The organism is Bacteroides xylanisolvens XB1A, assembly GCF_000210075.1.
Classification (GTDB): Bacteria; Bacteroidota; Bacteroidia; order Bacteroidales; family Bacteroidaceae; genus Bacteroides; species Bacteroides xylanisolvens.
In genome coordinates this window covers 3,297,736-3,355,406 of the sequence record NC_021017.1, presented here as the reverse complement: position 1 = coordinate 3,355,406, position 57,671 = coordinate 3,297,736, and the positions used below count along the sequence as shown (strand labels likewise).

Annotated in this window: 44 protein-coding genes and 4 pseudogenes (1 of these 48 running past the window's edge); 8 read left to right on the top strand and 40 right to left on the bottom strand. The window is 43.2% G+C overall.

Annotated elements, in window-relative coordinates; translation table 11 throughout:
• Nucleotides 1–2,176 carry the 5' portion of a sodium-translocating pyrophosphatase gene (locus BXY_RS13155; protein WP_134993269.1) on the bottom strand. The gene continues 29 nt to the left of window position 1, outside the view, so only the first 2,176 of its 2,205 coding nucleotides appear in the window; it begins with the start codon at nucleotides 2,174–2,176; its stop codon lies off the left edge, out of view.
• Nucleotides 2,177–2,791: 615 nt separating this feature from the next.
• Nucleotides 2,792–2,992, bottom strand: coding sequence for a helix-turn-helix domain-containing protein (locus BXY_RS13150; RefSeq protein WP_004309462.1), 201 nt, complete (start codon nucleotides 2,990–2,992; stop codon nucleotides 2,792–2,794).
• Between BXY_RS13150 and BXY_RS23590 the strand changes: the two are divergent.
• Together BXY_RS23590 and BXY_RS13145 are read left to right on the top strand one after the other, a co-directional pair.
• Nucleotides 2,979–3,356: pseudogene (locus BXY_RS23590) on the top strand (TonB-dependent receptor); the annotation flags it as partial. The gene BXY_RS13150 and the pseudogene BXY_RS23590 sit on opposite strands and share 14 nt — an antisense overlap.
• A gap of 82 nt (nucleotides 3,357–3,438) precedes the next feature.
• Nucleotides 3,439–5,628, top strand: coding sequence for an alpha-galactosidase (locus tag BXY_RS13145; protein ID WP_008642744.1), 2,190 nt, complete (start codon nucleotides 3,439–3,441; stop codon nucleotides 5,626–5,628).
• A 107-nt stretch (nucleotides 5,629–5,735) separates the two neighbouring features.
• Here BXY_RS13145 and BXY_RS13140 read toward each other — a convergent pair whose 3' ends face one another.
• The 9 genes from BXY_RS13140 to rimP form a co-directional block, all read right to left on the bottom strand.
• Entirely contained in the window at nucleotides 5,736–6,062 is a 327-nt protein-coding gene (locus BXY_RS13140; RefSeq protein ID WP_004315412.1) for a heavy metal-binding domain-containing protein, read from the bottom strand.
• 291 nt (nucleotides 6,063–6,353) lie between these two features.
• Nucleotides 6,354–7,565 (bottom strand): aminotransferase class V-fold PLP-dependent enzyme, encoded by a 1,212-nt coding sequence (locus BXY_RS13135; protein WP_004309460.1) that lies wholly within the window; start codon nucleotides 7,563–7,565, stop codon nucleotides 6,354–6,356.
• A 19-nt stretch (nucleotides 7,566–7,584) separates the two neighbouring features.
• The gene (sufD, locus tag BXY_RS13130; protein WP_004309459.1) at nucleotides 7,585–8,928 is read right to left on the bottom strand and encodes a Fe-S cluster assembly protein SufD; all 1,344 of its coding nucleotides are present in this window, start codon (nucleotides 8,926–8,928) and stop codon (nucleotides 7,585–7,587) included.
• 13 nt (nucleotides 8,929–8,941) lie between these two features.
• Entirely contained in the window at nucleotides 8,942–9,694 is a 753-nt protein-coding gene (sufC, locus tag BXY_RS13125; protein ID WP_004307398.1) for a Fe-S cluster assembly ATPase SufC, read from the bottom strand.
• Nucleotides 9,695–9,809: 115 nt separating this feature from the next.
• Nucleotides 9,810–11,312, bottom strand: a complete 1,503-nt coding sequence (sufB, locus tag BXY_RS13120; protein ID WP_004309458.1) for a Fe-S cluster assembly protein SufB — start codon at nucleotides 11,310–11,312, stop codon at nucleotides 9,810–9,812.
• Nucleotides 11,290–11,820 carry a CvpA family protein gene (locus BXY_RS13115; protein WP_004315413.1) on the bottom strand — a complete coding sequence of 177 codons (531 nt, stop codon included), beginning with the start codon at nucleotides 11,818–11,820 and terminating at the stop codon, nucleotides 11,290–11,292. The genes sufB and BXY_RS13115 overlap by 23 nt, the downstream gene beginning before the upstream one ends.
• Before the next feature lie 203 nt (nucleotides 11,821–12,023).
• Nucleotides 12,024–15,113: a translation initiation factor IF-2 gene (gene infB, locus BXY_RS13110; protein WP_015532151.1), complete on the bottom strand. Its 3,090-nt coding sequence runs from the start codon at nucleotides 15,111–15,113 to the stop codon at nucleotides 12,024–12,026.
• Nucleotides 15,114–15,226: 113 nt separating this feature from the next.
• A complete protein-coding gene (gene nusA, locus BXY_RS13105) occupies nucleotides 15,227–16,507 on the bottom strand; it encodes a transcription termination factor NusA (RefSeq protein WP_008024083.1) in 1,281 nt (426 codons plus the stop codon).
• A gap of 2 nt (nucleotides 16,508–16,509) precedes the next feature.
• On the bottom strand, nucleotides 16,510–16,977 hold the full coding sequence (rimP, locus tag BXY_RS13100) for a ribosome assembly cofactor RimP (protein WP_015532150.1): 468 nt from the start codon (nucleotides 16,975–16,977) through the stop codon (nucleotides 16,510–16,512).
• A 172-nt stretch (nucleotides 16,978–17,149) separates the two neighbouring features.
• On the opposite strand from rimP, the gene BXY_RS13095 reads away from it, so the two are divergent.
• Nucleotides 17,150–17,545: a hypothetical protein gene (locus tag BXY_RS13095; RefSeq protein WP_009039152.1), complete on the top strand. Its 396-nt coding sequence runs from the start codon at nucleotides 17,150–17,152 to the stop codon at nucleotides 17,543–17,545.
• Nucleotides 17,546–17,604: 59 nt separating this feature from the next.
• Here BXY_RS13095 and BXY_RS13090 read toward each other — a convergent pair whose 3' ends face one another.
• The 5 genes from BXY_RS13090 to BXY_RS13070 form a co-directional block, all read right to left on the bottom strand.
• Entirely contained in the window at nucleotides 17,605–19,161 is a 1,557-nt protein-coding gene (locus BXY_RS13090) for an O-antigen ligase family protein (RefSeq protein ID WP_225739845.1), read from the bottom strand.
• 176 nt (nucleotides 19,162–19,337) lie between these two features.
• Nucleotides 19,338–21,338, bottom strand: coding sequence for a discoidin domain-containing protein (locus BXY_RS13085; protein WP_008642737.1), 2,001 nt, complete (start codon nucleotides 21,336–21,338; stop codon nucleotides 19,338–19,340).
• A 4-nt stretch (nucleotides 21,339–21,342) separates the two neighbouring features.
• On the bottom strand, nucleotides 21,343–22,500 hold the full coding sequence (locus BXY_RS13080; RefSeq protein ID WP_008642735.1) for a hypothetical protein: 1,158 nt from the start codon (nucleotides 22,498–22,500) through the stop codon (nucleotides 21,343–21,345).
• A gap of 15 nt (nucleotides 22,501–22,515) precedes the next feature.
• Nucleotides 22,516–24,219, bottom strand: a complete 1,704-nt coding sequence (locus BXY_RS13075; protein ID WP_225739844.1) for a hypothetical protein — start codon at nucleotides 24,217–24,219, stop codon at nucleotides 22,516–22,518.
• A 263-nt stretch (nucleotides 24,220–24,482) separates the two neighbouring features.
• Nucleotides 24,483–25,181, bottom strand: coding sequence for a YgjP family zinc-dependent metalloprotease (locus BXY_RS13070; RefSeq protein ID WP_008642733.1), 699 nt, complete (start codon nucleotides 25,179–25,181; stop codon nucleotides 24,483–24,485).
• 129 nt (nucleotides 25,182–25,310) lie between these two features.
• Between BXY_RS13070 and BXY_RS13065 the strand changes: the two genes are divergently transcribed.
• On the top strand, nucleotides 25,311–26,093 hold the full coding sequence (locus BXY_RS13065) for a head GIN domain-containing protein (RefSeq protein WP_008024080.1): 783 nt from the start codon (nucleotides 25,311–25,313) through the stop codon (nucleotides 26,091–26,093).
• Nucleotides 26,094–26,275: 182 nt separating this feature from the next.
• On the opposite strand, the gene BXY_RS13060 is transcribed toward BXY_RS13065, so the two are convergent.
• From BXY_RS13060 to BXY_RS13030, 7 genes and pseudogenes are all read right to left on the bottom strand, one after another.
• Nucleotides 26,276–26,755, bottom strand: coding sequence for a hypothetical protein (locus tag BXY_RS13060; protein ID WP_004315419.1), 480 nt, complete (start codon nucleotides 26,753–26,755; stop codon nucleotides 26,276–26,278).
• Complete coding sequence (locus BXY_RS13055; RefSeq protein WP_004315420.1) at nucleotides 26,745–27,254, bottom strand: RNA polymerase sigma factor; 510 nt, start codon at nucleotides 27,252–27,254, stop codon at nucleotides 26,745–26,747. The genes BXY_RS13060 and BXY_RS13055 overlap by 11 nt, the downstream gene beginning before the upstream one ends.
• Nucleotides 27,255–27,315: 61 nt before the next feature.
• Complete coding sequence (argB, locus tag BXY_RS13050) at nucleotides 27,316–28,089, bottom strand: acetylglutamate kinase (RefSeq protein ID WP_044129844.1); 774 nt, start codon at nucleotides 28,087–28,089, stop codon at nucleotides 27,316–27,318.
• A gap of 56 nt (nucleotides 28,090–28,145) precedes the next feature.
• Nucleotides 28,146–30,038 (bottom strand): biosynthetic arginine decarboxylase, encoded by a 1,893-nt coding sequence (gene speA / locus BXY_RS13045; protein ID WP_008019353.1) that lies wholly within the window; start codon nucleotides 30,036–30,038, stop codon nucleotides 28,146–28,148.
• A 69-nt stretch (nucleotides 30,039–30,107) separates the two neighbouring features.
• Nucleotides 30,108–31,178 carry a hypothetical protein gene (locus tag BXY_RS13040; protein ID WP_015532148.1) on the bottom strand — a complete coding sequence of 357 codons (1,071 nt, stop codon included), beginning with the start codon at nucleotides 31,176–31,178 and terminating at the stop codon, nucleotides 30,108–30,110.
• 10 nt (nucleotides 31,179–31,188) lie between these two features.
• On the bottom strand, nucleotides 31,189–32,955 hold the full coding sequence (locus BXY_RS13035; RefSeq protein ID WP_009039148.1) for an HSP90 family protein: 1,767 nt from the start codon (nucleotides 32,953–32,955) through the stop codon (nucleotides 31,189–31,191).
• Between the two features lie 9 nt (nucleotides 32,956–32,964).
• A pseudogene (locus tag BXY_RS13030) lies at nucleotides 32,965–33,585 on the bottom strand (tetratricopeptide repeat protein); the annotation flags it as partial.
• Between the two features lie 791 nt (nucleotides 33,586–34,376).
• On the opposite strand from BXY_RS13030, the gene BXY_RS13025 reads away from it, so the two are divergent.
• Both BXY_RS13025 and BXY_RS13020 read left to right on the top strand, forming a co-directional pair.
• A complete protein-coding gene (locus tag BXY_RS13025) occupies nucleotides 34,377–34,826 on the top strand; it encodes an MjaI family restriction endonuclease (protein ID WP_015532145.1) in 450 nt (149 codons plus the stop codon).
• A gap of 77 nt (nucleotides 34,827–34,903) precedes the next feature.
• The gene (locus BXY_RS13020) at nucleotides 34,904–35,677 is read left to right on the top strand and encodes an MjaI family restriction endonuclease (protein ID WP_015532144.1); all 774 of its coding nucleotides are present in this window, start codon (nucleotides 34,904–34,906) and stop codon (nucleotides 35,675–35,677) included.
• A gap of 248 nt (nucleotides 35,678–35,925) precedes the next feature.
• On the opposite strand, the gene BXY_RS13015 is transcribed toward BXY_RS13020, so the two are convergent.
• From BXY_RS13015 to BXY_RS12970, 10 genes and pseudogenes are all read right to left on the bottom strand, one after another.
• Nucleotides 35,926–36,774: a DNA-methyltransferase gene (locus tag BXY_RS13015; protein ID WP_015532142.1), complete on the bottom strand. Its 849-nt coding sequence runs from the start codon at nucleotides 36,772–36,774 to the stop codon at nucleotides 35,926–35,928.
• Nucleotides 36,771–36,986 carry a helix-turn-helix transcriptional regulator gene (locus BXY_RS13010; RefSeq protein WP_015532141.1) on the bottom strand — a complete coding sequence of 72 codons (216 nt, stop codon included), beginning with the start codon at nucleotides 36,984–36,986 and terminating at the stop codon, nucleotides 36,771–36,773. Before BXY_RS13010 ends, BXY_RS13015 begins: the two co-directional genes overlap by 4 nt.
• 59 nt (nucleotides 36,987–37,045) lie before the next feature.
• On the bottom strand, nucleotides 37,046–38,578 hold the full coding sequence (locus BXY_RS13005; RefSeq protein ID WP_015532140.1) for a hypothetical protein: 1,533 nt from the start codon (nucleotides 38,576–38,578) through the stop codon (nucleotides 37,046–37,048).
• Nucleotides 38,579–38,922: 344 nt separating this feature from the next.
• Nucleotides 38,923–39,636, bottom strand: a complete 714-nt coding sequence (locus tag BXY_RS13000; RefSeq protein ID WP_015532139.1) for a hypothetical protein — start codon at nucleotides 39,634–39,636, stop codon at nucleotides 38,923–38,925.
• A gap of 28 nt (nucleotides 39,637–39,664) precedes the next feature.
• A complete protein-coding gene (locus BXY_RS12995) occupies nucleotides 39,665–40,045 on the bottom strand; it encodes a helix-turn-helix domain-containing protein (RefSeq protein ID WP_015532138.1) in 381 nt (126 codons plus the stop codon).
• Nucleotides 40,046–40,052: 7 nt separating this feature from the next.
• Nucleotides 40,053–41,158, bottom strand: a pseudogene (locus BXY_RS12990) (tyrosine-type recombinase/integrase).
• Nucleotides 41,159–41,189: 31 nt separating this feature from the next.
• Nucleotides 41,190–42,011, bottom strand: coding sequence for a helix-turn-helix domain-containing protein (locus tag BXY_RS12985; protein WP_208946921.1), 822 nt, complete (start codon nucleotides 42,009–42,011; stop codon nucleotides 41,190–41,192).
• 239 nt (nucleotides 42,012–42,250) lie between these two features.
• Nucleotides 42,251–44,143 (bottom strand): annotated as a pseudogene (locus BXY_RS12980) (tetratricopeptide repeat protein); the annotation flags it as partial.
• 136 nt (nucleotides 44,144–44,279) lie between these two features.
• Nucleotides 44,280–44,807 carry a shikimate kinase gene (locus BXY_RS12975; RefSeq protein ID WP_009039146.1) on the bottom strand — a complete coding sequence of 176 codons (528 nt, stop codon included), beginning with the start codon at nucleotides 44,805–44,807 and terminating at the stop codon, nucleotides 44,280–44,282.
• 115 nt (nucleotides 44,808–44,922) lie between these two features.
• Nucleotides 44,923–45,525 (bottom strand): nitroreductase family protein, encoded by a 603-nt coding sequence (locus tag BXY_RS12970; RefSeq protein ID WP_009039145.1) that lies wholly within the window; start codon nucleotides 45,523–45,525, stop codon nucleotides 44,923–44,925.
• Between the two features lie 139 nt (nucleotides 45,526–45,664).
• Between BXY_RS12970 and BXY_RS12965 the strand changes: the two genes are divergently transcribed.
• Both BXY_RS12965 and BXY_RS12960 read left to right on the top strand, forming a co-directional pair.
• Nucleotides 45,665–46,300, top strand: coding sequence for a ribonuclease H1 domain-containing protein (locus BXY_RS12965; RefSeq protein WP_008024073.1), 636 nt, complete (start codon nucleotides 45,665–45,667; stop codon nucleotides 46,298–46,300).
• Nucleotides 46,301–46,329: 29 nt separating this feature from the next.
• Nucleotides 46,330–48,102 (top strand): ArnT family glycosyltransferase, encoded by a 1,773-nt coding sequence (locus BXY_RS12960; protein ID WP_009039144.1) that lies wholly within the window; start codon nucleotides 46,330–46,332, stop codon nucleotides 48,100–48,102.
• Here the strand turns inward: BXY_RS12960 and BXY_RS12955 are convergent.
• From BXY_RS12955 to BXY_RS12925, 7 genes are all read right to left on the bottom strand, one after another.
• A complete protein-coding gene (locus tag BXY_RS12955) occupies nucleotides 48,089–50,068 on the bottom strand; it encodes an LTA synthase family protein (RefSeq protein ID WP_015532132.1) in 1,980 nt (659 codons plus the stop codon). The genes BXY_RS12960 and BXY_RS12955 overlap by 14 nt on opposite strands.
• Nucleotides 50,069–50,114: 46 nt before the next feature.
• Nucleotides 50,115–50,534 carry a GtrA family protein gene (locus BXY_RS12950; RefSeq protein ID WP_004314482.1) on the bottom strand — a complete coding sequence of 140 codons (420 nt, stop codon included), beginning with the start codon at nucleotides 50,532–50,534 and terminating at the stop codon, nucleotides 50,115–50,117.
• Nucleotides 50,518–51,474, bottom strand: coding sequence for a glycosyltransferase family 2 protein (locus tag BXY_RS12945; protein ID WP_004314479.1), 957 nt, complete (start codon nucleotides 51,472–51,474; stop codon nucleotides 50,518–50,520). The genes BXY_RS12950 and BXY_RS12945 overlap by 17 nt, the downstream gene beginning before the upstream one ends.
• Nucleotides 51,471–52,274, bottom strand: coding sequence for a polysaccharide deacetylase family protein (locus BXY_RS12940; protein WP_008642711.1), 804 nt, complete (start codon nucleotides 52,272–52,274; stop codon nucleotides 51,471–51,473). Before BXY_RS12940 ends, BXY_RS12945 begins: the two co-directional genes overlap by 4 nt.
• Nucleotides 52,275–52,303: 29 nt before the next feature.
• A complete protein-coding gene (locus tag BXY_RS12935) occupies nucleotides 52,304–54,139 on the bottom strand; it encodes an ABC transporter ATP-binding protein (RefSeq protein ID WP_120144788.1) in 1,836 nt (611 codons plus the stop codon).
• Nucleotides 54,140–54,259: 120 nt separating this feature from the next.
• Nucleotides 54,260–55,384 (bottom strand): AAA family ATPase, encoded by a 1,125-nt coding sequence (locus tag BXY_RS12930; RefSeq protein ID WP_015532130.1) that lies wholly within the window; start codon nucleotides 55,382–55,384, stop codon nucleotides 54,260–54,262.
• An 81-nt stretch (nucleotides 55,385–55,465) separates the two neighbouring features.
• Entirely contained in the window at nucleotides 55,466–57,550 is a 2,085-nt protein-coding gene (locus BXY_RS12925) for a virulence-associated E family protein (protein WP_015532129.1), read from the bottom strand.
• Nucleotides 57,551–57,671: the final 121 nt, after the last annotated feature.

Here is a 57,671-nt window from a genome sequence, read left to right as displayed (position 1 = left end):
CTGCCATTACAATGGCTACCATGCTCATTAGCTTTATTAAGATATTCAAGCTCGGCCCGGATGTATCTTTAAACGGATCGCCCACGGTATCTCCTACTACGGTTGCTTTATGAACTTCACCGCCTTTTCCTCCAAAGTTTCCTTCTTCTACATATTTCTTTGCATTATCCCATGCACCGCCGGCATTAGCCATGAAGATAGCCAGTACGAAGCCACTGCTCAAGCCACCAATCAGCAAACCGAGCACACCGGGAACACCGAAAATAAGACCTGTAAGGATAGGGGCAATAATAGCGATTAAGGAAGGCACAACCATTTCACGTTGCGCACCTTTTGTTGATATTGCAACACAACGTTCGTAATCCGGCTCCGCTTCTCCTGTCAAAATACCCTTTATTTCACGGAATTGGCGACGTACTTCATCTACCATGTGCCCCGCTGCACGTCCTACGGCATTCATTGTCAATCCACAGAACAGGAAAGCCATCATGGAACCGAGGAACATACCCGAAAGAACTTTCGGATTCATCAGATGTACTTCATAATAATCCATAAAGTCGATAAAAGTAGCATTCGCCACACTGATGGAACTACCATCCGCAAAGGTCAGATCTACATTACCAAGCCGTGTAAGGCCGATTCGGATTTCTTCAATATAAGAAGCCAGCAAAGCCAACCCTGTCAATGCAGCGGAACCGATTGCAAAACCTTTTCCGGTGGCAGCAGTCGTATTCCCCAATGAATCGAGCGCATCGGTACGTTTGCGGACTTCGGCACCCAAGCCGGACATTTCTGCGTTACCTCCTGCATTATCCGCAATCGGGCCGTAAGCATCCGTTGCCAGAGTGATACCTAAAGTAGAAAGCATGCCGACAGCCGCAATACCGATTCCATACAGTCCCATACCGACATTGGCAAAATCGCCGGCGGAAGCCAACAAATAGGAAGCAATGATACCAATTACGACTGCAATTACCGGAATAGCCGTAGAAAGCATACCTAAACCGATACCGGAGATAATTACGGTGGCAGGTCCGGTCTTACCGCTTTCACTTAGTTTCTGGGTAGGGCGATAGGATTGGGAAGTATAATATTCTGTAGAACGTCCGATGATAATACCTACCAATAGTCCGACTACTACGGCACAAGAAATCCAAATCCAGTTATCAAGTTGCAGAAGCCACAGAATAAGGAATGTAGCAGCAACAATTAATACGGAACTAAGATTCGTACCGAAAGCCAAAGAGCCGAGCAGGTCCTTCATTGTCGCATTCTCCTTGGTACGGACAGCGAATATACCTATAATAGAAAGGATAATACCAACAGCCGCAATCAGCATCGGGGCGATCACTGCCTTGAATTGCATCACTGTATCTGCCGAATGAATAAAAGCAGCAGCACCCAGTGCGGCTGTTGCCAGAATCGAGCCACAGTAAGATTCGTATAAATCGGCTCCCATACCGGCCACGTCGCCTACATTATCGCCCACATTATCGGCAATAGTGGCAGGATTACGAGGGTCATCTTCCGGGATTCCGGCTTCTACTTTGCCTACCAAGTCGGCTCCGACATCGGCTGCCTTTGTATAGATACCACCGCCTACACGGGCAAAGAGCGCCTGGGTAGAAGCTCCCATACCAAATGTCAGCATGGTGGTAGTGATTACACAGAGTTTATGAGTAGGTGTCAGTACATCAGCAGGAATCACTGCATTCAGCAACAGATACCAAAAAGAAATATCGAGCAGTCCCAGGCCAACGACCACCAGTCCCATCACGGCACCACTTCGGAAAGCAATTCTTAATCCTGCATTCAGAGAAGTACGGGCAGCATTAGCGGTACGAGCGGACGCGTATGTCGCCGTCTTCATCCCCAGAAATCCGGAAAGCCCGGAGAAGAATCCACCTGTAAGAAAAGCAATAGGAACCCATGCATTCTGTACATGAAAGCCGTATGCCATAATTGAAAACAAAATAACCAGCCCCAAGAATACCCAACCTACTATTTTGTATTGTTGCTTTAGATAAGACATAGCTCCTTTGCGTACAGCAGCAGCTATTTTTATCATTTGGGGTGTACCTTCACTCTCTTTCATCATTTGCTTATGAAAGTAATAAGCAAAGCAGAGGGCTAACACGGAAGCGACTGGAACGAGCCAGAAAAGAATGTTGTCCATAGGGTCAATTTTTAAAGGATTACGGAGGCTAAAAGTATGGAAATCAATCGAAATAAGCAAGTAAAAAAGAAAGAATTTACAGAGTTGAATCATTCTATTTTTTATACGTCCTTTTGGACAAATGAGCAGATGGTAGTTCTTTTTAGACATAAGAACAAAAGAACATAAAAGCTGCGCTTTGAAAATTATTTCTGTTGCTTATTGAACTGCTATTTTATTTTTTGTTCTTATGTTCTTCTGTCTGAATTAAATTCCCATTTAACCAGAAATTGCCTGGTTTGGGATCAATTGCCACTAATGATTTTATCAGTTATTTTTAAGCAATCGTTTACCTATTAATAGTTATTTCATTGCCTAAGGAGTTTTCGTTTGACTATAGTCAAGCGATAGTTCAACATATGTCAAGCGTTCGTTCAACAACTGTCAAACGAAAACTCCTTAGGCAATTGAAAAAATAATATAAGCAAGAGAAAGAAATAGAAGCTGCATATTGACGAGTTATTGTCAGCAATAGTATCTTGGGGTATTTCTGTATAGAAATGAACTAATTTCAGTTCAAATTCAAACAAAGAGATAACGAATAATAGTCAATAACAACTAACTATATGCCATTCTCTACTTATTCTGCTGGGCAAACTCCGTAGAAGTAACTTTAAACTGTTTCTGAAATACTTTGGCGAAGTAAGAAGGTGACTGAAATTCTACCCTGTCACAAATTTCATTGGTGCGCAGTTCTCCCTCCTGCAACAATTCCGCAGCATGTTTTAGCCGGATGATACGGATAAAATCGAGTGAGGAAAGGTCTGTCAATGCCAACGGAATGATCGTAAAAGAGATCCCGCAGATACTTGTCGAACTCGACCCAAGCTACAACATCACGAAAGACTTACGCCTCTAGCTTAGTTTCCGCTATTTCGGCAAGACGTACGCCAATCTTCAGGAAGCGCTCTACTTCAACGGGCGCTGGGAAACGTTCGGAGGAATCAACTGAAACGTAAACAAGCACCTGTCTCTGGGGGCAACAGTCATCAACTTCCTGAATCAGAAAGGAGCCAGCGGAACCATCAACGGTTCGGAACTGATTACGAAAGAAGAAGCTGTCCAATACGCCGGAAATTATATGAGTGGAAACTATTTACGCCCATTCACCGTAGAATTTAGCGCAAGCATCAAATTCTAGTTCATACCAAACGAATTATAATTATCTTTGTGGCATTATATGCCCACAAACTAACTAATACCTAATTAATTATTAAAAAACCATGAAGAAACTTTTCGTATTACTTACGGCATTGTTTACCCTGGCACAAGTGAACGCCCAGGAAAAGAACGTTATCCGCATCGCAACGGACAACACAGACTTAATTCTCCAAGTAGCTCCCAACGGACGACTTTATCAGGCTTATCTGGGCGATAAGTTACTGAACGAGAAAGACATCAACAACTTTTCTCCATACGTGAAAGGTGGAAGTGACGGAAGCGTATCTACCCGTGGATGGGAAGTATATCCGGGCTCCGGCGCCGAGGATTATTTTGAACCGGCTGTAGCAATCACGCACAATGATGGAAACCCGAGCACGATTCTCCGTTATGTATCTTCCGAACAAAAAGCAGTGGCAGGCGGCACGGAGACAGTCATCCAACTGAAAGACGATCAGTACCCGGTGGAAGTCACGCTGCATTACATCGCTTATCCGAAAGAAAACGTCATCAAGACGTGGAGTGAAATCAAACATGCTGAAAAGAAACCTGTCACCATCTGGCGTTATGCTTCGACGATGCTTTATTTCTCCGGAAACGAGTATTATCTGACTGAATTCAGCAGCGACTGGGCTAAAGAAGCACAAATGAGCACACAACCTCTATTGTTCGGCAAAAAGGTGATCGACACCAAACTGGGAAGCCGTGCCGCCATGCATACCCACCCGTTCTTCGAACTTGGTTTTGAGCAACCGGCACAGGAAACACAAGGACGTGCCATGCTAGGGACTATCGGATGGACAGGCAACTTCCAGTTTACCTTTGAAGTGGACAACGTAGGCAACCTCCGCGTCATCCCCGCCATCAACCCGTATGCATCTGATTATGAACTAAAACCGAACGAAGTATTTACCACTCCCGAATTCATCTTTACTTTCAGCAACAACGGTACGGGCGAAGCCAGCCGCAACCTCCACGCATGGGCACGCAACTACCAACTGAAAGACGGACAAGGCGACCGCATGACTTTATTGAATAACTGGGAAAATACGTACTTCAAATTCGATGAGAAACTGCTTGCCGAACTGATGAAAGAAGCCAAACATCTGGGTGTAGATATGTTCTTGTTGGATGATGGCTGGTTCGGCAACAAGCATCCTCGCAACAGCGACAATGCCGGACTGGGTGACTGGGAAGTGATGAAATCCAAACTGCCGGGCGGTATTCCCGCACTCGTGAAATCGGCCAAAGAAGCCGAAGTAAAATTCGGTATCTGGATCGAACCGGAGATGATAAACCCCAAAAGTGAATTGTTCGAGAAGCATCCTGACTGGGCAATCACTCTGCCCAATCGGGAAACATACTATTACCGTAACCAACTGGTGCTCGATCTTAGCAACCCGAAAGTACAGGATTTTGTGTTTGGCGTAGTGGATAACATCCTGACAGCGAACCCGGAAGTGGCTTTCTTTAAATGGGACTGCAACTCTCCCATCACAAATATTTATTCTCCCTATTTGAAGAATAAACAAGGACAACTTTATATCGACCATGTACGTGGTATATATAATGTATTGGAACGTATCAAAGACAAATATCCGAACGTACCGATGATGCTTTGCTCCGGCGGTGGCGCCCGTTGCGACTACGAAGCATTGAAATACTTCACAGAATTCTGGTGCAGTGACAATACAGACCCGATAGAGCGCCTGTTTATCCAATGGGGATTCTCACAAATCTTCCCTGCAAAAGCAATGGATGCACACGTAACCAGCTGGAACAAGAAGACAAGCGTGAAATTCCGTACCGATGTAGCAAGTATGTGCAAACTGGGCTTCGACCTCGGACTGAAAGAGCTGAATGCGGACGAACAGACTTTTTGCCAAAACGCAGTTGCCAACTGGACGCGTCTGAAGAAAGTGATTCTGGATGGTGACCAGTACAGACTGGTTTCTCCATACGATGGTAATCACATGTCTGTCATGTACGCCGCACCGGATAAGAACAAAGCAGTGCTTTATACCTACGATATCCACCCACGTTTCGGTGAGAAGCTGCTCCCGGTTAAACTTCAGGGATTGGATGCGAAGAAAATGTATAAGGTGAAAGAAATCAACCTGATGCCGAACTCTAAATCGAATCTTGCTGCCAATGAGAAGACTTATTCAGGAGATTATCTGATGAAAGTAGGAATCAATGCTTTCACTACCAATCAGGCTTTCAGCCGTGTGATTGAGCTGACTGCCGAATAATATTCACCACAGAAGTACGGAGGACACAGTGTTTTATACCATTGATACTAAACAAAGTATATGCGTTGCGTCTTCCGTGTTCTCTGTAGTAAAAAAACAATAATCAATTAATCCTCTTCAATCTTTACGGCTGTACCGTTAGCAGTCACCATCAGCATACTGCCACTACCTCCAACTGTCTCATAATCCAAATCAACACCTATCACGGCATTAGCTCCCATTTGAGCTGCTTGTGCCTCCATTTCCTTCAACGCTGTATCTTTTGCCATACGCAGCACTTCTTCATAAGAACCGGAACGACCACCCACAATATCCCGAATACTTGCAAACAAGTCGCGGAATACATTGGCACCTATGATTGTCTCTCCGGAAACTATTCCATAATATTTCACTATTCGTTTTCCCTCAATGATGGGAGTGGTTGTCATCAGCATAGTTTTTTCTTTATTAGTTATCTGTAAGTTATATGTATTTAGTTAGACGCAAGTCCCCCTAAAAAAGTTGCAGCTACACCGTAATTTCTTACGATATAGCTGCGATTAATGTTAAAGAGAGAGAATTTATATAATATGAGCATGGTCTCACGACCCTCCTAATATTCAATGAACATTTTGTTTCTTTACCTATTAGACGCACAAAAGCTCAAATCACTGCACTTGAAGGCATCTTTTTTTAGTTAAAGAATAAAAAAAGCCGCCATCCCACAGGAATAGCGGCTTATATTGTTAGAACATCTTGCTGACGCGTTCAATTCCCGCCACCAATGTATCTATTTCCGATTTCGTATTGTACATGGCAAACGAAGCCCGTACAGTTCCTTCTATACCAAGACGTTGCATGAGAGGTTGTGCACAATGATGTCCCGTCCTCACGGCAATACCCAAACGATCCAGCAACGTTCCGAGGTCGAAATGATGGATATCTCCTACCAGGAAGGAGATGACTGCTCCCCGTTCGGCTGCTTCACCGAATATACGCATCTGGGGAATCTCTTTCAGCCGTTGCAAAGCGTAAGTTGTCAGTTCATGCTCATGGGCGGCTATCTGCTCAAGTCCATGTCCATTCACGTAATCAAGAGCTTTTGCCAGTCCGGTAGTTCCGATGTAGTCGGGCGTACCGGCTTCAAACTTGAAAGGAAGTTCGTTGAAAGTAGTCTTCTCAAAAGAGACATGCTGAATCATCTCTCCTCCTCCCTGATAAGGCGGAAGGCGGTCTAACCACTCTTCTTTTCCATAAAGCACTCCGACACCTGTCGGACCGTATATTTTATGGGCAGAGAACACCAGAAAATCAGCATCCAACTCCTGTACGTCCACTTTCATGTGAGGGATAGACTGTGCAGCGTCTATCAGACAAGGTACGCCATGCGCATGAGCCGTTGCAATCATTTCTTTCACCGGATTCACCGTACCCAGCACATTTGAAACATGAACCACGCTGACTATTTTCGTTCGTTCGGAAAATAGTTTTTCGTATTCATCCAGCAAGAGTTCGCCTTTGTCATTCATTGGAATCACTTTGATGGCAATTCCCTTGCGGGCAGCCAACAGTTGCCAAGGAACGATGTTACTATGATGTTCCATCACGGAAAGAATCACTTCATCCCCCTCTTCCATAAATTCGTCACCAAAGCTGGAAACAAGCAGGTTGATGCTTTCCGTCGTTCCGCGGGTGAAGACAACTTCGTTCGTGCTACGGGCGTTGATAAACTGACGCACCGTTTCACGGGAAGCCTCATGCAATTCCGTAGCTTGTTGCGAAAGATAATGCACACCGCGATGCACATTGGCATTAACGGAATAATATTCATCCACCAACGCATCAACTACCAGACGGGGTTTCTGCGTCGTCGCACCGTTGTCGAAATAAACCAAAGGTTTACCGTAAACCGTACGGCTCAATATCGGAAAATCCTCACGTATCTTTTGAATATCCACGTTTATTAATTATTAGTGGTTACTTACAAATGGCACAGCCCTGACATCTATTCAGCTCGCCACGGAAACGTTTCTCTACCAATAGATGCAGGCGATCTTTCAGTGCCTCCAAACGAATGGTATCAATCACTTCATTGACAAATGCGAACATCAATAACAAACGGGCTTCTTTCTCTGCAATACCTCGTGAACGCATATAGAATAATGCACCCTCATCCAACTGGCCTACCGTTGCTCCATGCGAACATTTCACATCATCCGCGTAAATCTCCAATTGAGGTTGTGTGTACATTCTCGCATCACGCGTAGCACAAAGATTCCGGTTAGTCTGCTGGGAGTTCGTATGTTGCGCATCGGGACGCACCAGTACCAGTCCGGCAAACGCGCCTACCGACTGATCGTCGAGTACGTACTTGAACAGCTCATTGCTGGTGCAGTTCGGTACGGCATGGTCAATGCTTGTATGATTGTCTACGTGCTGGTTCTTATCGGCAATTGCCATGCCACAGAGGTTTATCTCGGCTCCTTCTCCTGCCAACAATACTTCAGTGGTGTTGCGGGTAGTACCATTATGCAAGGTCATTCCATTCAACAATACATTGCTGTTTGCCTCCTGCTTTACATACAGGTTACTGATACGAACGGTGCTTGTATGTGTTTCTTCCAGTTCATACATATCGAATACCGTGTTCTCACCTGCAAATACTTCAATCACTTGTGTTGCCAGGAAGTTCACGTTATCCATTGCATGGTCACAAATCAGCAGACGGGCTTGCGCGCCATCCTCCAGGATGATTAGTACGCGGCGGTTCACCATGAAGTTGACATCTGCACGCAGGATATTTACCAGCTGGATCGGTTTTTCTACTACTACATTCTTCGGCACATAAAATACAACACCATCTTGTGCAAAAGCTGTATTGAAAGCAGTCACCCCATCTTTGGAAGTATCTGCCAACTGACCGTAATACTTCTTCACCAATTCCGGATGCTGTCCGGCCACTTCTTTCAAGCTGCCGAAAATCACACCTTCCGGCAGATTGACTTTAGGAAGTGCTCTATTATAAAATGCGTCATTTACCACAAAATACAGGGCGGTACTCATATTCGGCACATCGCACTTAAACACTTCATACGGATTGACCGGAATAGCCAGACGATTCAAGTTTAAACCATAATCCGGTTCAAAATACTTGCTCACATCCGTATATTTGTACTTCTCCATCTTACGAGTCGGAAATCCGAGGCGTTCAAAATCGGCAAATGCAGCTGCACGAGGCGCATTCAGCACTTCGGCGCTATGCTTGCAGATCATTGCTTCCGTCTGTGAGAAGAGGTCTATATATTGTTGTTCAACTATCATAACTTATTATTTGTTATTCTCCTACTTCTTTCTTGATCCAATCATATCCTTTTTCTTCCAGTTCCAGCGCAAGTTCCGGTCCGGCAGTTTTTACGATACGACCTTTATAAAGGACATGTACAATATCAGGTTTGATATAATCAAGCAAACGTTGGTAGTGAGTAATAACGATCGTGCTTGTTTCAGGAGTTTTCAGTTTGTTCACTCCTTCCGCAACAATACGGAGCGCATCAATATCCAAACCGGAGTCCGTTTCATCAAGGATACTCAACCGCGGTTCCAACATGGCCATCTGGAAAATCTCATTCCGTTTCTTTTCACCACCCGAAAAGCCTTCATTCACCGAACGGTTAGCCAACTTATTATCCAACTCTACCACCGCACGTTTCTCACGCATCAGTTTCAGAAACTCACTGGCTGTCAGCGCAGGCAGACCTTTATACTTGCGTTGCTCATTCACAGCAGCACGCATAAAGTTGACCATGCTCACACCCGGAATCTCTACCGGATACTGGAAACTAAGAAAGATCCCTTCATGGCTACGATCTTCAGGACTCAACTCCAACAGGTTCTTTCCATAAAACGTGACCGAACCTTTTGTTACCTCAAAAGCCGGATTTCCCACCAATACGGAAGAAAGCGTACTTTTACCGGAACCATTCGGCCCCATAATAGCGTGCACCTCACCGGGATTCACCGTCAGGTTAATACCCTTCAATATCTCTTTGCCATTAATGCTGGCATGCAGGTCTTTTATTTCTAACATGATTATATGTACTATTTTTCCATTTACTATTTACTATTAAAAACCTATACTACCGACAATTTACCTCCTATAAGCGCGCAGCCAAATAGTAAATCGTAAATTGCCAACTAGTAACTCACCCCACGCTTCCTTCCAATGAGATAGTAAGCAGCTTCTGTGCTTCTACCGCAAATTCCATCGGAAGTTTATTCAATACTTCTTTTGCATATCCGTTCACAATAAGCCCGATAGCGTCTTCTGTCGGAATACCGCGCTGGTTGCAATAGAATATCTGGTCTTCACTGATCTTGCTCGTTGTGGCCTCATGTTCCACCACTGCCGTTTCATTGTGAATATCCATATAAGGGAAAGTATGCGCACCACATTTATCTCCCAGCAACAGAGAGTCACACTGGCTATAATTGCGGGCATTATCCGCTTTCTCGGCCACACGTACCAACCCACGATAGGAGTTCTCACTATGTCCGGCGGAGATACCTTTACTTACAATCGTACTGCGGGTGTTCTTGCCCAAATGAATCATTTTCGTTCCGGTATCAGCCTGCTGATAGTTGTTCGTTACAGCTACGGAATAGAATTCAGCGGTCGAGTTATCGCCCGTCAGAATACAGGAAGGGTATTTCCAAGTGATGGCCGAACCGGTTTCCACTTGTGTCCAGGATAATTTACTATCCACTCCCTTGCAGTTACCGCGTTTAGTCACAAAGTTGTATACACCGCCCTTACCTTCCGCATCGCCCGGATACCAGTTCTGAACAGTACTATATTTTACCTCTGCACGGTCGTGTACGATTATCTCAACGATAGCGGCATGCAACTGATTTTCATCCCGCATCGGCGCCGTACATCCTTCCAGATAAGAAACGTACGAATCGTCGTCCGCCACAATCAGCGTACGTTCAAACTGCCCCGTGTTACGGGCATTGATACGGAAATAGGTGGAAAGTTCCATCGGACAACGTACCCCTTTCGGAATATACACAAAAGAGCCGTCAGAAAAGACAGCGGAGTTCAACGCGGCAAAGAAATTATCCCGGTAACCTACCACCGAGCCCATATATTTCTTCACCAAATCGGGATGTTCCCGCACGGCTTCACTGAACGAGCAGAAGATAATTCCTTTCTCCATCAGCGTTTCCTTGAAGGTAGTCTTTACGGAAACGGAGTCCATAACGGCATCCACCGCCATTCCGCTAAGAGCCATCTGTTCCTCCAAAGGAATACCCAGTTTATTAAACGTCTTTATCAATTCAGGATCGACTTCCTCCATGCTCTTCGGTCCTTCTTTCTTCTTCGTCGGATCGGCATAATAAGAAATCGCCTGATAGTCAATTTCAGGGATACGGAGATGTGCCCAAGTCGGCATCTCCAGCGTCAGCCAGTGGCGGTACGCTTTCAGGCGAAACTCCAGCAACCACTCCGGTTCGTCTTTTTTCGATGAAATCAGACGAATGACATCTTCATTAAGTCCACGCTCAATGATGTCTGTATGCACCTCTGTGGTGAAACCGTATTTATATTTCTCCTCCGCAAATTTCCGGACAAACTCATTATCAGTCTTCTTTTCGAGTTCGTCTTTCTGATTGGGTTTCATTTTATTGGGTTCTTCTTGTTGCATCTTTATTCTCTAATATATATTGTTGCGTCATATTCTTCGCAGCAGGGAAAAAGATCCCCGCAAACGTTTCCATCGGATAATATAACAAAGATTCTTCCTTTTTTGTTGCACTAATTAACTTATTATCGCTGTCCACAAACTCTATCGCACCGATCACTACACTTGTTAACAACAGAAACTTAAGTGCTCCCAGCCCACTCCCTAACCAGCGGTTCAGCCAGTTCAGCGAGATTGCTTGCATTGCTTTTGTCAATAACGAAGCTATCAGTACAAAAATCAACGGCACGGCAATCCAAATCATGATAAAAGCCAACACCTGCGCAACTGTCATCGAATCCGTCACTGTCGGGCAAAGTTTCTCCGCCAAAGAGGCATATAAAGTTTTCGCCGCCAGCAGCCCGACTATTAACCCCAAAATAGAAGCCAACTGGCGGATAAAGCCTTTTACAAAGCCTACCACCGCTCCGGCGCCTATTACAATAAGGATAATGATATCAATCGTTGCCACGTTGTGATTTATGATTTGTGATTTATGATTTATGTTTCTATGATTATGATCTGTGATTTATATTTCTGTCAGGTGATAAAACAATAAAGTGGTAAGGTGGTGTCCCATATAAAATAGTACCACATTACCACCCATCTATTGTTGCAACCATTACTTCGCGAATGGCCTTATACCCTTATAATTCATAAATCATAACTCATAAATCATAAAGTCTGTTTCACTTCTATTTCTTCGAATGTCTCGATCATATCGCCTACCTTCATGTCGTTGCAGTTCACCAGACTGATACCACACTCGAAGTTTGTACCTACTTCCTTCACATCGTCCTTGAAGCGCTTCAACGCGTTAATGTTTCCGGTAAAGATGACGATACCATCGCGGATCAAACGAGCCTTGTCGCTTCGTTTCACCTTTCCGGTCTTCACCATTGCACCGGCTACCAAACCCACCTTCGTAATGTTGAATACTTCGCGGATTTCGATAGTTGCCGTGATTTGTTCCTTCAGTTCCGGAGCCAACATACCTTCCATAGCAGCCTTCACCTCTTCGATTGCATCGTAGATGACAGAGTACTTACGGATGTCGACACCTTCCTGTTCAGCCATCTTAGCGGCAGCACCCGAAGGACGTACCTGGAATCCGACGATAATCGCATCCGAAGCGGCAGCCAGAGAAACATCCGACTCGGAAATTGCTCCCACACCCTTATGGATGACATTTACCTGAATTTGTTCCGTAGACAACTTGATTAACGAGTCGCTCAATGCCTCAACAGAACCGTCCACGTCACCCTTAACGATGATGTTCAATTCCTGGAAGTTACCCAAAGCAATACGACGGCCCAACTCATCCAACGTAAGGATCTTCTGCGTACGCAAGCCCTGTTCACGAGCCAACTGTTCACGTTTGTTGGTGATTTCACGAGCTTCCTGATCGCTTTCAACAACATGGAATGTATCACCTGCAGCAGGTGCACCGTTCAATCCCAATACCAAAGCCGGTTCGGAAGGTCCTGCTTCTTTGATGCGTTGGTTACGTTCGTTGAACATAGCCTTCACACGTCCGTAGCTGGTTCCTGCCAGTACGATGTCTCCCACTTTCAGAGTACCGTTAGATACCAATACAGTAGCTACATATCCACGTCCCTTATCCAGTGAAGATTCGATGATGGAACCCGTAGCATTACGGTCCGGATTTGCTTTCAGGTCGAGCATTTCTGCTTCGAGCAATACTTTTTCCAGCAAATCTTCCACACCCATACCTTTCTTGGCAGAGATATCTTGTGACTGATACTTACCACCCCATTCTTCAACAAGGTAATTCATTGCAGCCAGTTCTTCTTTAATCTTATCCGGATTCGCAGTCGGTTTATCTACCTTATTGATTGCAAATACAATAGGTACACCGGCAGCCATCGCGTGATTGATTGCTTCCTTCGTCTGCGGCATCACGTTATCATCGGCAGCCACAATAATGATAGCAATATCCGTTACTTTCGCACCACGTGCACGCATAGCGGTAAACGCTTCGTGACCCGGAGTATCGAGGAACGTGATACGGCGACCGTCTTCCAGTTGCACGTTATATGCACCGATATGCTGTGTAATACCTCCGGCTTCACCGGCAATTACGTTCGCCTTACGGATATAGTCGAGCAAAGAAGTCTTACCGTGGTCAACGTGTCCCATCACTGTAACAATCGGAGCGCGCGGTTGCAAATCTTCCGGAGCATCTTCTTCTTCAACGATAGCTTGTGCCACTTCCGCACTTACATATTCTGTCTTGAATCCGAACTCTTCTGCCACCAGATTAATTGTTTCCGCATCCAGACGCTGGTTGATGGAAACCATGATACCAATACTCATACAAGTAGCGATAACCTGATTGACAGATACATCCATCATCGTTGCCAGTTCGTTAGCCGTAACAAACTCGGTCAACTTCAATACCTTGCTGTCTGCCATTTCCTGATCTTCCAGTTCCTGCATACGGTTGGAAGCCATTTCACGTTTTTCTTTACGGTATTTGGACGTCTTGTTCTTACCTTTGGTTGTCAGACGTGCAAGAGTTTCTTTTACCTGTTTTGCTACGTCTTCCTCGCTCACTTCCTGTTTGATAACCGGCTTCTTGAAGCGATCCTTATTATTGTTGTTATTTCTTCTGTTATTATTTCCTTGTCCGCCCTGACCGTTGTTATTACCATTGCCACCTTTACCTTGTATATTAGGTCTCGGTGCAGCAAAGTTGGAAGTCGCAACGTTATTAACGTCTACCTTTTCTTTATTGATACGGTTACGTTTTTTCTTAGCAGCATCCGCGCTTTCTTTCGGACCGTTCTTCACCACTTTAGAATCATCCTTACGGATTTCTTTGATGATGGCTTCCTTCATCAGTTTCTTCTGATCCTGACGGATTTTCTCTTTCTCTTCACGTTCGCGACGCTTCTCTTCCTTCGATTTCTTCTTCGGACGAGTAGACTGGTTCAATGCAGCCAAGTCGATCTGACCGATCACATTGATCTTCGCGCCTAATTCCGGTTGACGGATTTTGAAAACACCATCATCCTCCGGAGCTTTTTCTGCTACCGGGGTTACTTCAGCCTGTGCAGTTTCCACCTTTTTTTCTTCTTTATGTTCTTCCGCCTTCACAGGTGCAGTTTCTACTACCTTCGGCTCTTCTTTTTTCACTTCTTCTACTACTTTTTCAACTTCTACCGGCTTCTTCTCCACTACAGGTTCCGGGACTACTACGGGCTCAACCACCACTGGAGTAGGCTCTACTACAGAAACAGGAGGTATCACCACCTCTTCTTTCTTCACCTCGGGTTCTCTCTTCTCGGGCTCCTTTTTTACTTCGGGTTTAACGACAGGCCGTTCTACAACAGGTTCTTCTTGTTTCTGTTCCGGTTCCTTCTCCACCTTTTCAGGTTTACGACCATTCAGTTTATCCAAATCAATTTTTCCGACAGGTTTAAACTTCGGACGTGCATCCTCAGGTACGACTGTCTTAATCACATCTTCCGACTTCTGTTTCTCCGGCTGCTTTTCGAAGCCTTCAATCGAAACAGACGCCTTATTACGTTCCTTATTCTGACGTTCCTGTATGAAACGCTCCGATTCAAGTCTAAGGTTCTTATCTGTACTAAACTCTTTTACGAGTATAGCGTATTGCTCCTCGCTAATTTTGGTATTAGGATTAGCCTCTACGGTATGCCCTTTCTTTTGCAGGAACTCAACTACCGTCGCGATTCCTACGTTCAAATCTCTTGTAACTTTGTTTAACCTTATCGTCATATTTTAAAATTAATGAATAAATGGAGCTTGTTTAAATGAAGAATTAAGAATGAAGAATTAAAAGTTACGATGTAGTATAACAGAGATAACTTTCATTTTTCAATTTTAAATTCTCAATTTTCTACTGAATTTTCACCTTCTTCTTCAAACTCCGATTTCAAAATGCGTATTACCTCGTCCACTGTCTCTTCTTCCAAGTCCGTCTTTTCAATCAACATCTCACGAGGAGCATTCAACACAGCCTTCGCCGTATCAATGCCGATAGCCTTGATGGCGTCGATCACCCATCCGTCGATTTCGTCTCTGAATTCGTCGAGATAGATATCTTCATCCGCTACATTCTCATCCAACTCACGGAACACGTCGATAGTGTACTCAGTTAACATACTGGCCAGTTTGATGTTCAAACCGCCTTTACCGATAGCCAGCGAAACTTCTTCCGGTTTGAGGAAAACCTCCGCTTTCTTCTCTTCCTCATTCAGACGGATAGAAGAAATCTTAGCCGGGCTTAAAGCGCGCTGTATAAACAATGAGATGTTCGATGTGTAATTAATTACGTCGATGTTCTCATTGCGAAGTTCACGAACAATGCCATGAATACGACTTCCCTTTACACCTACACAGGCTCCTACAGGGTCGATTCTGTCATCGTAAGATTCTACCGCGATCTTGGCACGTTCACCAGGGATACGGGCAATCTTCTTGATGGTAATCAAACCATCATTAATTTCGGGTACTTCCATCTCAAACAAACGTTGCAGGAAAACGGGAGAAGTACGTGACAAGATTATCTTAGGATTATTATTCTTGTTATCCACGCGGGCAACTACTGCACGGGCCGTTTCACCTTTGCGATAGAAATCGCTCGGGATTTGTTCGGTCTTAGGCAACAGCAACTCGTTTCCTTCATCATCTAAGAGCAACATTTCTTTCTTCCAGATCTGATACACTTCTGCATTGATGATCGTACCTACCTTATCTATATATTTATTATAAATACTGTCTTTCTCGAGTTCCAGAATCTTGGAAGCCAATGTCTGGCGGAGATTCAGGATAGCACGACGTCCGAATTTGGCAAAAATCACTTCGTCAGTCACCTCTTCACCTTCTTCGTAGGAAGCATCAATTTTCTGTGCTTCGCTCAACGAAATCTGCATATTCGGGTTAGTCAAATCTTCATCGGCCACAACTTCACGGTTACGCCAGATCTCGAAGTCACCCTTATCCGGGTTCACGATCACGTCGTAATTCTCATCGGTGCCAAACATTTTCGCGATTACGCTACGGAACGACTCTTCGAGTACGCTAACCATCGTCGTTCTATCGATATTCTTCAGTTCCTTAAATTCCGAAAATGTATCAATCAAGCTGATTGTTTCTTCTTTTTTGGCCATAACTATTTAAAGCTAATTAAGTATTTAGTATATTTTATTTGCTCATAAGTAAAGGTTTCGTCCTCTTCTATCAGTTTCGGACGTTTGGATCCTTCTAGTTTTACTTTCTTTTGTACGGCTACCGTAAACTTCTCTTCATCGGCATCTTTCAGTATGCCGGCCAGTTTACGTCCGTCTTTAGTCAATACCTCCACTTCTTGTCCGATGTGGATATAATACTGTTGCAGTACTTTAAAGGGCTGTCCGATACCGGCCGACCCTACTTCCAGTTCATAATCTTCCTCTTCACGGTTCAGTTTTGACTCTATGTAGCGGCTAAGCTCCACACAATCTTCGATCCAAACACCTTCTGCATGGTCAATTTCGACCACAATTTTGTCATCCGGGCTCACAGTTACTTCTACTAAAAAGTAGTCTTTTCCTTCCAGCCACTCATCTACAATCTGACAAACAGTTTTCTTTTCTATCATTTATTAACTATATAAGAACAAAAAAAGGAGCTTAATTGCCCCTCCACCTTTCATCCGTTTCCGGTTGCAAAGATATAAATAATCTATTCGACTACAAAAGATTAAAGAAAAAAAGTATGAATTAACAGTGCTATATTCGTATCTTTACGCCACAATTCAAAAAATAACGACTATGGCACATCGTCTCAACACAAATAAACAGTTTATGGTAGGTAACGGAATTCTTGCTTTTGCCGTCATTTTTGTAGTGGTTATTTTCGTATACATGAGTATGCGGCTACAACGGGAAAAGCAGGAAGAACGTCATTTCATCGAAAGCTACACAATCAGTCTGGTAAAAGGTTTTGCCGGAGATTCTATCTCTTTGTTTGTCAACGACAGTCTTATCTCCAATAAAACTATATCGGAAGAGCCTTACACTGTAGAAGTGGGACGTTTTGCGGAACAAAGCGCTTTATTGATCGTAGATAATAACACAGAATTAGTCTCTACGTTTGATCTTAGCGAAAAAGGAGGAACTTATCAGTTTGAAAAAGAATCGGACGGGATTAAACAATTAGACAAATAAACGAAATACTGTTTCAATTATCTATATTTAGAGTTGTCTTAATAACTATTCAATCTCTTCTAATGCGTTGACAAGACCTCTTTCATTTCTTGACGCAACAAGAATGTATCAAACCCATGAGATTTTATTCTTTCTTTTAATATGGAAGCCGCAAGCTGTTCCGCTTCTTTCCTTTTACCTTGTTTGAGGTATAGCATAGCGATTCTTGCTCTTGCCCATTGATTGGAAGGAAGCATATAATAAGCACTCCAATAAAATGTCTCTGCTTCTTCATACCGATTGTGCCAATATAGACAATCGCCCTTCATTCGATATAATGTGGTTGAAGGTGACAAGGAGATCGCCTTGTCTAATTTTTCAAGAAGGGTCTTTTCTTCAACTATATCCTTCGCCAGAACACAATAGTTCTGTAGAAATAAATAATCCCCTGACAATATAGGCACCAATTCATTTAGTTTTGCGGTAATATTAGTCCTATTCGTTTCCAATAATGACTGAAATTCCTGATAGGCATAATGAAACCTGATCGTATTGAAAAGTAATCCTAAAGATATGAATGCAAAAGGAAGTCCTATAATAGACCGATGTAAAAATCCAAACCGTAGCTGATACGTAACCTTGTCCTTTCGTTCATTCAGCAAACAGGCAAAGGATATGACTGCAAGCACTTGCAGAGAGAATATTTTATTGGGATATGAGAACAGCCCGAACAGAATATAGGCAGAAATTACCATTTTGGCAGCCATTGAAACGGTCTCTCGCTGTTGAGTTCGAAACAATACGAAACAAGCGAGTAACATATATATGGACAATCCTATTAAACCGTACTCTATCATTATCCGGATAGGCTCATTATATGCGGAAACCACATTCCCTGCCAGATATTTTTCAGTCTCGTCTCCTTTACCCTGTTTGAAGTATTCACCCTGATAATTCATATAATTGGCTTCAAAGCTATTGTATCCAAGACCTGTAACGAAAGTTTTCTTTATCATTTCCGATGATACTTTCCAGATAAATAGCCTTCCTTTAACCGATTCCGGTCTTACATGATATAAAAGCAGACAAGACAAAATGAATACCGCAAATAAACTTATCACGCACAAACGACCGATACTCCTTGGCAATTGTCGCAATTTGTTTTTGCTTTTAAGCAAGAACATAAAGAGAAGAACAGCACCACTTGCCAGCCATGCAGCCCTTGATGCCGAGAGAGCGAGTGCAGGAAGAGAAAAGCCGATGACACACAAGGAAACATGTTTATGGGCTTTTTCGGGAATCGTGATAACAACAGTGATTATAATAGAAATAAAGAAACAAATGAGCGCACCGTATGGTGCAGGATTATAGAAAGGTCCAGTCATGAGGTATTCTTTATTCCGAACGAGTAATACACCGGCACATTGCAAATACCCGTAGAACGATAAAGCTACAGTAAGGCATAGTATGATTATATATAAAAATTTGTAATCAAGAGCATCAGTCATCCTGATGCAAATATATAATAACAGGATGATGATATCACCCAACTGATTAAGATTAAAATCGGTATCATTCTTGAAAGCAGCAAATATAAAATAGCAAACAAACAAAATATCAGGGATTTGTATCCGCACACTTTTTTTTACCCTAAAGAAAGTTGTACGAATACAAAATAAGGCGATCAAATAAGAGACAGATATTATGGAAGAAGTTCGTTGGCTATCAAACAAACCAGCGCATAGATTAAACACCAAGCATACAAGAATAGCAGCAATAATGAATGTATCTATTTTTATTTCTATCCTCTCATTTACCACCATACCTGTTTCCCGTTTTCATAGGTAAAAATCCTCTCCTCTTTTCCTTGTGTCAGGTTTCTTAATAGGAAAAGAGCTTGAGTAGGGGCATTATCATATTCCAAGTATTGATTGGTGGCAGTCTGTATACCTAAAGATACCCACCTGTCGTTGTAATACATCAATTCATATTTATTACCCACCTCTATAACATTAAAATTATTTCTCGGAAGATATTTCACTTTCGTAATGGATTGAGGGGACTTTAAGTCCAATCCGACCCAAGAATGGGAAGGTGCATTGAAATTGGTACGTATATTATTGTCGAAAGCGTTCTCTGGTTCGCTGTTAGGAATACTGTCACTGCCTAAATGCACAATGGGCGTTCCTTCCAACATGACAGCCTTTCCTTCTCTATCTGTACCCCAGAATTGTATTTCCGCTGCAAAGATTCCCGAATGAACAGATGTATAGCGTACATATCTGTAGGAAGACATCACGTTTATGTCAACTTCTGTCAGTGAATAGGGAGCTTCTTTGATTGTAAAAAGTGTTTCCGGATGTTTAAAGTCCGGAGTGTCGCTACCTTCAAAACGTCCTCCAATCATAGACTCCGCAAATCCTTGCATCAGCAAAGAGGGCTTGCATTTTCTGGTAAGAATCATTTTTTGTTTGCGCACGGTGTCCGGTTTGAGTATTTCTGTCTTACCCAAGGAGTCCCGCAACAAGATGGGATAAGAAATAGGCACAAGCCGTTCATGCCCGTATGCGCAGACAAGATAAACGATACCGCTTCCGATATGCTCAAATCTCACTTTGTTATTTTTTACTTGGGCATAGTCTGCCTCCCTGATATGGCTTCCATAGCCAAAGACAGCCAGATAAACGGCTTCATTATCCTTAAGTTGTAGCTCGGACGGCATGTCGTATATTACAGGGTGCATGTCGAAAACATACTGATCGGACACGTTCTTAACACACGAACTACGGAAAAAGGGAGGCAAAGCATGTTTGTTCTTCGTTTTTTTTGCCAAACTGTTTCTGTTGATAGCGTATGTATAGCGAAACACATTGGAACCAAAGCCATCAGCCAAGGGGATGACAAGCCCTGCCGGAAAGGCACATCTCAAATTGTCCTTGAGGAATATTTTACCTCGTATGCGTCCTGCATCGCAGGGACGGTAATGATGCAGGCTATCCAAATAGACCACCCATTTATGGTCTTTAAATGTGTTATTGTGTTGTGGTGCATAGTCCATCATGGCAGGCACCCCCATCGCCCGTAGCAAGGAAATCATTAATACGTAACGCTGGTCGCATCCTCCGGCTTTTGCCTTTTCGAGCAAAGGAACAGACACGAAAGGAATGTCTAGTTCGTCCAGCGTCCAAAAGTCTTTTGCAATCAAGTCATTAAGATGAAGCACCAGCTCTTCTGTATCGGATACATTCTTAAGTGAATCCTTCACCCACGAATATTTCTCGTACAGATATTTCCTCCAGTCTGATATAGGTTCGTGAAGAATGCGGTAAGGCAAAATATATTCACAAAACTCATCAAATGTAAAGTGACAAGCCCAAGGTTCTTTCCAGACTTTAAATGCCAAATCTATATTTTCAATAAGGTACTTGCTTGAGATAACATCAATGTCCTTAACCATAAGCGGTACCCATCCTCCCGACAAATCTTTCAGCATATCTATCTGCTCTGCCAGAGAATCTTCGTATGCCACACGATTGTTGCGTTTATTGGCATCTTTACCGCGCAAAAACATCTCGTATGCTTGTTCGTTGCAACTATAATACTCGGCATACTTCCCTGGCATATTGGCTATGAGGAAGTATGCTGCCTTCAATTTTTGTATTTCTCCAGTGGTTTTATAGTGCTCAATCACTTTTTCCAGTTCTTGACGGTTTATTCCGGCTTGTTCTAATGCTATGCGGACATCAGAAGGGACAGAGGAGCAGCTTGTCAGCAGGAGGAATAGTAGTATGCTTTGTAATAATAAGTTCTTCATTGATTTAGTAAAAATAAGTATCAGTGGTTTTATTATAGAACATCCCTACCTTATTTTTGTTATACATATATCGGAACATGATGTAACCTTCTCTGTACCAGGTAATACTTGATGCGTCACACACATCATAATCATATCTTTCATCTATAACATGCTCAAATATATTATGATTGCCATAATAAAAGCTCAGCTTATAAGCTGTCGGATACGTATTATAATAGTTGCCAGACATGTCCAATATATCATCAAAATAGAAGATTATAGAAACGACACCTCCATCATTCTCAACTACCGCTGTTCGTGAATTAATATCTAACCGAGGTCCTCCATTTATACTTATAGAAGATATTCGAGGCCTGTATGTGTATCCGGGCTCATCCATCCGAACTGTTAGTTGACCCAAATCCAGAATAATGTCCCGGTCGGTAACATTGATAAAAGACAGTGTGAATGCCGCTTCGCCCGTCCCCGATATATAAATATTTCCTTGCGTTTCAGTTGAACCATCTGTGTAATTGAACATGCCAGAATAAAAAGAGACATAGCTCCTTCTATTCAAATAATCCGCATAATAAGTGGCAGTTGGAAAAACATTATCCAGTTGGATAGCGATATCATCATTCCATGAGGGGGCAACAGGGTGATAAAGTCGCGATTGAAGTTGCTCCAAATCAACAAAGACACAAGATTGTACATAGTACATATCATTCCTAGGAGTACCAATAGGAGTTACCTTAACCTTTCCATTAGCCTTTAGGGATGTTTCGATTTGTTCTATCACCGTAAGTGGAATATTTATTTTAGACGGATAATTAAATTCACAATATATCAGATTCCCTTGTAAATCAATCCATATTGTTGTTTTAAAGTAATCATCTTCCATTAATTGAATATTTTTTAAATAAGGCCCAATGTAAGGTTCTATATATTTAGACAGATTCTTTACTTCCCTCCAATCAAAATGATACCAATCTTGCCAATTTAAAGGATTTTCTTTTCCCGACAATGGATAAACGTTATTACCAATGGATACAAATCCTGAATAATAGTGCATATAATATGCATTATTACTCGTTGATTTATATATTATCTCCGTATCTGTTTGACCAAGTACGTGTAAACAATAGATGGAAAAACTAATCAATAAGTATATAGTTCTCATAATAACTGAATTTATTTAATAACAACTTGATGCCAATTCTAAAACTTTTGCTAACGGCTTAGGTGTATAATCTATATTGTAATTATACCCATTGTCTGGTGAATAGGTCCTGCTATTCTCGGAAAATAACGATATCCATTCTTTAAAATCATCGTTGGGAATAGAGATAGGAGTTCCTTTTTTAGTAAGTTTACTAAGCCAATTTAAATATTTTGCTTGTTTTTTATCCCATTCAACAGCTTTAATTTTATCCTCGCCTGGCCTATTCCCATACACAAACGAACTTCTTTCTACTTTTTCATACCACGCATCACTAAATTTCTTACTTCCTTTAATTTTTGAATAATACATGATATCATCTATCAATGCCCGTTCATATTCCATCATACCTCTTGATATAGTACCGCTATATACTCCTAAATGAATCTGAAAGAGGTGAACCAATTCATGAGCAAAACTTCCATAGGTTATATCATCCTCTCCTCTAAACACTAAATCTACTGTTCCATTAGATAAAATAGAATTCCCTGCATTTGCCCTTCCTCCTCCTAAATTAGGATCCATATAAACATAATTAAAAGCGAAACCTTCGCTCTCTAAATAATTAATAATCTGCTTAGCATAACATATTTTTTCCTCCATTTCTTTAATGACTCTTTCTAATTTCTCTAGTTGTTGAGGGGTTAACTTATCAGTATTCTTTATAATTTTTTTTACATGAGACTTCACCGGAACTGAAGGATCAGTGGGAGTTCCGATATAACCGCCTCCACCTCCATCAGAAGAACCATCATCATAACATTCGGTATATGGAACTTCTCGGTAAGTCCAATAACATGCAGGTGCAGTTATTGTTGGACCTTCTAATTCACCACCTTCTAGGGTAGGGTCACCTCCGCTTCCACCACTATTACCACCATTACCATCATCAATACCGCCTCCAAACTCACCGGTACCATAAAAACTCGCCCAGTCATCCATAAAGGCAGAACGTGTAATCGGAGGACAATAGTAATACGATTCGGTATAGTAATTCGTGTAACACTGTATAGCTCGAGTTGTAGCAGAAGATAGCGTATCCGATAATGCCGCCTCATCAAGAACAGGAGAAAGACGCTTTATTATCTTACCATTCTTGTACTTCCAACCGTTTACAAACTCACCGCTGGGACAAAAATATAAAACCATACCGTCAAAATGGGGAACCCGATGCAAATAATTGTTATCTGACAAATCATCGTACTTCATCAGATAATTCAGACTACCTATAAATATCATATTGAAAGTAATGATTTCTCCCGTCGTAATATCTTTCAATATAACAGACCGAGCAACGTTCATCACCCGTCTTTTTTCTTTCTTGCTCATCTTCTTTTTCTGCTTCTTCGTATCTTGGTCATAAAGGATAACATTCATGTTGGAACGCAAAGAGGCTTCCACCACTTCATACCTTCCTTTCTTCCATTCTTTAGCATGATTCCACGAAGGAGTTACCAATATTCCCGATACATTGCTTTGCGTCACCCCCATTCGGGTAACGGGAGCCCCATTGTCGACATACCATTCTTTGGCAGCTGCAACAGTTAACTCCCGATTCTTACCGACAGCCAGTTCGTTTGATAATTCCTGTTGTCTGTCCGTGAACAATTCGTCACGAACGCAAGCGTACAACAAGAGGGCGGCCATTCCAAACGCAAAAAGAATTTGTTTCTTTCTCATGTTTTCCATCTCATTAAAGGTTACTTTATTGAAAAGACGAAAATTATATCAGGATGTAATCAGTCTTTTTTATTTTTTTACGACATAATAGATGTGCTTTACACAAGGAGAATGATGCTATCCTCCATGAATAGGGAGAAGTGAAGAATGTTCTTAACAGTGAAGAATGTGAAGAATCCGTTTTTGCTCGATGAACTCCGCAAATAGGCTGATAAACAAAGACCTATTTATAGAAAGCATGAGGGATAAAAACTAACTTTATTTTATATTTCTGTACGGTACTTTCTCAATTCTCCCCGCAAGGTCAATGCTTTTCCTTCTGTATATTGATTGAGTAACGCCCAGAATCGCTCGCTATGATTCATCTCGCGGGTATGGCATAATTCGTGCAACAACACGTAGTCTATCAAATGAGAAGGCAGCAAAACCAGGTAATAGGATAAATTAATAGCTTTTCGAGCCGAACAACTCCCCCATCTGCCCTGACTGGAGTTTATTTTCACACTCGAATAGGACAATCCGCATTGCTTGGACAAGAAGGCCAGACGTGAAGGCAGAATACTTTTGGCATTTCGTCTCAATGATTCTTCAATAACCTTATGCAACCAGCTTTGCAGTTTTTCATCTGTAAAATCGGCATGAGGCGGACAAACGATCTCCATTACACCCAACCGGGAATTAGCCAGAAACTGATCTTTCTCGCCCGACACCAAAGATAGTTTAAAATGCTCCGCATCAATCTTATAATTCAAATCAATCAACGGACGAGCGATTTTTTGCCGGGAGGCCAGAAGCTTTCCACGCAGGTTCTCGATGGCCTGTTTCACTTCTTTCAGGGTAGTACCGGGAGGAACTGAAACATAAACAGCATCACTCTTGGTACGAAACACAAGACTTCTCGCACGTGAATTGACGCGTATCACCAGACGCCCTAACTCATCATCTTCTATAATCTTATCCATTATAATCCTCCTATCAACAGCCACAAAAGTAATAAAAAAGAAGACGCTAACGAAAAACTTTATGGAAGATGCAACTTTAGATCAAATTCTTCCGTCTAACCATTATATCAATCATAGAAAAGCGTAATTATGAAAACAAGTTTATTGCTCGTATTAGTCACGGGAATGTTTCTAGTACTTACTGCCGGCTCTTGCTTGCGGGGAAAACACATCGTAGGCAGTAAGAATTACATCTCCAAAGAAGTGAAAGCCGACCACTTCAATGAAATCAAACTAGTGGGAAGCGCCAACATTAGTTATTGGCAAGACACATGCAGCCATGTCGAAATTCATGGTTCCGACAACATCATACCACTTATAGAAACGTATGTGGAGGGTAGTACATTCATTATAAAATTCAAGAAGAATGTCACTATCTGGAAAGGAAAACTGGAAATAAAAGTTTTTGCTCCGGAACTGAATAAGCTGTCGGTCAACGGTTCAGGAAATATAAGATTAATCAATGGGATACAAACCTCTAAAGATATTGAGTTCCACATCAACGGTTCGGGCAACATTCAGGGAGAAGGATTCAATTGCCAAAAAATGGCCGTTTCAATTAATGGTTCGGGAGATGTAAGACTACAACAAATAGAGAGCCAGGAATGTCAGGCAAGTATTTCCGGTTCGGGCAATATCAATCTGAACGGCAAAGCCATTCAAGCGAGCTATTCTATTGCCGGATCAGGAAATATTCAAGCTGCCGATTTGCAAGCAGAAAACACAGACGCAAGCATTAGCGGCTCCGGCAACATCAGCTGCTATGCCAGTCAGAAGCTGGTTGCCCGCGTCAAAGGAAGCGGTGATATTGCCTATAAAGGAGATCCTCAAGAAGTGGATGCGCCACGAAAAAATATACGGCAGATCAAATAAAGACAGCTTAAATAAAGACAGTTTAAAAACATAAAAGGGCTACTGCATCGCGCGGTAGCCCATTTATTTAGTTAGTTTCATTATAAAAATTTGAGAGAATTGAAAACTTCACAGTTTCGCCTTCGTTGTTGTTTTAATTAAGCACACTAACTATATTATATGTTTAAAGCAAATGAAAATGTCTATTCGTTTATAACTTGCACCTTGTGGTTGATCTTCGCCAGGCTATCCGCCAGGACCTGTTCCGCTTTCACATCATTTGAGATAGCGACCGACGGTGCAGTTACTTGTTTACCAATGGTATCCGTAGCCAATACACTTCCATCATCTCCGGAGAAAGAATGTTGTGCCACATTCCCCAAAGAAAGGATGATTGCAATTACGGCAGCAGCCTTGAACAGAGGAATAAAACGACCGGTCAGTGTCAAACGTTTCGCTTTTACTACCGTAGGCTCCACCTCTGCCAGAATACGTGCATCAAAGTCTTCGCCCAGTCCTACTTCCTGCTGAACCTGCTGATAAACAAACAGATTCTTATAGCGAAGCAAATGAGCCGGAACTTCTTCCTTTGCGAAGAAGTCGCGCAATGTTGCTTCCTCCTCAACGGAAGTTTCGCATTGCCAGTATCGCTCGAGGAGCTGTTCTATATCCTTATAATCCATATTCGTCAATTTCTAAATACCTTTGTTTTACTTTTTGCCTGGCTCTGAAGAGATTCACTTTGACTTGTTCCTCTGTCAGATTCAGCAAGGTTGCAATTTTTTTATAGCTTTCACCTTCAATGTCCCTCAGTTGCATGATAAGCCGCTGTTTTTCGGGAAGTTCGTTTACCAGTCTATTAATGATGTTCATTCTTTCATCATGAATCATCTGGTCATACGGACTGTTTGCATCAGGTTCTTCCTCCATTTCGGGGGTGAGTTCCACGTTTTGAGCTTCTTTCTTTTGACTCCGGTCTATCGCCAGGTTCTTTGCCACTGTCAGGCAATAGGCTTCGACCGATTCAAATTGAGACCACTCATCACGCTTGTTCCACACTCTTATCATGGTGTCCTGAACGACATCCTCGGCTTCGGCCCTATCCAGGGTGATTCTGAGAGCCAATCGAAAGAGTTTATCCTTCAACGGCAAAATATCGTTTCGGAAGCTGATTTCTTGCATCTCTATAATAATGACGGGCTAGGATATGAAAAGTTACAGTCGCCCACTACTTTTTTTTGAATTATTTTTTTATTCTCGTTCCTCCAGAATCGTTAATCGCTGACGCTAAGGTGATTACCACTTCAGAAACTCCTGCATTTATTGCTTCAAAGGAATTTTCCAACTTAGGAATCATACCTCCTTGAATAACGCCATCGGCTACATATTGTTCAAATTCGGCACGGGTGATTTGAGGAATCACACTGTCGTCATCATTCTCGTCACGCAACACACCTTTCTTCTCGAAACAATACACCAATGTCACATCAAACAGAGCCGACAACGCTTTCGCTGTCTCCCCGGCAATAGTATCTGCATTCGTATTCAACATATTGCCGTGACCGTCGTGTGTCAATGGAGCCATCACGGGAACAACGCCTTTATGTATCAAATCCGACAATAAAGTGGCATCCACCTGTTCCACATCTCCCACAAACCCGTAGTCTACTTCTTTCACCGGACGTTTCACCGAACGGATTACATTCATATCCGCTCCGGTCAATCCGAGTGCATTGACTCCGCGTGCTTGCAGACCTGCCACAATGTTTTTATTCACCAATCCGCCGTACACCATCGTTACGACTTTCAACGTTTCGGCATCGGTAATCCGACGACCATTTACCATTTTGCTTTCAATACCCAGTTGCGCGGCAATCTTTGTTGCCGAACGACCGCCACCATGAACCAACACTTTATGTCCGTCAATAGCGGCAAAGTCATTTAACAACTGACGAAGGGTGGCTTCCTCTTCTACGATTTTGCCACCCACCTTAATTACTGTTAGTTTTTCTCTCATTTCTTGATTTCTAATAAGTTCACCGAATGGAGAATCCGGCTCCGGCACCCTGCCGGTTATTCCAAATAAGTATATCCGTAAAGCCCCGAACGATAGTTGGAAAGGAATTCTTTTCCTTCTTCCAAGGAGATTTTTCCTTCTTTCACTGATTTCGTCACCCAAGTTTCGAGCGTACGTACCAGCTTCTTCGGATTGTACTGCACATAGTCCAACACCTCCGCTACCGTTTCTCCGTCGATAATCTGTTCGATATTATATCCTTTCTCGTTCACCGAAACATGCACGGCGTTCGTATCACCGAACAAATTATGCATATCTCCTAAAATCTCCTGATAAGCACCCACCAGGAATACAGCCACATAATAAGGTTCTGTTTTCTTCAGTGCATGTACAGGCAGATAATGAGCCACGTTACGGGTAGAGATAAAGTTGGCAATTTTACCGTCCGAGTCGCAGGTAATATCTTGTAAAGTAGCCGAACGCTCCGGTTTTTCATCCAATCGCTGAATAGGCATGATCGGGAATATCTGGTCAATTGCCCAAGAGTCAGGAAGTGACTGAAACAGCGAGAAGTTACAGAAATATTTATCGGCAAGCAGTTTGGACAATCCACGGAATTCATCGGGTGCATGCTTCAAACCGGCTGCAATCTGATTAATCTCACGTGTAATAGACCAATACAGACGCTCGATTTGTGCACGAGTTTTCAGATCCACGATTCCATGACTGAACAAGTCCAGCGCTTCCTCCCTGATCTGCTGCGCATCGTGCCATGCTTCCAACATCTTGTTCTGATTCAGCGAATCCCAGATTCCATATAACTCCTGCACCAATTCGTGTGCATCCGGAGCAATTTCCTCCTCGTCATCCCATTCGGGTAAAGTAGCGGTTTCAAGAACTTCAAAAATGAGAACAGAATGGTGTGCCGTCAATGCACGCCCACTTTCCGTTATGATATTCGGGTGCGGGATACCATTCTTATCGCTCACGTCTACCAGCGTAGAGATAGAGTCGTTTACATATTCCTGAATGGAATAGTTTACGCTACCTTCACTATTGGACGAACGGGTTCCGTCATAATCCACTCCTAGTCCACCGCCAATATCAACAAACTCCACATTGAAACCCATTGAATGGAGCTGCACGTAGAATTGTGAAGCCTCACGCAAAGCCGTTTTAATACGACGGATCTTCGTCACCTGACTACCGATATGGAAATGAATCAGCTTCAGACAATCTTTCAAGCCTTTGCTCTCCAGAAAATCGAGCGCTTCGAGAAGTTCACTGGAAGTCAAGCCAAACTTGCTGGCATCTCCTCCCGACTCTTCCCACTTTCCGCTACCGGAAGAAGCGAGTTTGATACGTATACCGATATTAGGCTGCACATTCAGCTGTTTTGCCATTTTTGCTATCAGCTTCAGTTCGTTCATCTTCTCCACAACGAGATAGATACGTTTACCCATCTTTTGAGCAAGCAGAGCCAGTTCAATATAACTTTCGTCTTTATATCCGTTGCAAACAATCAATGAGTCAGAGTCCGTATTGACCGCAATCACCGCATGGAGTTCCGGTTTAGAGCCGGCTTCCAGTCCGAGATTGAACTTCTTTCCGTGGCTGATAATTTCTTCCACCACAGGGCGCATCTGGTTGACCTTAATCGGATAAATAATAAAGTTCTGGGCTTTATAACCATACTCCTCGGCTGCCTGTTTAAAGCAGGATGACATCTTTTCAATACGGTTGTCCAAAATATCCGGGAAACGCACCAGCATGGGAGATGCCACATCACGCAATTGTAACTCATCGACCAGTTCTTTCAAATCAACGGATACTCCATCTTTACGAGGTGTAACAACGACATGACCTTTGTCATTAATACCAAAGTACGAGGTACCCCAACCTGTGATGTTGTAGAGTTCCTCAGAATCTTCAATACGCCACTTTCTCATTTTCTGTTATTCAGTGTTTTTAGTAAATAATTGGACGGCAAAAATACGGATTAATCTACATGTTGGCAATTAATTGGACATTAATTGTTTCAAACGGTCCATATAACCACTATTTCCGTTGCGGGCATCATAGCGAAGTGCCAGCTCTTCTGCTTGCTGATAGAAATAATTGCGAAGCTCGCTGACCTGATAAATTCCATCCGGACGATAAAGAGGGAATTCCTCCGGCAACGACAAGGAGACTTCCGGACGGGTCTCATACTTCAAGGCCTCTACCATATCGCAAGAGAAGCGATATTTCTTCAACGTATTCGTACGCAAACTCCAACCGATGCACCGCTCGGCATACTCCCAGCCTCTTTCCGGCTTCGTCATTATATTATAAGCAATAAACAATCCCAAGTAAAGCAAAAGATATTCATCCTTTTCTCTTCCCTGCAATGCTTCTTCGGCACGTGCACACATATCAGCGGCAACCTCCGGTTTGCCAGCTTTCTGTGCATAATAAGAAAGCTTCAAATAAGCCCGCAAATTGGCTTCATAACAGGTGACCTGCTTATTAATCAATGGCTGCGCCCGGCTGTAAGCCTCATCAAACTGCCCTGTTTCCAGATAATAATCCAGCATAAAATTCAGTTCGCAAGCCTCACACGACTGATCGTCTATCTTTTCATTCAGCATCTTGTCAATATATTCTTTCGCCTTGTCATACTGGCGCATCCAAATACATTCCACAGACCAGCGGTGATAATAACTCCGCAAAGAATATCCATTCCGGAGAATACGGGTTTTATAATCCTCACCGATCGCTTTCACCTGTTCCATCGGAATTTCCGGCAGATCGAACGTACAAGCCCAGATCCATTTATATTTCCACAACAAATCCTCTTCTTTGATTACATCCTTGTGATTCTCGTAATCATCCAGGATTTTAGAGAACACTGTAATCTCTTCCGCATCTGCCGAAAGAAGATTCAGTTCATAGATAAGATCCAGTCTCAACTCCGTAGCCCATTCCACATCTTCGTTCTCATCAGCGATGCGGATAGCTTCTTTCAATAGATTGGCTTTTTCACGGGGATGCAGGCTGTCATTCTGTGTCTGCAACAGCAGTTTTTGTATTTCAAGTGTGTATCTCATACTCTTTTTTTTAATTCAGGAAATTTATAAAATCATTCATTTTCGAAGTCATCAGTTCGCTAAGCGAACGGTTGAAAAGCTCCATTTCTTCACTGTTCACCGGATATTTACCTTGCAGAAGCGATTGTACATACAATATATGCACCACATGCTGAAACAATTTATTGTCTCCCTGTATTTGCAATAAAGTCTGCACCATTTCGTTATCCGCATTGAAAGTGAGTGTTGGTGGGATTTGCTTGGCAGTATTGACAGCCCCCAATACAGCCGCCAACGGATTATTGGCACTTTTAGCTACATTCTCCTTTTCCTCCGCCACAAAGATTACCGGAATATCCACCGGAGTAAAATGTTTCAGACGGCAGACACAGCCAAACCGCTTCAATAGCTCGTTCGCTTTCATTTCAAAAGCCTGAAACTCTTTATTCGCCTCCACTTCGCCAAACTGTTCCAGCAACCGTGAAGGAGATATTTCATCCAACGTAAGTTCCGGATTCAGACGGACATACTTTTTCAACAAAGTTTCATCAAAAGTGTAAGCAGCATTCACCACCAGCCATCCTTGCGCTCCGGCTATACGGCGCACCTGACGGAAATCTTCCAGATTCTTGGTATAGCATATCACATTACTTGCCGAACGAATACTTCCAAAACCACGCAGCCCCTTATTTGTTTCAAAAGGAAGGTAATCCATAAACAAACGGAGCAGTTCATTGTCTTCCGAAGCAATCGCCTTGATATGAAAGTGATGAACATCCAAGATCCGGTTGAACATGGCTCGGTCATTCTGCACCAATCCCCGCAGATAATCCTTGATAGCTATCCCGATCTCTTTCCGTGCATCCTTCAGCTGGTCATTGCTCACCAAAGACTCGCGGGAAGCAGTAGACAGCAATCCGTCCGCATTCACCAGACAACGGATAAAGAAAGCCCACGGCGGCAGCAGGTTACAATCGTCCTCACTCAACAGCATACGTTTAAGGTAGACCTTATGAGAATTGCGTACTGAGAATTGTGTTCGGAAAGGCAAAACATAAAGCACCCCTTCTACCTTACCACTTTCAGTATAAATCCGGAAAGCATCAAGAGCCGACGACTGAAATACTTTTGCCCCATAATCCAGCAGTTCTTTGCGAGTCGCCTTCGGGTCAAGCCATACGGGCGAAGGCGTATTTACCAACTCCTCTTCCCCCTGATAATGCAGATAGATAGGATATGGCAACACTTCCCCATAACTGACCAGTATCTTCTTAAACGTTTCATATTCAAAAAGATGCATCCAGTCTCCTTTCGGATGCAACACCACCTGCGACCCGATAGGCCGTTCTTCGTCCGATAAAGTCAGCTGATACGTCCCATCCACTTTGCCACACCAGCAAACAGGCTGTCCGCCCATTGCCGAACGACTCTCCACGGTGATTTCATTAGTCACCACAAAACAAGATAACAATCCGATACCGAACCTTCCGATAAAATCGTCCGCATCGGGAGTATCCCGTTTTGAACTCTCTCCGATAACCGTCAGAAAACGATAAACTTCCTCTTCTTTCAGTCCGACTCCATTATCCCTGAACACCACCGTTTTGTCTTCATTCAGAAAGACATCGATACGTCCTTTATAATTCTCGTCGATATTGCGTAGTGCCGTGATGGCATCTACACAATTCTGCAACAGTTCGCGAACAAAAGTATTCGGGTTACTATAAATGTGCTCTGATAACAGGGCAATCATACCTTTAAGATTGACCTGAAACAGATTATTCCCTTCTTTTTCCATGTTCCTCTTTTACTTTCTCCTCCTTCCGGTAATTTTAAGAGCTTTCTCATTGCCATTCTCTGCGGCCTTTTCGAACCATTCCATTGCAATTTCATCGTTTTCTTCCACGCCTTTGCCCGTCAGATAGGCATTTCCAAGTTCAAATTGCGCTTTGTCGCTATTTTTTTCAGCAGCTTTCAGCAGCCATTGCACCGCAGCTTCCGGATCAGGAGTACAACCTTCGCCATACATCATCATCTTACCGAGATAATAAGTCGCAGCAATATTTTCATTCCCTGCCGCATCCGTAAACCAGCGGTAAGCTTCGGCATAGTTCTGTTTCACACCTACTCCGTTGTAATAGCAAAGTCCGGTACGATACATACTCATCGTATTTCCATTATCCGCAGCCAGCGTATAATATTTAAAAGCTTCCGTTTCATTATCTTCCACTCCGATACCCATTTCATAACAGATACCCAATCCTTCGCTATACCACTCGTATTCGGCAGCTTTCTTGAAATAGGCAAAAGCCTTTTCCGATTCGTTCAGACTGTCATAATCATACAGGTAATACTCACCCATACGCAACATTGCCATTGGAATTTCGTTGGCCACAGCCTTCTCATACCATTCATATGAGAGAGCGTTTGTAGCTGATTATCAGTAATATAAGAAAATATCGGTACAAAAATAATCACTATAAGAAACAGGGTGAAAAAGCCGTTTTTGGAAGAAGCAAAGAGGGAAAGGAAAAGGTTTGTTTAAGATGAAGATTTAACAAAAACTTAACAAATAGAAGTCATTTTTATACTTTGCCGATGACCGCTCGGAATGAGGTCAAAACCACAAAGGAATTATTCGGGGAATTATTTATTATTTTTGATAATCAGTATTTTATGAATGAAAAGAGACATGGCGGGTACAAACATTCAATAGCACGAAAAATTTTTAGCTCTAATTTTTGAGCTTTATGCTGGCAACAAAAAATAAATGTGTAACTTTGCATAGGACTTTGTCCATAAAGAGAATTATTAAGTTTATTAAATAAAACAAGTACAAGAGATAAGTAAAAAGTAATATGACATCCTGACTCGATTGGGTATCAGAATTAGCACTTCAAGAACTCTTAGTCGCAGTCAAATCATCGGATGCTCACGCACCAAACGGGGCGTGGACAAGATGGTTATTGACTAAGTGGGCAGTGCTAAGCCTTGATACCGATAATCTCTTCCATGCCCCTCTTTTCTTTTGAAATGAGGGCTTTTTGCTTTCAGGTAGTTAAAATAATATGAAACTATGCTGAAGAAGATAAAAATGAAAAATAGTGAAGTTGAACAACTCTCAAATGCTTCACAATTTGATTTTCCTAAATACACTACTCAGATATTAATCTGGTAAATAGTAATGCACAGGGAACACGACCGGAAGTTGTTGGCCAAATGTCAGAACTTATACAAGAGTTTAACGGAAAATCTTTACAAGAATGGATTCAATGGTATTCTACAAAACATCCAAATGCCATTGAAGCTGCTACCGATAAAATTTACTCAAAGTTTCAGGAAATGAAATGTGCTGTTGAGCAGATAAATCGTGAAATGATTGAAGCATGGGTTAAAGACCTTGTTTACACAAAAACATATTGTGGTCTCAAATTTCAAAGTGCAATAATTGCTTTTCTTGCAGAGAAACTATGTAAAACTTGGCGTTTGGCTACTATAGAAGAGGAGGCCAAAGGTATTGACGGATTTATCGGGGAAAAACCTATTCAAATAAAATCTGCTACATACAAGATTGAGAACCGTCTTTCAGAAATAATAGATGTGCCAATTGTATATTATGAAAAGAAAAAAGATGGTATTAATATAGAATATGATCCTTCAAATTTTTAATTACATTTTATGGATGAGTTTATTTTATCAATAGATAAGAGAAATTTCGTTCCACTAACGCAAAATGGAATGAACTAATGTTAAACGACCCGTGGTCAGTTGGGTATGTATCAACACTCATTGAAACTGCAAATTGGAAAAATAAAGAAGAATGGGAGAATGCCTATTATGCAAGTGGACATACACGAAATCTGTATATTGAACAAAATGCAGCAAAATTGGGGTATTCAAAAGCTTTTTTTAATGATATAACAATACCTTATAATAAACAGAAATACTACGCTCTCAGTTGGGATGTAAAAAATATCAACACTCAAAAAGGGCGCACAAAAGAAGATTTAAGAGAAAAAGGGAAGATTTTATACGAAGCAGTTAAAAATAATGGTTATGGATTAACTCTTGATGAATGCGTTGAATGTGTAAGATTTCGCGTTATTTGTGAAACATGGAATGGAATTATTCTTCGAGAACATAACACAAAGGAAACTTTACTCAGAATTTTCCCAGAATTAACAATTAAGGAAACAGTTGGAGAGGTTGACCACACATATGCTGTTGATTTAGAAATATTCAGAGGAACTCAATTAATTTGCGGTGTTCAAGTAAAGCCTCAATCATATACTAAAAATGCCCCATATATTGTTAAGGCACGAAATGCAAATGCCATAAAATATGAACTTTATAAAGAGAAATTTGGTGTTCCTGTATTTATTGTCATATCAAATAGTAGGGGCAATATTCTTAATCAAGAGGTTCTAACCAAAATAAAACAATTAGTGAGGCAAATCCTTAAAATAAACGCCAAAAATCGCTTGTTCAAATCAAACAATTTTTGGCGTTTTTTTAAATAGCGAATTCAAAGAGAGAGCCCCTTTTATTCATTGGAAAATCGCTTAATTCTCTTTTTACATAATAATTGGATTCAAACTCCAATTCTCCTACTTCATTATTGAGAATAATATTTTTGAGATAATGGAATGTTAAATCAGTTTCTTGCTTTGTCATGACTTTACATTGCAAGTGGTTGTTGACATACTTCACATCCTTTCCTTGTCTGATTCTATCCTCCACAAAGGCTAAATGTTTGGTATATCTATCTCTAATAAGTGAATTGGCTTTTAAATACATCAATGGTATTCAATATTTCCTTAAGGAGGGGTTTGAGTAAGGAGTCAATCTCATAACCAATGCTATTCCGTTCACTAAGAATGGATGCAATCACAGTGGTTCCCAAACCCATAAATGGATCAAGTACAGTGTCGCCTTTTTGTGAATACATATTTATAAGGCGATAAGGAAGTTCAATTGGATAAGATGCATTGCGTTCTCTTGACGGGGCTTTATCAATAGTCTGCTTAACTCCTTTTATATCCCAGATGTCAGAAAACCAAATATTTCTCTCTTCCCAAAAGAAAGAGCTGCTTCTTCGCGCATCTTTATCTTCTGTTGTTTTATACACTCGCTTACCACCTTTTCTAAAAATAAGAATCCATTCATGTTCAAGGGTAACATATGCACCACATGGAAGCATACCGCTTCCCATAAATTTGTTTGGGGCATTGGTCGTTTTTTTCCATAAAATATTGGGAAGATTAATAAATCCTAACTTTTCACAAGCCAGAATAATTCTTGTATTATTATTGTATAGTGCAAATTCACTATTAATAGTTCGTGTTGCATCCCCGATATTAATGCACATAAAAGAACCATCTTTAAGCACTCTCCAACATTCAGACCATACTTTATCAAGTTCTTTATGCATTAACTCAAAAGCTGTTCTTGGCTTATTTTGTTTAAAAGCAGTTCTTATATCTGGATTTTGTGCAGCAAAAATATCATCCCACATCTCAATCATTGGATAAGGAGGGGATGTAACAATCATATCGATAGAATTATCACTAAGTTGGCTCATTTTTTGAGCCGTATTAAAATAAATAATGTGTTTCATTCCTTTGATACTTTTTTAGTTGAAACAAGAAGTTCCTTAATATCAATGTCTAATAAAGATGCAATTTTTGCCAATGTTATTAAATCGGGTTGTGTCGAATTGGAACACCAACGACTTATTGTAGTGACACTAACTCCTAATTGTTCAGCCAACCAACGTCCTGTTTTGTCTTTTTCCACAAGAACAATTTTAATTCGATTTAAACCATTCATTGCTTATTTGTTTAAGTATGCTGCAAAGTTATTAACTTATATCGTAATATACAAGAGTATTATATGCTAATATTATTTCTCTGCATCTGTTTAATTCTCCAATCATATTTTCCTTCCGCCACATCGCTAACCTCATTGAGTGTATGGCGATGTTTCATTTTGTCAAAAGGCTGTCGGCTCTCCGCATAACCGCAAAGCCATTCACCGACCGCTTTCTGCTGTTCGACTGTTTCCCCGTATTCCTGCATTACGCTCTTGATGTCGGCGGCTTCGGACGGGGCAAAGAATGACTTATGCCGCTCCGTGCCGAAATGGATAATTGCATCAATGGCTCGCTTAAAGACCTCGTTTGTCTTGTAGAGAATGTCGGCAAGCAAATTAAGAATATCCCGGCTCGCTTTCAGCGCATCCTGTAACAGGCGGATTGTCTTGTTTTTCTCCGCCGTGGCACGACTTACGGCAAAGTCAATGCGCTGCCGCTCGCCGTCCTTTTGCTCCTGAAGTTCCGTTACCGCCTTGTCCCTTTCAATGACAAGTGTACGGCTCTGCACCAAAGCCCTGTCACGTTCCGCTTCGGCTTCCTGTTTCTCCGTTGTCAAAACTTTTGTCAGTTCCTCCACCTTAGTTTTTACAACATTCGGAAAGGCTTTTCTGATACGTTCATTCTCGACTTTAAGTCTGGTGTTTTCTTTTTCGATTGCTGCGGATTTACCCACACCGACAAGGCTACTTACACTGTCCAATATGCTGTCCATTTTCGCCTTGCGCTCGTCTTTTAACTGACGTTCCTTTTCGGCAATGTTTTTGTCAAGGGATTGGCGGTATTTTTCTTTCGCCTTGTTCTCACCTTCGATGGTCTGCCGTTCCTTTTCGGCTTTCTCTTTGGCTGCAAGGGCTGCTTCCTTTTCGGCTTTAACCCGTTCCGTTTCCTTCTTCTGTTTGGCAAGGATGAAGTCCGTGCGCTCCAAATGTTCCTTGCCCGTCACCTCCTTTGAGGTGCCCCTTTCCATATCAAGACACTCAGCCAAAATGGTCTGCATCTCGCTCATGGCTTTCTCGTCCAGCTTGCAGGACTTGCCCGTTTCGTGGTTCATCCAGTCCCATACTATATGGGCGTGCAGGTTTGGCTTCCATGTGGCATTGTCGCCGGGTATTCCGTAGTGCCCCTCGTCCCGGTGGATGAACACCTGCAGGGCTGTAACACCCCAACGCTCTTTACACACCTCGCAGAAATTCCGCAACTGCTCCATCGTGGTATCTTCCTTGATTACCACCACGCCCTCCTTGAGCGGGGTGCTGCCACGGACTATGGTCACCTTGCCCGTCTTTTTGTTTACCCGTTCACGGTCTTTGGTCTGCATCGCCCGGCCTGTCTTTTCCTTGACCATTGCGGCTATCCGGTTGTATCGGTCGGTAAGCGTGGCCTCACCGAAATCAGGTGATACCCACGCCTCGTTTCCAGCCATGAGGTCTGTGCGGATGTAGAATTTCTCCTTGCGGATATTGGTAAGGTATTCCGCTGTCCGCCTGTTGTGTGCCTCGCTGCTGCCGATGTTGCACGGCTTGATGTTTACGGATGTTTTCTGTGCCATAGCTTGTCTGTTTTTTTTGAGTCTCACAAAACGGGTTATTAGGGCTGCGCCTTAATCAGAGGGTGTAGGGAGAGGGTCACTTCCTGCTTGGGGTTCTTAGGGGCAAAAGCCACTGAGCGGAGTTTCCAAAGAGAGGGTCACTCTTTGGTCGGGTTGCACAGGGCAGAAAGTCCTTGCCGGGTTCTTAGGACAGCGTCCTAAGTGGGACGGGGCAAAGCCCAGCCCCTCGGGAGAGCCCACAACTTCGGAGCTTGCGGAGAAGTTATAGTGGGCTATATCTGGGCAAGCCCAGTCTGTCAACGCAACGACAACGGAGTACCGCTGAAAAACGCCTGCTGCGCCTGTCATTTCCCTGTGCCAATGCCGGTATTATCTGCACCGCCAACCGTGCTGTCCTGTGCCTCTTTCAGGCTTCCTGTGGAATTATTGCCATGTAGCCCTTTGCCGTCGTCTGTGATATGCTGATTTCTTGTTCTGTATTCTGCATCCTGACTGCCGGATGCCACGGGCGAGCAAAGGGAAGAAGAAAGGGCGGCTGCTCCGCCTGTAATGCTGTACGTATCATGCCTTGCGCATTGGCAGTCGTCAGGTACGGTACACGGCTTATCCTTTAACGGTGCATCATTAGAGTATGGTGTCCGCACATTGTCACTTTGTCCTTTGGGAACAGCCGCAGGCCTGACATAATGGGGATTGGTCAGAAGGACACCATCCACATACCACCCTGTAAGGAAATGCAGGGCGTGGATGGAAGTGCGGTTGTTGGTTCGGGTGGTCAGCATACCGAGCCTGTTAAAGCTGTCTATGAGTTTGCCGACCGTCTTTCGGTTGCATTTCAGGTATTCCGCCATTTCCACATCGGAAGCTGCCGCCTGTCCCACCTCCAAGACAATCTCTATGCCCTTGATGCGGTAAACGGTCTTTGCCCTTACGGCGGCGGTCATCAGCCTGTGCAGGCATTTCTGCCTGAGAGCTGAAGACTTGCCGTCCAAAAGAAAATCCCACTGCCGGGCGGAGAGAATGGTGCAGTAATGTATAGTCTGTTCGTTCTTGCACATAATCTATGGTGTTATGGTGATACCGTGGTCACCTGTTGTTCTGTAATGAGCCGGGCTTGCGCTTTTTGCCGCTGCGCAATGCTTCGAGCCGTCTGTTGAAATCCTCCTCTCCGCCCGTTCCCGATGTCCCGCCCTGTTCAATCCACTGCATGACCTCATCCTCGAAGAAATAGAGCTTGTTGCCACGCTTGCGGTACGGTATGCGCTTTTCGGAAGTCATGGCATAGATGGTGGAAGCCGACTTGCCGAGCAGGGCGGCGACTTCATCAAGGGAAAGCAGGTTACGCCTGCCCGTGTCTTTCCCTGCCGCCTTGCATAGCACTTCGTCCACCTTTCCGGCAAGCTGTTCCACCCGTTCTATCAGGGTGGAGACAGCCTGTGGCAGTTGTTCAAATGTTATTCTTTCCATATGTAAGTCATTTTAGCGTTATCTGTTCCGATGCCTTGCGCTTCAGGTCGTTCACCACATCCGCATAAACCTGCGTTGTCGCCACGTTGCTGTGCGTAAGCATTTTCGAGATGGTGTAAAGGTCTGTTCCGGCTGCAAGCTGCAGGGTCGCGTAGGTATGGCGGAAGCAATGAAAGGTTATGTGCTTCGTAATCCCGGCAGACTTAATCCAGTCTTTGAGATACAAGGGAAGCAGGGCTTGTGTCATTCCCTTGAACACCTGCCCCGTGGAACGCTCGCCGCAGAGTGCGAGGGCTTCATCCGATAACGGCAAAACGGCTTCCGTCCGGGTTTTCTTGGTCACGATGTGCATACACCAGCCGCCATCCGCACCCCTGATGATGTTCTCCCACTGCAGGCGTATGATGTCGCTGATGCGCAGTCCGGTAAGGCAGGAGAACAGTGCCGCAGACTTTACGACAGGCTTTCCGCAGGGCGTGTGCGCAAGTTTCTTCACCTCGTCAAGCGTCAGGAACTCACGCCTTGTGCTGGCTTCCTTGGCGTGTTTCAGCCTCGGTGCGATGTTCTCCTTAATCCGCTTGTCCTCGTATGCCAGCCGCAGGACGCATTTCAGCTTGTTCAGGTTGTTGTTGGCGGTGGACGCCATCATCTTGGTGTGGGTCTGCGTGGTGAGCGACAGCATGTAGGTGAGGAAGCCCTGGCAGTATTCCACCGTCAGGTCGTCAAATGTGCAACTGCCGCCGCAATCTTCTCGAAGTGCTTGTAGGCGGCGTTCCAATTCCTGAAATTGTCATCGTCCGCCATTTTGGAGCGGAAGTATTCCAAGAAGCTCTCCTTGCCCCTGTTGCGGTCGAGGAAGCCGAACTCTTCGTTGATGATGGCCTCCGTCCTCCTGCACTTGATAAGCTCCGCATTGCGCAGCATGGTCTTGTTGAACTCCGCTTCAAACTTCTCTGTCGGGTTGGCATAGATGTAGATGCCGAGATATTCACGCCTTGTCAGCTTGCCCGTTTTCGGGTGCCTGACGGGTGGGTAGAAGTCAAGGTAGAGTGACAACTGCCCGTTCTTGATAGGTCGTTTCCTGACCGTCACTTTCGTACAAATGTTTGTCATATCGCTAATGTATTTGATTGGTTATAAATGCTTATTCTTCCCGTTTGGCTTTCGTGCTTGCGCTTTTCCGCTCCGCTTCCTTACGTGCCGCATCCCAGTCGGCTTTCAGGTAGTACAGGCGGTTGCCGTGTATGCGCTTCGTCCGTACCTCGTGCGTGAGGGCGAACCTGCGGACTTGCGTCTTGCCCAGCCCGAACAGCCGCATGATGTCGAAGCACGAATACCAATGCTCCGAAAGGTTGTTGCCCAGCCGCTCGTCCTCTTCCGCCATCGCCTTGTCAACCTCCGCTTTCGGGAAGCATTTGGTGGCATTGGCTTTGATGCACGGTATAGAGTACCGCATACGGAGGTTGTAGAACCGTCCGTAAGTATAATTGAACTTTTGGCATATCTCCGCCATCGTATAAAGGTCGCCGCCGACACTCTCCCTGTCCGTGAACGTGTCACGCACGGACTGTTTGTAGCTTGCCGCCGGAATGAGCCGCCGCTTTGTCGGACTGCCCTTTGTTCCTTTCTTTCCCTCTTGTCGGATGAGGGCTGTTTGCTCTTTTTCCTGTCTTTCTCCGTTCATTTTCTTCTTTGTCTTTTTCCCCTGCCTTGCGAATACAGAAAAGCTCCGCTTGCAGTAGGTTGTTTCCTTAATCATCAGGAAGAAATCCTCCTTGGTGATTAGCGTGATGTGGTATGTAATCCTGCAAGCCCGGAGCGTACCTTTATAAATCAGGTTATACACGGTACGGCTGCTCACTTGCAGAATGTCCGCCACCTCCCCAATGGTGAGGAACGGCTTGTCTGGCATATCCCGACCGAAGTCGGGCTGGCCTGTTAATTTGTGTTCATTCTGACGGTCCATCATCGAAGAAATTTAGTTGCACATTGTTGAACGCTGTTGCACGCTGCTGAAAGGAAATCGAACCGTGCGACCCCTCCTGCGAGGTACAACCGTGGTACAAAATTACTCCAATAAGGACTAAACGCCAATAGTCGAATTTTCCGTTTGTTAAAACATATTAGCTGAAAATCAAGTAATTGCAACGCTGTATTTTACAACTGCTTGCTTCCGTTTTGTCCTGCCTTTTTCCATGTGGAATACATAGCCTTTTTATTGTCTTCCAGACAGGGACCGCAACCAAAGAAATAATAGTCTCCCATCTTAAACTGGGCATAACCATAGTCCTGTTCAGCAGCTTTCATCATATATTCCACAGCCTTTTGCGGATTTTCTTCCACGCCATTGCCATTTTCATAAGCCAGGCCCAGCTCTGTCAGACAACGGGACTCTTCCTTCTCCGCTCCTTTGCCGAACCATTCGAGTGCCTTATCCCAGTCTTCTGCCGTTCCGATTCCTTCTTTATAACAGCGTCCCAGAGCAAAGATCGCATCATTATCATCCGCTTCTGCCGCCTTTGTATACCAAGCGAACGCCTCTTCCGGTTTTGCTTCACCAAGAACACCTTTTTCCATATAAAGACCAGAACGGAACATCGCATAAGGATAACCCTGTCCGGCAGCCCTACTAATCAGTTCAAATGCCTTTTCATAGTTCTTCTCCACCCCATCGCCATTCTCATACAAGAACGCCAGTTCTACAAGAGCAAAGCAGGAACCCAGTTCGGCTGCTTTTTCATAACATTCTCTCGACTTATCAGCATCTTTTACACCGCTGTATCCATTAGCCAGGTAAAGCGCCATCCGACAATATCCGTCGGCATTGTTCAGCGAAGCTGCCTTTTCATAATACTCTAACGCCTTCACATAATCCGGTTGTTCAGACAAGAAGCCACGCTCATACATCCAGCCTAGACGATAAGCTGCATTTCCCGAACCCAGTTCAATAGCCTTCTCCAACAATTCTTTCGCACGATTCATGTCCTCTTCCACCAATTCACCGTTGAAATAGATATTAGCCAGTCCTTCTATACCTTGTATATAGTTATCTTCCACGCAACGGTTCAGACACATCAGTCCGCGTTCCACGTTCTTATATTCATCATTATACAGGTAGATCAGCGCCAGTTCATACGCACTGTAAGATTCACAATAAAGCATCCCCTTTTCCAGCCATTCAATAGCTTTCGGCATATCCAGCCATTCTTCTTCCTGATAATTATATCCCAGGAAGTTAGCGGCAGACCACACACCTGCATGCCAGGCTTTTTCCCAAAGTTCAAAGCCCAGTTCTTTCGGTTTATTCAGTTCCGGATAACGGAAATAAAGGGTAGCCAGATTTTTAAGACTATAAAGATTGGGAACTATCTCCAGAGACTTTTCGTAGTAAGCAGCTTCCTCTGCCACACTGCCTTCCGCCCTGTCGAGCGCGTCTCCCAGTGCTGCATATACATGAGCACGCAAACGTTCTCCTTCAGGCAGTTCGGCAAGCAGGTCATTCCGTATCTGCAACGCCTTCGCTTTATCTCCTGTAAATTCTTCGACAAAAGCACGATAATGTTTTCCCCATAAAATAGCTTCGGGAGAAGTGAGAGCGGCAAAACGTCGTTCGCCCTCTTCTTTATTTTGCTCGCAATAGAATCCCATGTATCGCCAATAGGCAACAGTTGCTTCCGCTTCAGCCCAACCCATATCGGCAGCCTTTTCGTAATACGGAAACAAATAACTCATATCCCGCTTTCCATAACGGGCTTCAGAATATTGCGCACCCTTCTGTGCCCATCCCGCACCGCTAAACACAGCTACACGGTCGCATACCTGCATTACCTTCTCCCACCAGAATTCATATTCTTCTGCGTTGAGATCGACCTCTACGTTACAGTCAAAAGCACTGAATATCAGTTCAAAAAAATCTTCTGTTAATTTCTCGTCTTCTTTTGTGTCCAAAGCATATTCACATACAGCCAATGCTTCCCACCAATTTTCCGCATTTAATAATGAGGCCGGTGTATACTGTGGAAACCATGTCCTTGCAGGCTGTCCGGACGCTTTTATTCTAGCGGATAACTCTCCAAATTTCTCTTTTAAAATTTTCATGATATAGACTTTACCTTAATTTTGTGTTATTAGTCAATAAAAAAAATCTCATAACGAGTGCAAGGTACTAATATTGACTGAATGAACAATAAAGAGTATCAAAAAAATAAAGTCTGATATACAATTTAGGCACAGATTATAATCCAAGAAGTTGTTGCAAACGTTGCACCGATGTTTCAATCTGCCAACGGTCTTCCAATTCGTCTGCATTAAAGATATATTGTGCCTGGTGATAAAAAGGTGCGCGTTTCTCAAGCGCCTGAACGATGAACGCTTTCAGTTCGTCATCCTCTTTCCCCTGAAGAATAGGGCGTTGCTGTTTAGCCACACGCAAGCGTCTGAACAGCACATCCGGATGCACATCGAGAAAAACCGTCTTTCCGGTCCGGTTCATAAATTCCATATTATCAAAAAAACAAGGCGCTCCACCTCCCGTCGAAATTACCACATTCTCAAACTCGGCTACTTCATGAAGCATATTCCGCTCCAGTTCCCTGAATCCTGTTTCGCCTCGTTCAGTGAATAATTCTCCAACGGTTTTGTGAAAACGCTCTTCGATATACCAGTCCAGATCAACGAACGGTATATTCATTTGCCGGGCAAATGCTTTACCCAACGTCGTTTTTCCGGCACCCATATAGCCGGTAAGAAAGATACGAACCATAAATGACTAATTTTGCTCACAAAATTAATCATTTAATGAAGAATGAAGAATGAAGAATGAAGAATTTTAGCCATTATGCCATCCAATTCTTCATTATTCATTCTTCATTCCCGATTTATTTAAAGATTCTCACCCGTTCTTCAAGCGGCTGAAATTCTTTTTCACCCGGTTTGCCAATAGGAAGTCCGAACGGCATTTCCGCAATCAGATGCCAATGTTCCGGCAAGTTCCATGCACGGCGCACTTCTTCATCAATCAACGGGTTATAGTGTTGCAGCGATGCTCCGAAACCTACATCCTCAAGCATCACCCAGATAGCCAGCTGGTGCATGGCAGAAGTCTGCAATGACCATCCCGGGAAGTTCTCCTGATAAGACGGGAAAGCCTCCTGAAGTCCTTTCACTACTTTTTGATCCTCAAAGAACAGTACAGTTCCGTAGCCACAGGCAAAGGAATGATCTATCTTCTCTTCTGTCTTTACAAAAGCTTCAGCCGGTACAATCTTCTTCAATGTATCTTTCACGATCTGCCACAGTTTCTTATGAGATTCTCCCAACAGGAGCACCACACGTGTAGTCTGTGAATTGAATGCTGACGGTACGTGACGCACGGTCATATTAACGATACATTCGATCTCCTGATCGGATATAGGTGACTGATTAGTAATTGAATAGTAAGTCCGACGTTGTTTCAAAGCTTCACTAAAAGATCTTTCCATCATAGTTCCTTTCTTATTTTATATTCTTAAAACTCTCTTTTTTTTATAACAAGTATCCCCCCTAACTTGTTCAGTTAGAGAATATATTTGTACCTTCGCAGCGTCAATTCATTGACTATCTAAATTTATCGTCAGAAAAATGGCAAAACAAAAATTTTATGTCGTATGGGAAGGCGTCACACCCGGGATTTACACTTCCTGGACAGACTGCCAGCTTCAAATCAAAGGATACGAAGCTGCCAAATACAAATCATTCGATACGCGCGAAGAAGCGGAACGCGCGCTGACAATGTCTCCATACGCTTATATCGGCAAAAACGCAAAGTCTAAATCAGGAGGTTCCAAACCTTCGTCAGATACTTTACCCTCTTGCGTGATCGACAACAGCCTGGCAGTCGACGCAGCCTGTAGCGGTAATCCGGGACCGATGGAGTATCGTGGAGTACACATTGCCAGCCGGCAGGAAATTTTTCATTTCGGCCCGATGAAAGGCACGAATAATATCGGCGAATTTCTAGCCATCGTACACGGGTTGGCGTTGTTGAAGAACAAAGGTTTCGACATGCCTATTTACAGTGATAGCGCCAATGCGATCAGCTGGGTACGGCAGAAGAAGTGCAAAACCAAGCTCCCCCGCACTCCGGAAACGGAAGAACTGTTTTTATTGATCGAACGGGCAGAAAAATGGTTGCGGGAAAATACATATACCACTCGTATCCTGAAATGGGAAACGAAAGAATGGGGAGAAATTCCGGCCGACTTCGGCAGAAAATAAAAGAACATAAATTTCAATCATAAGAAAAGATGAAAACATTGACTTCAAACAAAGCTTTCTGGCTGTTATTAGTCATTTGCGTAGTTACTATCCTGCCTTTCCTCGGCTTGTCGGAATACCACACGAAAGGTGAGCCTCGCGAAGCTATTGTTTCCTATTCCATGCTGGATAGCGGAAACTGGATCTTACCCAGAAACAACGGAGGAGAAATGGCTTATAAACCGCCTTTCTTCCATTGGAGCATCGCTGCTGTATCAGCAGTAGTGAACGGAGGGCAAGTCACAGAAATGACCTCCCGCCTGCCGTCCGCCATCGCCTTGATTGCCATGACTCTCTGCGGCTTTCTGTTCTTTGCCAAAAGAAAAGGAGTGCAACTGGCGTTATTGGCCGCCTTTATTACCCTGACTAATTTCGAATTACACCGGGCCGGAGCCAACTGCCGGGTGGACATGGTATTGACAGCGCTCACCGTTGGCGCTCTATATTGTCTCTACAGATGGTATGAGAAGGGGCTTAAAGGTATTCCCTGGCTGGCCATTCTCCTGATGAGTTGCGGAACACTGACTAAAGGACCGGTAGGTACTATCATTCCATGCTTAGTTGTAGGCATATTCTTGTTACTCCGGGGTGTCAACTTCTTCAAGGCATTCCTGCTACTTTCCGCCTGGGCTATCCTTTCTCTCATCCTGCCTATCTGCTGGTACGTAGCTGCTTACCAACAAGGTGGAGAAGAATTCATCGCATTAGTGATGGAGGAAAACCTCGGTCGCATGACCAATACCATGAGCTATAATTCATGCGTGAACCCCTGGCACTATAATTTCGTGACCTTGTTTGCCGGATATGTTCCCTGGACACTGTTAGTCGTACTTTCCCTGTTCAGCCTGACTTACCATAAATTCAATATCCAGCCTGCCGCTTGGTGGAAACGTTTCACTGCTTGGATAAAGAATATGGATCCGGTGGATTTATTCTCTTTCACCAGTATTGTCGTCATCTTCGTTTTCTACTGCATTCCGCAGAGCAAACGCAGCGTCTATCTGATGCCTATCTATCCTTTCATTGCTTATTTCCTTGCCAAATATCTATTTTATCTGGTCAAGAAGCAATCCAAAGTCATCAAAGTATATGGAAGTATTCTTGCGGTAATCAGCCTGTTGCTGTTCACTTGCTTCATTGTATTAAAATGCGGGCTCATCCCTGAAACAATCTTCCACGGCCGTCACGCACAGGACAACATTAATTTCATGCGCGCCATACAAAATATCAGCGGTGCAGGAGCCTTGTTGCTGATTGCCGTTCCTACCGTCCTCGGTATCTACTGGTGGTTCTATCAACGGAAACATGCATTGAGCAACCGCTTCCTGTATGCCCTCGTCGTGCTTACCATGGGATTATACCTTGCATTAGACGGTGCTTATCAGCCGGCAGCATTAAATTCGAAATCCGTCAAATTCGTCGCTGCAGAGATCGAAAAGATTGCGCCGGAAAGCGAAGGGACTATGTACGAATTCATTGAAGAAAGTCTGCATGCAGCAGGTGACCCTGTACATTACTTCGAGATTAATTTCTACCTGCATAACCGTCTCGACAACTTCTACCAAAAACGTCCTGCCAAAGGTTTCTTGTTGATCGGCACCAATGACGCAGAGAAATATCTTCCTGAATTTGAGAAAGAGGGGTATCAGTTCGAACAGGTTTACGAATCTCCTAAACGAGTGCTCCGGCAAATAGCCAAAGTATACAAGTTCGTTAAAAACGAACAGCCTGAAAAAACCGAAACTACTCCTATTGTTGAGTAACAGGGACAGAATTTACCGTTTTTCCATGCTTCACAAGGAACTCTGCCGATTGGAGCATGGAAAAACTATATTCTTTTAAAGGCAAAAAGCGATCATCCATCGGAACGGCTTTCAATTTGCCATTGTCTATATGATAAGTAAATTCCTGCTGCGTCTCGTAATTATAAAGATACAATAACGTATCATTGCGTCCCACAATCATATTGTCGGCAGTATAAAACATACAGGGACGTTCTTCTTTCAGCAAATCCACTCCAAAATTATTCTGTAGATAATCAATATTCAACAGCCCCAATATCGTAGGCTGTATATCTACCTGACCTCCAAAAGTGTTTTTCTCTTCCGGATGAATACGGCTGGAGTAAATCATCAGCGGGATATGGTTATAAGATTCCGGCAGCTCACATTCGGCGTCTCCCACCAATTTGCCATGATCTCCTTCCAACACAAATATCGTATTATCAAACCAGGGCTGTTTACGTGCCTCTTCAAAAAACTTACGCAAAGCCCAATCCGCGTACTCAACAATCTGCGTCTCGGGTTCACTCGTTTTCGGATGGAAGAAAGGAGGTATCACATACGGCGGATGATTGCTGATGGACAGCAAAGTAGCAAAGAAAGGCTCTCCGGTGGCAGCCCGCTGATTCAATACCGGAATTGCATAGTCATACAGGAAATCATCCTGTACTCCGAAGCTATTCACAACCTTATCAGCCGGATAATTTTCTTGTGAGAACACTTCATCATAGCCGTTTGTCCGGAAAAAAGCGTTCATATTATCATACTGCCCTTCGTGCGTCATAAAGAAAAGGTTATAATAACCGTTTTCTTTCAGGACAGTAGGCAGTCCCGAATAGCGGGGAATGACAGAGCCTTTCATGAGGTTTCGTTTCATCATCGCCGGGAAAGAATATAAGGTGGCATACAAACCATGATTCGTATGGATTCCTGCCGAATAGAAATTACGGAAGCTAATAGAACGGGTATACAGACTATCCAGAAAAGGAGTCAGCGTCTCTGATTGCCCGAAATGCTTCATCAGTTTACTGGACATGGATTCCATCATAATCAGTACAACATTGGGGCGACCTTGCTGCACACTATCTGCTTTTGAAGCATGTCTGTACACAGCCAACGGTGAGACAGCTACCTCTCCCTGACGGTTGAGCAGAGCTTGCGCCTTAGTTATGGCTTCCTGCTCATCCATCAGATGCAAGTATTTATTTTCAGGACGCATATCATCCATCACACTCGTCAACAGATTAAAAGTCGGACTTACTCCCAATTGATTCAGAAAAGCATCCTGACAGAAATATGCCGCACTCACTTTGATCGGATTATAACCTGTACGCCCCCGAATTCCAAAGATGCAGAGACCGATCAGACAAGCTCCGACCAGAACCACAACTCCTCTCTTCCAAAATGGGAACGAAGCGGAAATAGTAAGGCTACGACGATGGAAATAACGCGACAGACAGACAAGCCATACTATGAACCCGGCCAAGAAGAGCAGGAATAATCCGATGGACAAGTAATAGGCACTTTCTCCCAATATCATTCCGGCGGTAGTTCCTGCATAACCGAACCATTCGAATATAGAAGAATTGATATGCTTAAAGAAATAGGCAAAGTAGGGTATGTCCGACGCACTGATTAAATAGACCAGTCCATAAAACACACTGAAAAAGATTGTGAAGAAACGGAACAATGCTTTCCCATAGTAGTTGCAGACTCCACACACCACCGCAATTGTCAGCGGCAACAAAAGTATGTAACAACCGATCACATTATCAAACCAGACACCATGCACAAAAGCAAGCATTGAAAGGCTCTTATCCGACAAGGCTTCAGAAGTCAATTGATGATAGGATGAGATAAAAAGTACCAGGCGAAACAGTCCTGCGATCAGCAAAGCCGAAACATGTATCGTAAGTATATATACAATAAGATTTAGAAAACGTTTCATAATAGCCTTTTCTTTTTATGAATTAAATGAAAGAGATTTAATAAAATTATTTTCTCCCTTTGTAGATATAAACGAAATGAAGAATTAGGAAATTGATAGGTACTACAATTATCATCACCAGTATCGGCGCCAGAAGTTCGCCTGCCCCTATCCAAAGGAAGAGATTCAATAAACCAATCTCAAGCAGATAATTAATCAGATGACTAAAGCCAAACCCAACCGCATTGCGAGACGAGGGCTTGGAACGAAAAGTAAAAAAGGTAGTCAGGAAATAATTGCAAATAAATCCGACGGCATAACCTGCCGTAAAAGAGATATTGGCGTTTGCAACCAGTAAAACCAGACAATACACTCCGTAATGAATAGCCGAGGATACAGTGCCAACAACTCCGAAACGAACGAATTGCCAGAACTTATCCCGCCAGTCCGGATGCCTGTCAAATATAGCTTTACTTATCTTGGTCATCGTATAGTACTTCTTCCACATTATAGAGCGGACGACGTTTTACTTCTTTATAGATTTTCCCAATATACAACCCGACAGCTCCTATTGACATTAGAACAATTCCACCGACAAACCAGACAGACAACATCAAAGATGCCCAGCCATGCTCTGCCGTACCCGAAATTAAAGAATACAATACATAAATTCCTATCAGTATACTGATAAAAACAAATATAATTCCCAGATAAACAATACCGTAAATAGGCTTCACCGAGAAAGAGGTTATTCCGTCCAAGGCCAGGCTGAACATCTTTCTTACTGTATATTTGGAGGTTCCGGCTGTCCGTTCCCGGATTACGTCATCTACCGTAGTAGAAGGAAAACCCAGCAATGGGATAATACCACGCAAATAGACATTACGTTCTTGATAATGAGACAGCTGTTCCAGTACTCTCCTACTCAAAAAACGGAAATCCGCATGATTGTAGATTGTCTCTACTCCCATCCGGTGCTGTAATTTATAAAAAGCGGTTGCGGAAAGACGTTTCAGCATCGGATCTGCCTGGCGGGATACTTTCACCCCGTATACGACATCATATCCTTGTGTATAAGCATCGATCATCTCCTCAATCGCATTCAGGTCATCCTGCAAATCGGCATCAATGGTAATAACGGCATCACTCCAGTCTTTAGCGGTCATCATACCGGCCATGATGGCATACTGATGTCCTACGTTGCGAGCCAGGTTCATTCCTTTTATATATGGATTCGTCCGGTGCAATTGTTTAATAATGCTCCATGTACGATCTTTACTGCCATCATTCACAAAGAGCACAAAACTGTCGGCGCTGATCTTTTTTTTCGCCACCAAGTCATCAAACAAAGCTGTCAAACGGGTGGTTGACTCTTCCAACACTTCCTCCTCATTATAACAGGGGGATACAATAGCCAATTTAATCATTTTTCGTCCGGTTTATTTAGTTCAGCCAGTTTTATCTGCGCAAACTCCGAGTAAGTCATAAAAGGGTAGCCTTTTTCTTTCAGGTTGCGGATAAGCATATCCAAACGTTCCTCCATTCCTTTACCGGAATGGTTGCGGATGATAAAAGGCATTTTAAATTCAGGGTGTTCACCCAACGGATAAAACTCCCATGGGTGGAAATAGGTCACAAAATATCCGTCATGTTTCAACACCCGGTTTACCAGGCTTTGATAAAGCCACATCGGCAGATTATGACAAGACAACCAAAATAGTGGGAAACGAATCCATGGAGTTACAGAAGCCGGGATTTGAAGTAGTTTGCCTATCATAAAGCAGGTACGCGGCTCTGATAAATGCATATATCTTCCGGGGATAAATGCGGGATTCAGTGAGGAGTTGTACACATACCCCATTCGTTCAAGTTCCGTATCTGATACGGGAAACATACGCGGTTGGCGATAGCCTTCTATCGTTCTGCCGGTAAGACGCTCCAGGATTTCTTTTGAACGGCTGACATCGGAAGCCTGCGGCTGCCAATGGTCACATCCATGCGCAGCCACTTCATGTCCTTCGTCCATAATACGCCGCATCACCTCCGGCGCATTTTCTGCAAAATTGCTTGTACAGAAGAAGGTGGCTTTCACCCCGTTTTTTTTCAGGCAGTCCAGTATCCGGTTCGTACCATAGACTGATACTTTCATCGCTTCATCCAACGGAAAGTCTACGCCATGTTCACGAGGTACATCAAATTCTTCTGTATCAAAACTTAATAATATCATTGCATTATCAAAAAATTACAATTGCCGCATTACAGTTGTTGCATATCATGCAGGCGTTTGTAATAGCCGTTTAATTCTATAAGTTCCTCATGCTTACCACGTTCTACAATTTCTCCTTCATACAACACGCAGATTTCATCTGCATTCTTAATAGTAGAAAGACGGTGGGCAATAGCAATCGTTGTACGTGTTTTCATCAAACGTTCCAACGCTTCCTGCACGAGACGTTCTGATTCGGTATCCAATGCAGAAGTAGCCTCATCGAGAATCAGAATCGGAGGGTTCTTCAGGATGGCACGGGCGATACTGATACGCTGGCGCTGACCACCGGACAGTTTTCCACCACGGTCACCGATATTCATGTTATATCCTTCCGGTTTCTCCATAATGAAGTCATGTGCATTGGCAATCTTTGCTGCCTCTACCACTTGTTCCATTGTCGCATTCTCCACACCAAAAGCAATGTTATTGAAGAATGTATCATTAAACAAAATAGCTTCCTGATTTACATTACCAATCAGACTACGCAAATCAGCAATACGCACGTCGCGGATGCTCGTTCCGTCAATGGTAATATCACCTTCCTGTACATCATGGTAACGTGGCAACAAATCGACTAAGGTAGATTTACCGGAACCTGACTGTCCAACCAGTGCAATCGTTTTTCCTTTGGGAACTGTCAAATTTACATGTTTCAGTACCTCTCTCTTACCATCGTAGCTGAAAGAGATATCTTTAAATTCAATCTTGTCATTCAAACCTTTCAACGGTTTCGGATTCGGAATCTCCTTAATCTTATTCTCTGCTTTCAGGATTTTATCAACACGTTCCATAGAAGCCAAACCTTTCGGAATGTTATATCCTGCTTTAGCAAAGTCTTTCAACGGATTGATTACACTATACAGGATAACCATATAGAAGATAAATGTCGGAGCATCGATGGTTGCATTCTGTCCCAAAATCAATGTACCACCAAACCACAGTACGGCTACAATCAGAATGGTTCCCAAAAACTCACTCATCGGATGTGCCATAGCCTGACGTATAGCAACCTTGTTTGTTGCATCCCGAAGTTCGTTACTACATTTGGTGAAGCGGTTAATCATTTTATCTTCCGCAATAAAAGCCTTGATGATGCGCAAACCTCCCAGTGTTTCTTCCAATTGCGACATCGTATCACTCCACTTTGCCTGTGCTTCCAGTGACTGGCGTTTCAGTTTTCTTCCGACCACTCCCATCAACCAACCCATTCCCGGCAATACAATAATAGTAAAAAGAGTCAACTGCCAACTAACGGTGACCAATGTCACGAAATATATAATAATCAGGATTGGACTCTTCATCAACATATCCAAAGAACTAGTAATGGAGTTTTCAACCTCTCCCACGTCACCACTCATACGGGCTATGATATCCCCCTTTCTTTCTTCAGAGAAAAAAGACATTGGCAGACGCATAACCTTAGCATATACCATAATACGAATATCACGTACCACTCCTGTACGCAATGGAATCATCACAGCTGAAGAAGCAAAGTAACAACCGGTTTTAAACAATGTCATCACCATCAGGAACAATCCCAAGAAAATAAGAGCCACAGTGGGACCATTATCCACTATCATTTGAGATATGTAATAATAGAAGTTATTCTTGGCAACATCTGCTAAATCACCACTACCCCATTCCATAAAATGGTATACTTTATCCGCTCCTTCTGTTTTAAACAGAATACTCAAAATAGGAATCAAAAAAGTAAATGAGAACACGTTGAATACAGCAGACAAAATATTCAGCAAAATAGCCCAGCCGATATACTTCTTATAAGGCGACACGAAACGTCGCATTAGTTGTAGAAATTCCTTCATTATTTACCATTAAAAAAGTTAAGACCGCAAAGATACAATAAAACTGATTAACAGACAGTAGTTTCAGCTAATTATTAACGCGATTTATCGAAAAGCACGTTTCAACAAACAAAAAACGACTCAATAATTCTCTTTCAACCAAATACCCAAGAAACGATCATATATTTGATACACTCCCTTTTCCTGGGTCACAAAATCCTTTTCCAGTAACCCTTTCAATGCTGACTGCACAGAACTGGCTGAAGCCAGTCTGTATTTCTTTATGAAAGCACCGGAAGTGATAGCTTTCGCTTTTCCCTCTTTAGTGATAGCAATCAGTAACTCCTTTTGCTTTTCCGGCAAACGAAAAAGGATTTCCGAATAAGTATATCTGAACGAATCAATAATCTGCCGAATGGCCTCTGACACCATTTCCACTTTACAGACTCCGTGCTCCGGGGTCATATCATAAAGTGTATTCAATACTTTTTGTATATACCATGTGACTCCTTCAAACTGTTGATAAACTGTGGTAACAGCACTTTCTTCCATTTCTTTGCCTGCACGTTTGAAATGCATACATGCAAAACGCATGTATTCTTCTAAAGGAATACTTTCCAAATGCATCATTGACACACTTTGATAAAAAGGTCTGGAAGGCGTCAAAAACATATTCCCCATCACATGACGCTGGCTCCCGGCAAAAATAAAACGCGCATTATTACAATGCTGCACATAAGTCCGGAGAGTAGCCTCTACATTTTTCTCTGCATACCCGGTAATCTGCTGAAATTCATCAATGGCAATCAAACAAGGCTTATCCGCTTGCTCTAAATACCGGAAAATTTCATCGAGCGTAGTAGCCGGAGCTTGTATATCTCCTAATCCCAAATTCAAAGAAGGCATACCATTCACATCAAAAGAGATACTGGCCTGCAAAGATTTCACACATTCCCAAAAACCATGCAAAGCTTTCTTCCCTATAGGTTTCAGTACTTCCAAAATCTCTTTACTAAGTGCAAATACCAAGTCGCGCAATGACCGGCTGTCATATATATCAATAAAGAAGGTGTAATAGTCCTGCTTAATTTCAGGAAACTGAAAGCAATGACGGATCAGCCCCGTCTTTCCCATTCGTCGGGTAGAGACAAGAGCCAGGTTATTCCCATTCATCACTTCGCGTACCAACTGTTCGCTTTCCTGCTGACGGTCACAAAAATAATCAGCAGACACATATCCACTTGTTATAAAAGGATTTCTTATCATAGTCTTCGTATATCTCACGTTATTACGCAAAGATAATTATTATAAAATAATAAAATGCACATCTCGTGCATTATTTCATCATCACCCTTGCCCAACAGCCACCACATGATAATAAACTCCGCGTGTTTTCCTGAATGACTTTACTCCCAGCTTCTGCAAAATACGCCCGAAATAATTAACCTGTCCGGAAGAAATCTTCATTTTACTTGCCTTTTGTATCCGCTGAAGTATATCTGCAGCAAGTAACCATTCTCCCTCTTCTTCCTCTTCCGCTACCCGGTAATACACCTGGAACAACTGCTCGATTGCCGGCGACTGCTCAAACTCCCGGTTCGCCTCCGTCATAATAGCCTCTTCCTTCTCATCAAACCAGTAGCGTTCATTACTACGCAGCAGTGCCATTGCCTGCGCATACAATTGTTCATAATCAATAGGGCGGACCACATCAATCACTCCAGTCACCTCAACACCGATAAAACGGCGACTACCGGAAGTATCCGTCAGCAAATCTTTATGATTACTCGTTCCTATAAAAGAGGCATACCGACGCAATTCCTCCACAGCCGAAGCATTCGGACGTCGTGTGTTGACAACGGGCTTTTGCAGAATATGCTTGAGGAAAGACTGCTGATTGATGCCAATCTGATCGAACTCATCCATATTAATCAATAAAAAGCGATTCAAGTATAACTCGGCATCCCGCTTCCGGCTGAAATCAATGCTATCCGTATAATAAGCCTGCAAGCATGGAGGCAAAATCAACCGGCAGAATGTAGACTTACGATAAGCCTGTGGACCTATCAATATAGGAGAAGTGCTATTTGCATGATTCTTTCCCATTCCACGCCAATGCGCTATCATACTAAGAAACCAACGACGAAACAATTGCGCCCAATGAGGATGATCGCAAGGAACTCGCTTGGCAAGATCGCCGATATGATCCTTACCATCCCAATGAGGAAGGTCATAAAGAAATTCCTCGATAGGCTGATAAACCGGCACATGATCCGAATTCAGGTAACGTACCACGTCTTTATCCCACAGCTTAAGCCCTTCATAATGTGCATTCATTGCAATACTTGCCATCAACCGTTTATCCACCGGATGAAAATAAAAATTAAAGCTGTTCCGTTCACGACATTCCACTTGTGATGTCAACTGGTTGAAACGAAAATCATAACGCCGTTTCATAAACTCATCCATCTGCATGACAAATAATTGTTCCGGCAACAGACTACTTTTACTCGCAAACCCTTCACAAGTGCGGTATACATTTCGCACGGTTCCTCGAACCAATGTATCGTCCTTCGGCAAGCGATAATGAGCGCGAGACCATCGCACTGTATCTTCCTCCGGAATACCGGCACGGAAACAATGTCCTGCGAGGTTAATCAATAGCGATTGTTTGTCTCCTTCCGGTTGATAATCAGTCTCTTCATCCAACGCACGTGCAAAAGCAGCTTCGAAAAGGACAGAAAGCGCATTACACTTTTCATATCCCGGTGCAAGCCGTTGCAACGGTGAAGTTTCCGTTTGCACCCGTTCGCGGTAAGTCACCTCACCCGGCATAGCCGCAGGCTGCTTCATATAAATAGGCATTGCTTCGGGATTAAAATACAAGTGCGGGTCAAAAGTTAAACGACAATATTGCTCCAACGAAGGTACTTTCAGCTCGATATCATAAGGAAGTTGTGGCTGATAAAATTTCACTGCCAACCGATAGGCATGCGCATGAAAAAGCTCCGCTTCTTCACTAGTTGTCGGCAAACGATCATTGGGATAAGTAAAGCGTACCCATACTTTCACGGACTTTCCGGAAGAACCGGTGAAAGCTAAGTAAGTCTGCGGAAGCTCCTTTACCCGTTCTTTCACTTCATCCGCTTCCATACGTCCGGACAAGTTGTTGACCTGAATCATCACAATTCCATTGTATTCACTCATCGTCGTCATGCCGCCTTTGCGAAAAAAGGCGGCTGCAGGTATCAGCTTCGGCACTTTCTGTACATAGTCATTTTTATCACCCGGAAGCATAAAAGGCAGGACTTCTCTCATTTTTGAGACAGGCTGTGTTTTGGTTTCCACTTTCATTTGCTCCACGAGCTGTTCAATTCTTAACGTACGCATAGTGTTCACCTTGCCATCGTCTCTTACCAGTGTTATTCTCATTACTTTATTTATTTGTCCTGCATGTGTTTTGTAGGGCGATTATTACGACACAAATATACTGTAAATATTCCACACAAACAACTTTTCAGAGAATACTTATTTCATCTTTCTACTAGAAAAG

Bases quoted from the DNA above. Each gene is read 5' to 3' on its own strand.
- BXY_RS13005 (WP_015532140.1), bottom strand. From the start codon at position 38,578: ATGGCACAGAAAACATCCGTAAACATCAAGCCGTGCAACATCGGCAGC.
- BXY_RS13075 (WP_225739844.1), bottom strand. From the start codon at position 24,219: ATGAGAAAGAAACAAATTCTTTTTGCGTTTGGAATGGCCGCCCTCTTG.
- BXY_RS12945 (WP_004314479.1), bottom strand. From the start codon at position 51,474: ATGATTAAATTGGCTATTGTATCCCCCTGTTATAATGAGGAGGAAGTG.
- sufC (WP_004307398.1), bottom strand. From the start codon at position 9,694: ATGTTAGAAATAAAAGACCTGCATGCCAGCATTAATGGCAAAGAGATA.
- BXY_RS13140 (WP_004315412.1), bottom strand. From the start codon at position 6,062: ATGCTGATGACAACCACTCCCATCATTGAGGGAAAACGAATAGTGAAA.
- BXY_RS12970 (WP_009039145.1), bottom strand. From the start codon at position 45,525: ATGGAAAGATCTTTTAGTGAAGCTTTGAAACAACGTCGGACTTACTAT.
- argB (WP_044129844.1), bottom strand. From the start codon at position 28,089: ATGAGAGAAAAACTAACAGTAATTAAGGTGGGTGGCAAAATCGTAGAA.
- BXY_RS12960 (WP_009039144.1), top strand. From the start codon at position 46,330: ATGAAAACATTGACTTCAAACAAAGCTTTCTGGCTGTTATTAGTCATT.
- BXY_RS13020 (WP_015532144.1), top strand. From the start codon at position 34,904: ATGTTAAACGACCCGTGGTCAGTTGGGTATGTATCAACACTCATTGAA.
- BXY_RS12935 (WP_120144788.1), bottom strand. From the start codon at position 54,139: ATGAAGGAATTTCTACAACTAATGCGACGTTTCGTGTCGCCTTATAAG.
- BXY_RS12950 (WP_004314482.1), bottom strand. From the start codon at position 50,534: ATGACCAAGATAAGTAAAGCTATATTTGACAGGCATCCGGACTGGCGG.
- nusA (WP_008024083.1), bottom strand. From the start codon at position 16,507: ATGGCCAAAAAAGAAGAAACAATCAGCTTGATTGATACATTTTCGGAA.
- BXY_RS13085 (WP_008642737.1), bottom strand. From the start codon at position 21,338: ATGAAGAACTTATTATTACAAAGCATACTACTATTCCTCCTGCTGACA.
- BXY_RS12955 (WP_015532132.1), bottom strand. From the start codon at position 50,068: ATGAAACGTTTTCTAAATCTTATTGTATATATACTTACGATACATGTT.
- BXY_RS13065 (WP_008024080.1), top strand. From the start codon at position 25,311: ATGAAAACAAGTTTATTGCTCGTATTAGTCACGGGAATGTTTCTAGTA.
- BXY_RS12985 (WP_208946921.1), bottom strand. From the start codon at position 42,011: ATGGACCGTCAGAATGAACACAAATTAACAGGCCAGCCCGACTTCGGT.
- BXY_RS12925 (WP_015532129.1), bottom strand. From the start codon at position 57,550: ATGAGAATAACACTGGTAAGAGACGATGGCAAGGTGAACACTATGCGT.
- BXY_RS12975 (WP_009039146.1), bottom strand. From the start codon at position 44,807: ATGGTTCGTATCTTTCTTACCGGCTATATGGGTGCCGGAAAAACGACG.
- sufB (WP_004309458.1), bottom strand. From the start codon at position 11,312: ATGCAACAAGAAGAACCCAATAAAATGAAACCCAATCAGAAAGACGAA.
- BXY_RS13035 (WP_009039148.1), bottom strand. From the start codon at position 32,955: ATGGAAAAAGAAGGGAATAATCTGTTTCAGGTCAATCTTAAAGGTATG.
- rimP (WP_015532150.1), bottom strand. From the start codon at position 16,977: ATGATAGAAAAGAAAACTGTTTGTCAGATTGTAGATGAGTGGCTGGAA.
- BXY_RS12995 (WP_015532138.1), bottom strand. From the start codon at position 40,045: ATGGAAAGAATAACATTTGAACAACTGCCACAGGCTGTCTCCACCCTG.
- BXY_RS13025 (WP_015532145.1), top strand. From the start codon at position 34,377: ATGTCAGAACTTATACAAGAGTTTAACGGAAAATCTTTACAAGAATGG.
- BXY_RS13080 (WP_008642735.1), bottom strand. From the start codon at position 22,500: ATGAGAACTATATACTTATTGATTAGTTTTTCCATCTATTGTTTACAC.
- BXY_RS13095 (WP_009039152.1), top strand. From the start codon at position 17,150: ATGGCACATCGTCTCAACACAAATAAACAGTTTATGGTAGGTAACGGA.
- BXY_RS13055 (WP_004315420.1), bottom strand. From the start codon at position 27,254: ATGCAAGAAATCAGCTTCCGAAACGATATTTTGCCGTTGAAGGATAAA.
- infB (WP_015532151.1), bottom strand. From the start codon at position 15,113: ATGACGATAAGGTTAAACAAAGTTACAAGAGATTTGAACGTAGGAATC.
- BXY_RS13145 (WP_008642744.1), top strand. From the start codon at position 3,439: ATGAAGAAACTTTTCGTATTACTTACGGCATTGTTTACCCTGGCACAA.
- BXY_RS13010 (WP_015532141.1), bottom strand. From the start codon at position 36,986: ATGAATGGTTTAAATCGAATTAAAATTGTTCTTGTGGAAAAAGACAAA.
- BXY_RS12965 (WP_008024073.1), top strand. From the start codon at position 45,665: ATGGCAAAACAAAAATTTTATGTCGTATGGGAAGGCGTCACACCCGGG.
- sufD (WP_004309459.1), bottom strand. From the start codon at position 8,928: ATGATAGTTGAACAACAATATATAGACCTCTTCTCACAGACGGAAGCA.
- BXY_RS13015 (WP_015532142.1), bottom strand. From the start codon at position 36,774: ATGAAACACATTATTTATTTTAATACGGCTCAAAAAATGAGCCAACTT.
- BXY_RS13040 (WP_015532148.1), bottom strand. From the start codon at position 31,178: ATGAGATACACACTTGAAATACAAAAACTGCTGTTGCAGACACAGAAT.
- BXY_RS13060 (WP_004315419.1), bottom strand. From the start codon at position 26,755: ATGGATTATAAGGATATAGAACAGCTCCTCGAGCGATACTGGCAATGC.
- BXY_RS12940 (WP_008642711.1), bottom strand. From the start codon at position 52,274: ATGATATTATTAAGTTTTGATACAGAAGAATTTGATGTACCTCGTGAA.
- speA (WP_008019353.1), bottom strand. From the start codon at position 30,038: ATGAGAAAGTGGCGTATTGAAGATTCTGAGGAACTCTACAACATCACA.
- BXY_RS13070 (WP_008642733.1), bottom strand. From the start codon at position 25,181: ATGGATAAGATTATAGAAGATGATGAGTTAGGGCGTCTGGTGATACGC.
- BXY_RS12930 (WP_015532130.1), bottom strand. From the start codon at position 55,384: ATGATAAGAAATCCTTTTATAACAAGTGGATATGTGTCTGCTGATTAT.
- BXY_RS13000 (WP_015532139.1), bottom strand. From the start codon at position 39,636: ATGTGCAAGAACGAACAGACTATACATTACTGCACCATTCTCTCCGCC.